Genomic DNA, 55,625 nt, shown 5'->3' with positions numbered 1-55,625 from the left:
AAGACGACGATCGCGATGGACACGGTGAAGTCTGGTTTGGACGTGCCGCTGGACTAGCGGGTCAGCGCAGCAGCTCGGCAACCTTTGCCAGCAATCGCTCCCGGTCAACCGGCTTGTTCTCATAAGCCGTCACGCCGGCATCGAAGGCCTCGTCCCGATCTTGGGCGGTCGTGTAAGCCGACAGCGCAAGAATTGGCAGTTTCTCACAATCCGGTTCGGCGCGCAGACGGCGCACGACATCCCATCCATTGGTGCCGCGCATATTCAGGTCTGTAACGATCAGGTCCGGCCCCGGTGCGCCCAGGGCCGCGTTGATACCGGACTCCCCGTCCGGGGCGACGGACACGGTGTAGCCGCCCGCCTCAAGAATCGCCTTGACCAGATCGCGGGTCCGCGCGTCGTCGTCAATCAGAAGTATGCGAGACATCCTTACCTTCTCCGATACCCCTGCCCCGCCGCATCTCTAACGATAGTTTGCGCGGACCGCAATATTTCGCAGAAGGAAGCAGTTGACGCATAAGGTCGGTGTCTTTCTGATCAGACGAGTTCAGAGCAAGGGTATATGGTCCAATGTGGTCAGACGCCGCCGGCGTAGACGGCGAGTTGTGGGTGTTCGGGTATGGGTCGCTGATGTGGCGTCCCGGCTTTGCGCATCTGGAAGCCATACCGGCAACCCTTCACGGTTATGCCCGCAGTTTCTGCATTTGGTCGGAGCATCACCGCGGGACGCCGGAATGCAGGGGTCTTGTACTGGGCCTGGCACGGGGTGAGGACGCCGCCTGCGAAGGCATGGTTTTTCGCGTCGCGCCCAGGGATTGGCCCGAAACGGCAGCCTATCTGGAAGAGCGGGAATTGCGCGGCTATGCCTATCGGCCGGCCCATCTGCCGGTGGATCTGTCAGACGGGCGCCAGGTCGCGGCGCATTGTTTCGTCGCGGATCCGTCGCATCCGCATTATGCCGGGCGCGTGCCGCCGGACGAGGCGGCGCGGATCATTCTGCGGGCGCGAGGCGAGGCAGGGCTGAACCGCGATTACCTGATCAACACCGTCAAATCGCTGGAACAGCATGGCTATCGCGAGCCGCATCTGCATGCCTTGCTACGGCGAGTCCTGGAACTGACCGGCGAATTGGATGCCGGCGCGGGCATTTAGGGGGACCGGCTTGAAACTGCTCATTCAACGCGCGCGCCGGGCCTCGGCAACGGTCGAGGGAGAAACAATCGGCGCAATCGGCCGGGGGCTTGTGATCTTCGTCTGCGCCGAACCCGGAGACAGTGTCGAGGATGTCGATTTCCTGGCGCGAAAGGCCATCCCCCTCAGAATATTCTCTGACGCGCAAGGCAAGATGAACCTCGCCCTCGGCGAAATCGACGGCGAAATTCTGGCGGTCAGCCAATTCACCCTCGCGGCCCGCTGGCGCAAGGGCAACAGGCCCGGCTTTTCCGACGCCGCCCCGCCGGAGGAAGGCTTGGCCCTGTTCAATCGATTTGTCGAAACCCTGCGCGGCGCGGGCGTGACCGTCGCTACGGGCCGGTTCGGCGCCGATATGCAGGTTGAATTGATCAATGACGGTCCGGTGACCCTCTGGCTGGACGGCCGGAATCCGGCATGAGGGCGAGCCCATGAAATTCACAATTTCGCCGATCCTGGAAACTTTCCCGACCTATCGGGTCGCGGTGCTGCTGGCCGAGGATCTGACCGTCGCACCGGACCGGGGCAACGCGCTGGACGCCCTGATCGCGCAGGGCGAGGCGGAGGCGGCGGAACGCTTCGATCCTGAAGACCTCGGCGGTGTGCCCGCCATTGCCGATTGGCGGCGCGCCTATCGCGATTTTGGGATCAAGCAGACCAAATACCGGTCCTCCGTCGAACGGTTGCTGCGCTCGGCGGTGAAGGGGCGCGGTCTGCCGCGCATCAACCGACCGGTCGATGCCTATAATCTGATCTCCATACGGCACCTGGCCCCAATCGGCGCGGATGATCTGGATCGCGTCGACGGCGACCTCGCCTTCCGTTTCGCGGCGGGTACGGAGAGCTTTCTGCCGCTCGGCAAGGAAGACCAAGGCGAAGACCCGCCGAAACCAGGCGAGGTGGTCTATGCGGATGCCGCAAAAGTCCTATGCCGGCGTTGGAACTGGTACCAGGACGGACGGTCTTGCATCTCGCCGCGCACGCGCCGTGCCGTCGTTACCCTGCAGAGCTTGGGCCATGCGGATGTCGAGGCCGCGGCAGAGGATTTGTCACGGCTTTGGCGGGACTTTTGCGGGGTTCGGGCCAGTTGGCAGGTCGCAGACGCGGCCCGCCCCGACCTGACCTTCGAATCCTGAGGTTCGAACGGGGATCAGATTACCGTCACCACGGCGACCGTGCCGATCAACAGGAAGCAGACGGCAATGCTGACGGCGAACTGTACGGCCGGACGGCGCGGCTGATAGACACGGCGGTTGCGGTGCGGCGCAAAAGACAGATCGGCCATTTTTCAATCCTCTTCGGGTTCTTTTAGGTCCGCTCCTGCGATCCCTGTCTTCCCTTCTGACAGCAGATATGGGCCTTAATGCGGCGAAAATCTGTGACGGCTGTCACGGTTAACAGGAAATTTTCTTATTCAAGCCAAAGGATATCTAGACGTTTACTTCCCGTTCGCGTTAACGTGAAATTAACCATGATTAATACATGGTTGCACCTTGGGGAGGGTGACGTTGGGAATCCTGGCGGTGAATGCGATCTTGAAAAATAAGCGCAGTGGAGATGATTACATTCCGTTCCACGTTCGGTTTCAGGCCTGGTGGGAAGGCGAAGATCCGAATGCGCTTCTGATCCGGAAATACGGCGCCGCGCCGGAGAACCCGCTCGCCATTCAGGTGGATGACGAGGCCGGGGACGACGAATCCGGTTTGGTCTGGCCGAAAGGCCGCGTCAGTTTCTGCCGCCGTCTCTGGGAATTGGATGAAAAGGACGAGGTCGTCCATCCGGGCGGCGCGGACTATACGTCCTGGCTGATGAAGCCGATGAACCTGAATCACGAGATGAGCAGCATTGATCTCTCGGCCGGTTTGGGCGGCGGCACCCGCAAGACCGCGAAAAGCCTCAGCACCTATATCGACGGCTATGAGATCGATCCAGAACTGGCGGCGCTTGCCCAAGAATTGTCGGTCAAGCACGGCATGGAGCGCCGGGCGCCGGTGTCAGTCTACAATCCGGACGAACTCGACCTGCCCGCGCGCCGGTTCAGCGGCGTTCTGTGCCGCGAGCGCGCCTATCGTTTCCGCCGCAAGGACCTGTTCCTGAAGACGGCCTTCAACAGCCTGCGTCCGCGCGGCCATTTCATCCTGACGGACTATGTGGTGGTGAACCCGGCCGATGCCGACCACCCGACTATTCGCGGGTGGATGAGCCGCGAACCGGGCGAATTCGATCTTTGGACCGCCGAGGAATACCGCAAATACATGGTCAATCTGGGCATGGATATGCGCATCACCGAGGACGAGACGGACGAATACCGGTCGATGCTGTTGCAGGCTTGGTCGCGCTTCGTTGCCGGATTGTCCAAACAGGACCTGACCCGCGACTTCATCAACGACATGATGCGCGAGGCCGAATACTGGTTGATGCTGATCCGGGCCCTGGAATCCGGCAAGCTGCGCTATTACCGCTATCACGCGATCCGCGGGATCGAGAGCGCCTGACCCGTCCCCTTACTGTTGCTGAGACTGGGCCGCCTGCCATTGCCGGGCGAATTCGGCCAACCGAACCGTCTTGCGCTGACGCCCCCATGTGCCGGGCTTCGGTTCGAACCGGCCCGCGATGGGCGTACCGCATTCGGTGCAGTGACCGCCCTGCCCCAGCTTCCATGCCGTCAGCATATGCCAGTCGCGGCCGATCACCTTCGTCCCGCAGCCAGGGCAATAGGTCGACCCGGTCGGCTCGTGATGGATGTTGCCGGTATAGACATGGTTCAGCCCCGCCTGCCGCCCGATACGATGGGCACGCAGCAGGGTTTCCGGCGGCGTCCGCGGCTTGTCCATCATCTTATAATCGGGATGAAAGGCCGTGAAATGCAGCGGCACATCCGGGCCCAGCGCCTCCTGCACCCATTGAGTCAGCGCCTCCAGCTCCGCCGGCCCATCGTTCTCGCCGGGGATCAGCAAGGTCGTCAGTTCGACCCAGGCGCCGCGCTCCTTCACTAGATAGACAGCAGTCTCCTTCACGGATTCCAAAGAGGCGGTGCAGAGCTTGCGGTAGAAATCCTCCGTAAAGGCTTTCAGGTCCAGATTGACCGCGTCCATGCGACGGAAGAAATCTTCCCGCGCGCCTTCCTTCACATAGCCCGCCGTCACCGCGACATTGGCGATGCCCGCCGCATGGCAGGCCGCCGCCACATCCGTCGCGTATTCCAGGAAGATCACCGGATCGTTGTAGGTATAGGCGACCGAGCGGCAGCCGGTGCGCCGCGCAGCCTCCGCAATCGCGCCCGGCGGCGACTGGTCCATCAGCCGGTCCATCTTGCGGCTCTTGGAAATATCCCAGTTTTGACAGAACTTGCAGGTCAGGTTGCAGCCCGCCGTCCCGAAACTGAGCACCGGCGTCCCCGGCAGGAAATGGTTCAGCGGCTTCTTTTCGATGGGATCGATGCAGTATCCCGACGCCCGGCCATAGGTGGTCAGGACCAATTCATCCCCCCGCCGCGCCCGCACGAAACACAGCCCCCGCTGCCCGTCATGCAGCTTGCATTCACGCGGACACACGTCACAGCGGATACGGCCATCCTCCAGCGCCGCCCAGTGCCGCGCCGGGACGCCTTCGATGATGTCGTCTTGCAGTTTCACACCGTCGGTCACGGAAACGCGCGCTCCTTCATTCCGTCGGTCGACTACGGTACACTAACACCAGACCAACGACGATGGGATGAGAGACATGGCCTTGATCCGACCGCCCGCCGTGGCGGGCATGTTCTATCCCAGCGATCCACGCGGGCTGACCGGGGCGGTGGCGGATTTCGTGAATGCCGCCGTCAACGCGGCGGGGATCGGCAAGGAGACGCCGGCGCCGAAGGCGATCATCGCGCCCCATGCCGGCTATAAGTATTCCGGTGCCTGCGCGGCGCAGGCCTATGCCCGCCTGATGCCGGATCGCAGCCGGATTTCGCGCATCGTGCTGATGGGGCCGTGCCATCGGGTTGCGGTGTGCGGGCTGGCGACCACGACGGCGGATTACTGGAAGACGCCGATCGGCGCGGTCCAGATCGACCGGGAGGCGCTGGACGCGCTGTCCGATCTGGCGCAGGTCATCCCCCATGACGGCGCCCATCAGCAGGAACACAGTCTGGAAGTCCATGTGCCCTTCCTGCAGGTCTGTTTCCCGCATATGAAGCTGGTCCCCTTCGCGGTCGGCCAGGCGACGGCGGAAGACGTCGCCGAAGTCCTGGCACGGCTCTGGGGCGGGGAGGAGACGCGGATCGTGATCTCCACCGATCTGAGCCACTTCCTGGATTACGATGCCTGCAACGCGCTGGACGCGAAGACGGCGGAGGCGGTGGAGCGTCTGGATCACGCCGCCATCGGCCGCGACCAGGCCTGCGGTCGCATCCCGATGTCCGGCCTGCTGCATCTGGCAAAGGAACGCGCCATGTCGATCGAACGGGTCGGCCTGTGCAATTCCGGTGACACGGCGGGCGACAAGTCCAGGGTTGTCGGCTATGGCAGCTGGATCCTGCGATGATGAACACGGCCGATATCGCGGCGAAACACGGGCCGCTGCTGCTGGATTTCGTGAAACGGTCGCTGGCCCATGGCGTCACCCAGGGCAAGCCGCCCGCGGTGAATGTCGACAGTTTCCCCGAGGAATTGCGGGAACCGGGCGCGACCTTCATCACCATCGAGAAACGCGGCAAGCTGCGCGGCTGTATCGGGTCGCTGCAGGCACACCGTCCGCTGGTCGCCGATCTGGTGGAGAACGCCTTCAAGGCCGGGTTCAAGGACCCGCGCTTCCCGCCACTGACCAGCGACGAGATGGGCCAGATCAGCTGGTCGATCTCGCTTCTGAGCGAGCCGGAGCAGATGCTGATCCAGGACGAGGCGGATCTGTTGCGCCAGTTGGTGCCGAAGGTCGACGGCCTGATCATCGCCGACAAGGGCCGCCGCGCCACCTTCCTGCCCCAGGTCTGGGATCAACTGCCCGATCCGGTAACCTTCCTGTCCCATCTGAAGCGCAAGGCGGGTCTGCCGCCGGACCATTGGTCGCCCGACTTCACCGCCCAGCGCTATCGGGTCGTGAAGGTCGGTTAAAGCACCTGCGCCGGGGCATGAATTGACCGCTGTCGCAGCGCCTCTATGATCTGTTGCGACGCACCATCCCCATCCCGCACAAGAGGGCGATTTATGACGAAGTTCGGTATCGGACAGGCCGTACGACGCACGGAAGACTTACAGCTTTTGACAGGCGCCGGTCAGTACACGGCGGATGTCGACTGGCCGCAGCAAACCTATGCGGTCGCCGTACGCTCCCCTTATGCCCATGCGCATATCCTGTCGATGGATACGGCAGATGCCGAGGCCGCACCGGGCGTGCTGGCCGTGATCACGGGCGCACAGATGCGCGCCGACGGCGTCGGGCCGATGGCCAGCAACATCGTCGTCACCCAGCCAGACGGATCGAAAATGGTCGACCCGCCGCGCTATGCGCTGGCCGAGGGCAAGGTGCGCCATGTCGGCGATCCGGTCGCCTTCGTCGTGGCCGAAACGCTGGATCAGGCCCGCGACGCGGCGGAGCTGGTCATGGTCGATTACGACGACCTGCCCGCCGTCACCGATACCGATCTGGCCGATGCCGACGGCGCGCCGCTGGTCTATGACGATGCGCCGAACAACCGCTGCTTTACCTGGGAATACGGCGACGAAGCGACGGCCGATGACGGCATGGCCAAGGCCGCACACACGGTCCGCCTGAAGCTGATCAACAACCGCATCGTCGTGAACTCCATGGAGCCCCGCGCCGCCCTGGCGGCCTATGAAGGCGACGCCGAGACCGGGCGATATGTCCTGCACACCCCGACCCAGGGCGTCCATTCGGTTCAGCGTCAATTGGCGCAAGATGTGTTCGGCGTCGACAATTCGCGCATGCGCATCCTGACCGGACATGTCGGCGGCGGATTCGGCATGAAAATCTTCCTGTACCCGGAGCAGGTCTGCGCCCTCTATGCCGCGCGCAAGCTCGGCCGGCCGGTGAAATGGGTCGCGGAGCGATCCTATGACGGGTTCACCACCGACAAGCAGGGCCGCGACCACGTCAGCGATATCGAGCTGGGTCTGGATGCGGACTATCGGATCACCGGATTGAAGATCACGCTGAAGGCCGCGATGGGGGCCTATATCTCCGGCTTCCAGGCCTTCATTCCGACCATGGCCAGCGCCAAGATGTATTCCGGCGTCTATGCCATTCCGGCAGTGTTTCTGCGTGTCCATGGCCTGTTCACCAACACGACGCCGGTCGATGCCTATCGCGGCGCCGGGAGGCCGGAAGCGGCCTATCTGCTGGAACGCCTGATGGACAAGGCGGCGCTGGATCTGGGCGTCGACCCGGTGGAACTGCGGATGCGCAACTATATCCGGCCGGATCAGATGCCCTTCCCGACATCCACCGGCCCGACCTATGATTCCGGCGATTTCCCGCGTCTGACCAGGATCGCATTGGAACGGGCCGACCGTGACGGTTTCGAGGCACGCCGCGCCGAGGCGGAGGCGCGCGGCAAGTTGCGCGGCATGGGCATGGCCTATTACATCGAATGCTGCGGCGCCGGTCCGGGCGAACAGGCCGACATCCGCGTCGACGAAGCGGGCCGGGTCACGCTGTATATCGGCACCCAGGATAACGGTCAGGGTCACCAGACCGCCTATAAGCAGATCGTATCCGATCGGCTGGGTCTGGATCTGGACCGGATCACTGTGGTTCAGGGCGACACCGATCTGGTGGAACGCGGCGGCGGCACCGGCGGATCGCGTTCGATCCCCGAAGGCGGGGTGGCGGTGCGCAATGCCGCCGACGGCGTCGTCGACAAGGGCAAGATCATCGCCGCCGGCATCCTGGAGGCCGCGCCCGGCGACATCGACTTCGCCGACGGCCAGTTCACCATCGTCGGCACCGACCGCCAGGTCGGATTCGAGGATGTCGCCCGCGCCGCCCACGACCCGTCTCGCCTGCCGCCGGATACCGAACCGGGGCTGGATGTGAAGGTCCGCCACAAGGCGGAAGTCCAGACCTATCCCAATGGCTGTCATGTCTGCGAGTTGGAGATCGATCCGGATACCGGCGATCTGGAGATCGTGAACTATGTCGTGGTCGACGATTTCGGCACCGTGGTGAACCCACTGATGCTGGCCGGTCAGGTCCATGGCGGCATCGGCCAGGGGTTGGGGCAGTCGCTGCTGGAGGAAACCGTCTATGACAAGGAAACCGGTCAGCTTCTGTCCGGGTCCTTCATGGATTACTGCATGCCGCGCGCGGACGACATCCCGACCATCGATTTCAGCTATGTCGACGACATTCCCTGTACGACGAACCCGCTGGGCATCAAGGGCGCGGGCGAAGCCGGTGCCATCGGCGCGCCGCCCGCGTCAATTAACGCCATCGTCGATGCATTGAAAAATCTCGGCATCCATCATATCGACATGCCCGCGACCAAGCATAAGATCTGGGCGACGATACAGGCCGCCCGGGAACGCCAAGCTGCGGAGTGAACCGACCCGTGACCCAGACACTCGACCCGTCGGCCCTGTTGCCCGCCATCGAAAAGGCCGCCCGCGATGCCGGTGCGACGATCATGCGGATCTACGCCACCGATTTCGAAACCCGCACCAAGGACGACGCGTCGCCGGTCACGGAAGCCGATGAAGCCGCCGAGGCGATCATTCTTCCCATGCTGAACGCGCTGACGCCGGACGTGCCGGTCGTGGCCGAGGAAGCCGCGGCGGCGGGCGACATCCCGGATGTCGGCGACGGCCCGTTCTGGCTGGTCGATCCGCTGGACGGGACGAAGGAGTTCCTGAAGCGGAACGGCGAATTCACGGTCAACATTGCCCTGATCCAGGATCGCGAACCGCTGGTCGGCGTGGTGTTCCTGCCGGCCAAGGGTGTCCTGTATTCCGGCATTCGCGGCGAAGGCGCCTGGCGCACACTGGAAGACGGCGCACGGGGCCCGATTTCGGTCCGCCAGCCGCCGGAGGAAGGACTGACCGTGGTCGGCAGCCGAAGCCACGGCGATCCGGCAGAGATGGAAGCCTTCCTGAAAGGCCGGCCGGTCGCGGAGAATCTGGCGGCGGGCAGTTCGCTGAAATTCTGTCTGGTCGCGGAAGGAAAGGCGGATGTCTATCCGCGCCTTGGCCGCACCATGGAATGGGACGTCGCGGCAGGCCACGCGGTCCTGTCCGGCGCCGGGGGGATCGTCACGACGACCGACGGCACACCCTTCCGCTACGCCAAGAACGCGATCTTCGAGAATCCCCATTTCGTCGCCTGGGGCGGCGCGCGGCCGTGACGCAGACCGCCCCGCGCGCCGGCGACAGCAACACTCATCGGGTGTCGGCGGTAGAGCGGGAAGTTGAGAAGGTTCCTGCTTTCGCAGGAACACGGTGTGGGATGAAGCGATGACCCGCGTCTATCTGGCCGGACCCGACGTTTTTCACCCCGACGCCGTCGAACTGGGCCGCCGCAAGAAGGCGATCTGCGAAGAAATCGGGCTGACCGGCGTCTATCCTCTGGACAATGACCTGCCGCTGGACGGGCTCTCGCCGCACGACCAGGGCATGGCGATCTATCGCGCCAATATCGCATTGATGGACGGTTGCGACGCGGCGATCGCCAACATGACCCCATTCCGCGGGCCGTCCTGCGATGCCGGAACCGCCTTCGAGATCGGCTACATGCGCGCCCTGGGGCGGCCGGTCTTTGCCTATAGCAACGTCGCGGCGGCCTTCACCGAACGCTCTACCGGCCTGGACCGGTACGCGGTCGAACGGTTCGAGATGACCGACAATCTGATGCTGGATGGCGCGGTGGCGGACAGCGGCGGTCAGCCCATCACCGGCGACGCCGCAGATCCATTCACCGACCTGTCGGTTTTCCGTCGCTGTGCCGAAAGCCTGAGGGACGCCCTGGCACGGTGATCAATCCCGGAAACTGGGGTCCTTCCGGTCCAGCATGCGCAGATAGGCCGGCCATTCCGGCAATTCCTTGGCGCGCATGCCTTCGATCCCGTCATCCCACTGCTTGGCGGTGTGTTCGCAGACCTCATGCGGCGGCATGTTGATCTTGCGGCCGGTCTGCATGACCTGGATCTGCACCCGGCAGGCCTGTTCCAGATAATAGAGACGGGTGAAGGCGTGGCTGACGGTCTGGCCCAAGGTCAGCAAACCATGGTTGCGCAGGATCATCGCCCAGGACTTGCCCAGATCGGCCACCAGGCGGTCGCGCTCGGACAGGTCCAGCGCGATGCCTTCATAATCGTGATAGGCCATCCGATTGTAGAACTGGAAGCCGCCCTGGGTCATCGGCAGGAAACCGTCTTCCAGGCAGGACACGGCGGTACCGGCGTCGGAATGGGTGTGCAGGACACAGACCGCGTCATGCCGCGCGGCGTGGATCGCGCTGTGAATGGTATAGCCCGCCGCGTTGATGCCATAGCTGGACCCGTCGACGACATTCCCGTCCAGATCGATCTTCACCAGGTTCGAGGCGCAGACCTCGTCATAGGCCAGGCCGAACGGGTTGATCAGGAAATGCGACGGCTCGTCGGGTACACGGGCGGTGATGTGATTGTAGATCTGATCGCACCAGCCATGGGCATGGATCAGGCGATAACAGGCCGCCAGATCGACGCGCATCGCCCATTCGGCTTCAGAGCATTTCAGCGACCGGCGAACCGGCAGTTTCGTGGCGACGCTGGACAAATCGGATCCTCCGCTGTTCGAAGTTTCCCGGCCTTATCCGCTTATTCCGCCGCGCGGGCGAGCGCATGCAGCGCGTCGTCGTCCCCCGGCATTAGCGGCGAGCGGTCCGGGTTATTGTGATACCAAGCCCGATTGTTCCCGCCGGTCGGGACATTGTCGACGGCGTTATAGTTGAAATACATGATCCCGCGCGGCCAAGGGCTGACATTGTTGGACGAGCCGTGGACCAGATTGCAGTGGATGAAGGCAACGGTCCCCGCCGGGCCCATCAGCGGCACGATGCCGTTCTTGTCGGCATAGTCCTGGACCACCGTCGCGTCGATCTGCATCAATGTATAGCCGGTCACATCTTCCTTCGACACGGCGTCGACAATACCGTGGCGCTGGGTGCCTGGCAGGACCATCAACGGCGCGTTCACCGGCGATGCGTCATCCAGAAAGATCGCCGTCATGACACAGCGCGGCTCCGGCATGCCGTCCTCGCGGTGCCAGGTGCCGAAATCCTGGTGCCAGTTCCAGGCGCCGCCGGAGAAACCCTGCTTCGGATTCAGCCGGCTTTGATGGATATAGGCGTCGCCGCGCAGCAATTGCCGAACCGGGTTCAACAGGCGCGGCATGACCGACAGTTTGGCAAAGGGCTCGGCGAAGGAATGCCCGCCATAGGCCAGCCTGATCCCGCCGCCGTCGCTCTCCCGCACCACTTCCGGCCCGTCGCGGTCGTACAGGTCAGGGGTCGAGGCTTTCAGAACGCGGGCTTCTTCCTCATCCAGCAATCCGGGAAAGAGGAGGAAGCCGGTCCGGTCAAACTCTTCGATCTGTGCGTCGGATAAATGCATGGGCGCGAGCCTACCCATGAACGACCCCGTCGCCAAGCCGCCATTTCCCTTTCACCGGTCCCGGGGGTCCGGCACTATGCGCCGCGACAAGGGCAGTAAGGCGAAGAAGGGCGTTCCGTGACCGTTTCGATCCGGTTTGTGATGATTGTCGGATTCTGTGGCCTGCTGGCCGTGTCGGTCGCGGCGGTCATTGTCACCGGCGTGGCGGGCGCTCTGGGCAATACGCTGACCCTGATGGCCCGAGATTCAGCCCAGATGGTGGAGGAGGCTCGGCGCGATCTGGAAACCGAATTGGCGCCGATCCAGAACCAATCCGCCTATATCGCGGACCAGTTCGCCCAGGGCCGCCTGCGCTTCGATCAACCGAACCGGCTGACCCTGGCGCTTGAATCCTCCATGGCGGCCCTGCCCGATCTGGCCGGCATGCTGGTCATGGACACGAACGCCATCGGGTTTCGAATTCTGGGCGAGCGGCGGAACGGCAAGCTGCCGGCGGTGACGATCGGGAACTTCCAATCGGAACCAGGCCTCGCCCAAGTCATCGAACTGGCGCGCTATGCGGACAATCCGGTCTGGCGCCGCCCGGTCTGGATTCCCGAAATCCAGCAGACGGTGATCAACCTGCACACGCCGCTTTACCGCGACGGGGAATATATCGGGCTTCTGATCCAGGGGAAGGCCGTTGCCGACCTGTCGTCCCGGCTGCGCGACCTGGAGGAGGATAAGGGCAAGATCCCCTTCCTGCTGTATGGCGAAGGGCATGTGCTGGCCCATCCCGGTCTTGCGGAACTGGCGCTGGACGTCACGGAGGAAATGCCCCTGCCCTTGGTCTCCTCTTTCCAGGACGCGATCCTGGCAGAGTTTCCGAACCTTCGGGAAGTCATCTTCGAGAAATACGCGGAATCTGAAAACCTGCGTATGGGGCGCACCGAATTCGCCGACCGAAGTTATCTGTTCTCCTATACCGAAGTGACCGGAATCGCTGCCGACCTGCCAATTGTCGTCGGCCTGTATGTCGACGAGGCACGCTATCAGGATTTCCGTGACCGCCTGCGCAGCATGATCCTGGTCGGGATCGGTGTGTTGATGATTTCCGGCATTCTGGCCCTGCTGATGGCGAAGGCGACCGTGCGGCCGATCCTGGCGCTGTCGGAGGCCTCCGCCCAGGTCGCCGCCGGCAATTACGACAACCTTCCCGTCCTGCCGAAAAGCCGGATGCGGGAATTGCGTGAGGCCTCCAACGCCTTTGAAGCCATGGTACATGGCTTGAAGGAGCGCGCACGTATTCTGGACCTGTTCGGCCGCGTCGTCCCCGAGAAAGTCGCCGAACGGATGCTCAGCGCCCCGGATGAGCTGGCACCGCAGACCGTCGAGGCGACGGTCCTGTTCTGCGATATGGCGAATTTCACCCATATGACCGAGGAACTGGGCCCGGCCAAGGTCGTCGCCGTCCTGAACGCCTATTTCACCGACATCGTCGATGTCGTCCACGGGCATGGCGGCATCGTCACGCAGTTTCAGGGCGACGCGATCCTGGCCGTGTTCAATCTGCCCATCGCCGACGCGGCGCATGCAGAGAAGGCGGTCAATGCGGCTCGCGAAATTCAGGTGCATTTGGCCGAACGGGAATACGAGGGACGTCGCCTGTCCTGCCGCATCGGGATCGCGACCGGCCCCCTGATCGCCGCCAATGTCGGCGCGGCGTCGCGGATGAACTACACTGTCCATGGCGACACGGTGAACCTGGCCGCCCGTTTGGAACAGTTGAACAAGGAACTGGGCACCACGATCCTGATCGCGGGATCGACGGCGGCGCGCGTCCGTAAAGGCGAGCTCCTGTCCCTGGGAGAACGCACGGTGCGCGGCCGCGATCATCCGATTGAAGTCTATGCGCCGCTGAAAGACACGGTCGAGGTCGACGCATGAAGGAATTGCTGCGCACGAACGATCCGGTCCGGCTGTCCTTTATCGCGTCGGTGCTGCGCGATTCCAGTATCGAGAGTGTGGTCTTCGACGAGCATACCAGCCTTCTCGAAGGCTCCATTGGCGCCCTCCCGCGCCGCCTGATGGTGCTGGACGAGGATTACGACGCCGCCAAGCGCCTGCTGCGCGATACCGGTCAGGACGATTCATGACGCCGCCGGACGAAACCGTCACGGACAAGTTCCTGGACGGGCGCGTGATGGTGACGCAACCCCGGCACGGCTATCGCGCCGCCATGGATCCGGTCCTGTTGGCCGCCGCCGTTCCGGCCGTGCGGCCCGATGAGCGGGTGCTGGAACTGGGCTGCGGCGTCGGCACGGCGTTGCTGTGCTATGGCCGGCGCGTTTCGGATTCGCATCTGACCGGACTGGAGATCGATCCCGCGACCGCCGATCTCGCGCGCGCCAATGCCGCCGCAAACGGCATGGCGGATCGCGCCTCGGTCCTGACCGGCGATATCCTGGCGCCACCGGAGGGTCTGACACCCGGCGGCTATCACCAGGTCTTCGCCAATCCGCCCTATATGGATGCGGCCAGCGGGGACGCATCGCCGGTCGAGGGCCGCGCCCGGTCCAACGTGGAAGGCGATGCGCGGCTGAGGGATTGGATCGCCGCCCTGTTGAAGTTCGCACGGCCCAAGGGGGGGATCGCCCTCATCCACCGCGCCGACCGGGTCGACGAAATCCTGGCGCGCCTGCACGGGAAGGCGGGGGAAATCACCGTCATTCCCCTTTGGCCCCGCACCGCCACACCGGCGAAACGGGTGATCGTCCGGGCGCGGAAGGGCGTGCGCGGCGGCGCGATCTTGCATCCGGGCCTAATCCTGCACGGCGAGGGCGACACCCGCTACACTGATGCCGCCTCCGCAATCCTGCGCGACGCCGCCGCATTGGATTAGCCCCACAGCACGGTCCCGTCCCCGTCATGCACGCCTACACGGGAATGACGGAAGGGTAAACGTATCTCTTGGTGCAACCGCAACCTTTGGCCGCCCTCATGCTCCTGCGAAAGCAGGAGCCTTCTTGGAGAGCGCACGGTGCCGGAACAGCGAAGGTTCCTGCATTCGCAGGAACACGGACGGTCTCGGTCCCCGCCATTCCGGCGAAAGCCGGAATCCAGGGCCTCCGGCAGGGTCATTGCCCCTGGACCCCGGCTTTCGCCGGGGTGACGAATGTGAACCGCCGCGGGAACGGCCAGTACGGCCGGGCGGCGCGTGCGAAGTAAGCTAGCCTCGCCTGCTTCCTCTTCGCCTCCATAACCCGTCGTTCCGGCGAAAGTCGGAATCCAGGGCCTCCGGCACGGTCCTGCCCCCTCCCCTGGATCCCCGCCTTCGCGGGGATGACGAAAGTGAGCCGTCGCGGGAACGGCCAGTAAGGCCGAGTGACATGTGCGAAGTGAGCTATCCCCGCCGGCTTCCTCTTCGCCTCCATAACCCGTCATTCCGGCGAAAGCCGGAATCCAGGGCCTCCGGCACGGTCCTGCCCCATCCCCTGGATCCCCGACTTCGCGGGGATGACGAAAGTGAGCCGTCGTGGGGACGGCCAGCACGGCCGAGCGGCTCGTGCGAAGCAAGCTATCCCAGCCTGCGTCCTCTTCGCCTCCATGCCCGTCATTCCCGCGAAGGCGGGAATCCAGAGCCGGCGGCACGGGCCTGACCCTGTCCCGACAGCCGGCGACGCGCTATCAGGCCGACCGGCCCTTGGCGTGGAAGATGAAACCCAGGATGTTCATCAAAAGCTGCGCGGCCAGGAAAGCGGTAGAGCCCGAGTGATCGTAATCCGGCGCGACTTCCACCAGGTCGATGCCGACGATCTCGCCCTTGGCCGTCAGCCCCTGCATGATTTCCAGCACCTCATAGTACAGGAACCCGCCATGGCTGGGGGTGCCGGTGCCCGGCGCAATGGACGGATCGAACCCGTCGATATCGATGGTCAGATAGTAGCGCACGCCGTCGGGGATTTTGGCCAGCACCCCGTCGCGTCCCAGCTCGCGGCAATGTCGGACCGACAGGATGGTCGAACCGGCCTTGCGGGCGGCCTCGTAGTCCTGCCGGTTGGAGGACGAGACATTGCGGATGCCGAGTTGCGAGAAGCCAGTCACATGGCTCATCTCCGACGCGCGGCGCAGCGGGTTGCCGTGGCCGTAGCGGACGCCGTGGCGTTCGTCGACGAAATCCAGATGGGCGTCGATATGGACGATGTGAACGGGGTCCTGGTCGTCGAAGGCGCGAATACAGGGAATGTGAACCGAATGGTCGCCGCCGAGCACGACCGGCAGCGCCCCCGCTTTCAGAATCTTCCGTACGCCGTATTCGATGTTGTCATGGCTGCGGATCGTATCCGTGTGGATCATGTCCGCATCGCCGATATCGACCAGACGTACCTGATCGACCGGCAGATAAGTGACATCGTCTTCGAAGTCATAGGCCCCGTCATGGCCGAAGGAGAACAGGGTCGACGCTTCCCGGATCGACCGCGGCCCGAACCGCGCGCCGGCACGGTATTGCGTCCCCATGTCGAAGGGCGCGCCCATCACCGCGATATCGGCGTCGATGTTGTCCCAATCCAGGCAGGCCGGTTGCTTTCCAAAGGTGCAATGCCCGACGAAAGGAAGGTTCAGCCGCCCGCCGTCATAGCCGTGTTTTGCCATAGCCTGTCCCCCGAATGTCCGATGGTTCCTGGGTCGGAGCCTAGGATCACCCGGCGGTGATGGAAAGCGCCCTGTCGCGGATCTCGGCCACCAGACCGTCCCGGTCCGTTTCGATGCGGCGTACCAAATCGGTTCGCGCCTGATTCATACTGAAATGCCGCCCGGTCCACCGGATGATCTCAAGAAGCAGGGGAATCAGATCCATGCCCTTCTCGGTCAGTCCGTAATGAAAGCTGCGCCGGTTCTGGGGGTCCTGCCGACGCCAGACGACGCCTTCCTCCTCCAGCGACCGCAAGCGGCTGGCCAGGATATTGGTCGAAATCCCCTCCCCCGCCTCCAGAAATTCGCCATAGGTCTTGCGCCCATGCAGCATCATGTCCCGCAGGATCAGAAGGGTCCAACGGTCCCCGAACACATTGGCGCCCAGATAGACCGGACAGCCGGTTCCCGATGTCGATGTCGTTGCCATGATCGAAAGATGATTTTTCCACTTGCATTTTGCAAGGCAAATATCCAATTAATCACTTGCATAACGCAAGTCATTTACAAGGACCAGAACGATGCAAGTCTACGAACATGCTTTCCCTCACCCCGCCGTGGACCGTCATCCCGGCATCCTGGATTCGTTGCGCCGAGTAGCCGGCGCTGTGACGCGGAGATTGCCCGGCAATCCGATCCTCGCCGTGGCCCATGAAATGGACCGGCTGAGCGCGGCCATGACCGACGAAGAACGGCGAACGGTTTCGGCGGACGCAATCGCCCGGCGTTTGCGCGGTCGCGCCTATCGGGTGGCCGTGTCGGGTTTGATCGGCGGCTTCGGAAAAATTAGACGCCTTTGAAGCGTCAGCCGCGTTCCGGCCCGGCGCGGCGCAGGGATTCCACAATGCCGTGCAGGGTGCGGATATCCTGGTCCGTCAAATTGGCCCGCTGAAACAGGAGTCGGATATTGCGCATGACGGTCGGGCGCATCTCCGGTGCTCGGAAAAAGCCGCCTTCGTCCAGGCCCCGACCCAGCCGATCGATATAGATGTCGATCTCTTGCCGGGTGGCGGGCCGAGAGCCACCGATATCCAGATCGAAGTCCGGCGTCTCATCGGCCGCGATGAACCATTCATAGCCCACCAACAGGACCGCCTGAGCAAGGTTCAATGACTTGAAGTCGGGGTTCAGCGGGACCCGAAGAATGACATCCGCCTTGGCGACATCGTCATTGTTCAGGCCGGACCGCTCTCCGCCGAACAGAACGCCGCAACGCTCCCCGCCGACGGAAGACACTTTCCGTATGTCCGACGCGGCCGCACGCGGGGTCATAACGGTTTCCACCATCTCCCGTTTGCGGCCGGTGGTCGCGTAGACGCGGGTCAAATCAGCGACCGCATCCTCGACCGTTTCATGCAAGGTCGCACCGTCGATCACGTCCAGAGCGCCCGACGAGGCGTCACGCGCCTTCTGGTTCGGCCAGCCGTCGCGCGGCCGCACGATCCGCATCTTCGTCAACCCGCAATTCAGCATCGCGCGGGCGCACATCCCGATATTTTCGCCCAGTTGCGGGTCGACCAGAATGATAACGGGGGAGAGATCGGGGACGGTTTCTTCGGTCATGCCTTAAAATCGAGATTCCAGATTCGATAGCGTTCGGGATCGTCCTGCCAGCGGTCGCGCACTTTCACATAGAGGAACAGATGCACCTTGGTCTCGAACATCTCCTGCAACTCTTCGCGGGCCAACTGTCCGACCGTCTTCACCTTGGACCCGTTCTTGCCCAGGATGATGGCGCGCTGGCTTTCGCGTTCGACATAGATGACCTGTTCGATGCGCACCGACCCGTCCTTGCGGACATCGTAGCTTTCGGTTTCGACCGTCAGGGCATAGGGCAGTTCCTGATGGACGTTCAGGAACAGTTTCTCGCGCGTCACCTCGGCCGCCAGCAGCATTTGCGGCATGTCCGACAATTGGTCTTCCGGGAACAGCCAGACGCTTTTCGGCATCCGGTTGGCCAGATGCCCGATCAGGTCGTCCGTCCCGTCGGCACGCGTCGCCGACACCATGAAGATGTCGCTGAAAAGGCCCGTCGCATTCAATCGGTCCGCCAACTGCAGCAGGGATTCGCGTTTCACCAGGTCAATCTTGTTCAACGCCAGGATGACCTTGCCGCCGCCGTTCTGCAGCCCTTTCAGGATATCGTCGACTTCCTCCGTCACGCCGGTTTGGGCATCGATCAGAAGCACGGTCGCATCGGCGTCCTGTGCGCCCTGCCAGGCGGCGGAGACCATGGCGCGATCCAACCGCCGGCGCGGCTTGAAGATACCGGGCGTATCGATGAAAGCGATCTGGGCTTCACCATGTAGCGCAATACCCAGGACGCGGGTTCGGGTCGTCTGGACCTTATGTGTCACGATCGACACTTTGGCGCCGACCAGTTTGTTGACCAGGGTGGACTTGCCGGCATTCGGCGCGCCGATAATGGCCGCAAAGCCGCAGCGGCTGTCCTGCCCGCCTTCGATGTCACTCATTCTCGTGCTCTTTCTGCAATCGGCGCAGCATATTCCCGGCCGCGGTCTGTTCGGCCTGGCGCTTGGCCTTCCCCTCCGCCTCTTCCGCGCCATAGCCCGGGACGGAGACCCGGACGGTGAAGACGGGGGCGTGGTCCGGACCGCTGCGCGCCACTTCCTCATATTGCGGCAGGCCCAGCCCGCGCGCCATCGTCCATTCCTGCAGCCCCGACTTGGCGTCGCGCGGCGGCGTCTGGTTGTCGTCCAGCAACGGCTCCCACCGTGCGGTGACGAATTTGGAGGCGGCCTCCAGCCCGGCATCACGATAGATCGCCGCGATCAGCGCCTCGCACACATCCGCCAGAATCGCCGGGTTGTCACCGCCCTCCGCTTCCTCGGACGTACCGAAGCGGATCTCACCGCCCAGTTCGAGGCCGCGCGCCACCTTGGCCAGCGTCTCCTGGCGGACCAGGGCATTCAGGCGGCGCGACAGATGCCCTTCCGGCTCCTTCGGGAAACGCGTCAACAGCATGTCCGCGACCAGAAGTCCCAGCACCCGGTCGCCCAGGAATTCCAGGCGCTCGTAACTGCCCTTCCCGGCTTGGGAAAGGCTGCGATGGGTCAGGGCCAGTTCCAGAAGACGGCGGTTCGCGAATTTATGCCCCAGCCGGGCCTCCAGCGCGGCCCGGTCCGGATCACTCGACGACATTGAAGAAGCGTTCGAACCGGATGCCCGGATCGCCGACCGAGAAGAAGATGATCGTGGCCTCGCCGATGAAATTCTCGATCGGAACGAAGCCGACATTCTGAAGCACGCGGCTGTCCGAAGAATTGTCGCGATTGTCGCCCATCATGAAGAAATGGCCGGACGGCACGACGAATTCGCCGGTATTGTCCATCGGCCCGGTGTCCCCGTTCTCTTCCAGGATCGGGTGTTCGGAGCCGTTCGGCAGCGTCTCGATATACTGCTTCACCCAAGGCGACATGTTTTCCGACGGTTCGGACCGATAATCACCGACCGGGCGGCGCGTCACCGGTTCCCCATTGATATGCAGGATGCCGTGGCGCAGTTGAATCGTATCGCCGGGCAATCCGACCACACGCTTGATGAAGTCGGTTTCCGGATCGGACGGGTTGCGGAACACCGCGACATCACCGCGTTCCGGCAGGCTGCCAAGGATGCGGCCGGAATAGCTGACCGGGCTGAACGGGAAGGAATACTGCCCGTAGCCATAGGAAAATTTCGAAACGAACAGATAATCGCCGATCTTCAACGTCGGCAGCATGGACCCCGACGGAATGTTGAAGGGCTCATAGGCGAAAACCCGGCAGCCCACGGCGATCACCGCGGCCCAGAACACCGTCTGCGCCGTATCCAGGAAGGACGCGGCATAGGGATGTTTCAGGTATTTCTTCAGGCGCGGCACAATGCCGGACGGCATTTCGCTCTCCGAATCCTGCGAGGTCTTGTTGCTCATGCGGCGCGGCCGTTCCGATTAGTCCGTGCGATGCGCGGGATATGGCCCGCCGCCCCGTCGGGTGTCAACCCTGGCCACCAGCGACGTCCCGCCAACAGGCCCTACAACTCGCGATACTGGGTCGCCAGGGCGACCAGACCGGCGTCCACCGCCGACAGAATTACCATGGCATGGGCCAGGCCGGCCTCGTCCGTCAGCGACACGTCGATCAACGGCGCATACCCGGGCGGCATCAAGGATTCCGCCCGCGCCTTGGCGCCGCCATGCAGTACGAGACGCGGCTTGCCGCTGGCCAGCGGCACCACCTCCATGTCGCGCCAGAAAACGCCCAAGCGAAGTCCGGTGCCCAGGGCCTTGGAACAGGCCTCCTTCGCGGCGAACATCTGGGCATAACGGTCGGCCCGTTTCGCCTTCTTGCGTTCGGCACGGGCGCGTTCGCGATCGGTGAAACACCGTTCGGTGAAACGGTCGCCGAACCGCTCCAATGAGGCGGCGATCCTGGAAATCTCGCAAAGATCGGTGCCCGTACCGATGATCATGCCGGATCCTGGCCGATCGCCTGTCCGGTCACGGCCACTTCCGTCGACCGTTTTCTGAGACGGCGTTCGAAACGCATCTTGCGGAACCGTTCGATCCCGCGCGCCAAGGGGAAATAGAACAAGGGCCAGACGATCACGGACAGGACCGCGCCACCCAGCATCATCGGCACGAGAACGTCCTCGATATGGTTCCACAAATAGGACAGCGACAGGTCGTCCAGCGGCACGCGGCTTTCCGAATCCAGCATGATCGCGGCACCGACCTTATAGATCGCCAGCCAGATGAACGGAAATGTCCAAGGGTTGCCGACCAGCGTCCCCAAGGCCGAGGCGATCAGATTGCCGCGCAATGCCCAGGCGACCAGCGCGCCCAACAAGAAATGAAACCCCATGAAGGGCGTAAAACTAACCGCCGCCCCGGCCGCGAACCCGGCGGCGATGCTGTGCGGCGTCCCGGGCAGACGCGCCATCCGGCTCTTGTAATAGCCCAGCACCCGGCGGAAGCTCATTTTCGGCCAAATCAACTCTCGGAGTCTCGATAGGCGGGTCGGCGGTTTTCGACGGCGAAAAAGCATGTCGGTCAGGCGCGCTCCACCGAATTAACGTGTTTGGACGCGCGCAGGGCGGCCAGAATATTGTTCAACTGTTTGGCGTCGACGACTTCGATGTCGATCAGCATTTCAAAAAAATCCGCGCTTCTGCTGGTGAATTTCAAGTTCGATATATTGCCTCCGTCGCGCCCGATGACGCCCGTCACCTCCGCCAGCGCCCCCGGCTCGTTCAACAATACCGCCCGAATGCGTCCGGTGAAAGCCGATCCGTCCACCGCCTCCTGATCCCAAGAGATATCCAGCCACCGTTCCGGCATGTCGGAGAAATTCTCCAAGGTCGGGCAGTCCATATTATGGATGGTAACGCCCTTGCCGGTGGTGACGATCCCGATGATCCGGTCGCCCGGCAGGGGATGGCAGCATTTCGCGAAGTGGATCGCCATATGCGGGATCAGACCGCGGATCGGGATTGCGCCGCCCGACGACGGATCGATCTGTTCCTTCGCCGCGCGTGGCCGGGGCGCCTTCTTTTCCTTTTCTTTTTCCTTCGCGCCGGGATAGGCGGCGTACAGCACGTCACGGGCGCTGATCCGCCCCTCGCCCACAGCGGCCTGGATATCCTCGGCATTCTCGGCATCGAACCGCTGCACGATGCCTTTCAGCGCTTTTTCCGTCGCTTCATAACCGGCGGCCTTGAAGGCACGATCCAAGATTTCCTTGCCGAGACGGACATATTGCTCGCGCTGAACGGAGCGGACGAAACGGCGGATGCAGGCACGGGCCTTGCCGGTAACGACGAAGTTTTCCCAGGCGGGCGACGGTGTCTGTGCCTTGGACGTCACGATTTCGACCTGATCGCCGTTGCGCAGTTCCGTCCGCAGCGGCACCAGCCGTCCGTTTACCCGTGCCGCCGTGCAGCGGTTGCCGATATCGGTATGGACGGCATAGGCGAAATCGACCGGACAGGACCCGCGCGGCAGGGCGTGCAAATCCCCCTTGGGCGTGAAGATGAACACCTGATCGGAGAACATCTCCATCTTGGTGTGTTCCAGGAAGTCTTCCGGCCCCGACGCATTGTCGAGGATCTCCAGCAGTTCCCGCAGCCACCGATATTGGCGGCCTTCCGTCGACCCTTTGCTTTCCTGGTCGGGCTTGCCGGTCTGCTTGTAGCGCCAATGGGCCGCGACCCCCAACTCGGCGATTTCATGCATCGCCCGGGTTCGGATCTGGATTTCGATCCGACGGTTCTCCGGACCGATGACACCGGTATGGATCGACCTGTAACCGTTCGGCTTGGGCAGCGAGACATAGTCCTTGAAGCGACCCGGGACCATCGAGTACTTGCCGTGCAGCGCACCCAGCGCCTTGTAGCAATCCTCAATGGAATCAACGACGACCCGGAAGGCCATGATATCGGACAATTGTTCGAAGCCGATATTCTGGCGCTGCATCTTGCGCCAGATCGAATAGGGCCGTTTCTGCCGCCCGGAGACGTCAGCGCTCAGCCCGGCATCATTCAGGTTCGCCTGCAGCGCCGCGCGAACGCGCTCCACGACATCGCCGCCGGATTCCGCCAGGAACTCCAAACGCGCGACAATGGAGGCCCTTGCATCCGGATTCAGTTCCTGGAAGGCGATATCCTCCAGTTCCTCCTGCCAGTCGCGGATGCCGATGCGCTCCGTCAGAGGCACATAGATGTCCATCGTTTCGCGCGCAATGCGGCGGCGCTTGTCGGGGGCCTTGATGAAATGCAGCGTGCGCATGTTGTGCAACCGGTCGGCCAGTTTCACGATCAGCACGCGGATGTCCTGGGACATGGCGAGGACAAGCTTGCGGAAATTCTCCGCCTGCTTGGTGCGGTCCGACTGCAGTTCCAGCTGCGACAACTTCGTCACGCCGTCGACCAGCGCGGCGACTTCCTCGCCGAAAGTCTCGCTGATATCCGGGATGGTGACCTCGGTATCCTCGACCGTGTCATGCAGCAGCCCGGTGATGATCGAGGCACAGTCCAGCCGTTTGTCGCTCAACAGCCCCGCGACTTCGACCGGATGCGAAAAATACGGGTCCCCGCTGGCACGCTTCTGATTGCCATGCGCCTTCACGGTGAAGACGTAAGCCTTGTTCAGCGCATCTTCATCCGCACCGGGTTCATAAGCTTTAACCCTCTCAACAAGTTCGTACTGGCGCATCATGGCCGGGGAATATGCCTCTCAACGATCTGAATACATCCAATATAGGCACAGTATGAATGCCGCGCCGGAAGAAAAGGAAATTTGCATTTCCCAGGCCAGAAACAAGGCCTCTGACAGCATCCGTCAAAAAGCAAGAAGGCCCGGCGTCGCTGCCGGGCCTTCCCAATACTCGTCTTCACCGTCGCACGGATCAGTCGTCGGCGTCGATGTCTTCGAACTTCGGCATGTTCAGCGGGCCGTCTTCGTCGCCCGGAGCGGCCGGGATCGGGCCCGGATCGGGCATGGCCGGCATTTCCTTGCCGCCGATCATCGCCTGCTCATAAACCTGGACGTCATCGTCTTCTTCCGGCTCGTCCGTGTCGATGAAGCGCTGCATGCCGCGGATCAGTTCGTCCTGCAGCTCCGCGGTGTCGACCTTGGACTCGGCAATCTCACGCAGGCTGACGACAGGGTTCTTGTCATTGTCACGGTCGACCTGAATCTGGACGCCGTTCGAGATGTCGCGGCTGCGCTGGGCGGCCATCATAACCAGATCGAACCGGTTCGGAACTTTCTCGACGCAATCTTCTACGGTAACGCGGGCCATATCGCTTCGTCCTCGCAATCCAGTGTCGGCGGTCCGTCAAGAGAGAGGCGTATGCCTTGCCCATATGCGGAACGCACAAAAAGCGCTAGGCGCTATCGCGAGATAGCGCCGGGAGGTGCGATATACGCCCCCTCGCCCGCGATATCAAGCCCACAGAGCCCCGAAACGCGGCCTGGAAAGAATGGCATACGATACAATATCGCTTGAAAGGCACATGGACCCTCGCTACCAATTGCGGCCACGGGGCGTCGTGAGGTGCAACGCCGAATTCTCGTTGTCCTCCCGCCGCCTATCGGAATTTCGCTAAGTCATTTCAGTTGGAGGCTACTGGCCGTGAAACACGGTATTTACAGAGAAGAGAAGTTTGCCATTTTCATCGACGGAGCCAATTTGTACTCGGCTGCCAAAGCTTTGGGCTTTGACATTGATTACAAGAAACTTCTGACCTCTTTCAAATCAGAAGGCCGATTGATGCGCGCCTTCTACTACACCGCCCTGTTCGAAGATCAGGAATACAGCCCGATCCGCCCGTTGGTCGATTGGCTGGACTATAACGGCTACACGATGGTGACCAAGCCGGCCAAGTCCTACACCGACTCCCAGGGCCGTCAGCGGATCAAGGGCAATATGGACATGGAACTGGCGATCGACATGCTGGATATGACCCAGTATCTCGACCACGTCGTCCTGTTCTCGGGCGACGGCGACTTCCGCAGCTTGGTGGAAGCCGTTCAGCGTCGCGGCGTGCGCGTCAGTGTCGTCAGCACGATAAAGTCCCAGCCGCCGATGATCGCCGACGAGCTGCGCCGCCAGGCCGACAATTTCATCGAACTGTCCGACCTCGCCGATTCCATCGCCCGGAACTTCCACGATTCGCAGCGTCCGCAGGCGCCCGCCGCCCAGCAGCGCCGGTCCGTTCGCGGCCCGTCCGCCGATTTCGAGGGGGATGAGGAATACGAAGACGACGATGAGTACGAGGATGAAGACGATTACGCCGGCGTCGAGGCGATCGTCGAGCGCACGGACCGTTCCGGCAACCGTTGACCGGGACCGGCGGAACAGTGACCGGATCGCCCTTCACCGACCCGCCGCGCGATTGCCCGCGCTGCCCGCGCCTCGTCGCCTTCCGGACCGAGGCGCGGTCCGCCAATCCCGATTGGTGGAATTCCCCCGTGCCCAGTTTCGGACCGATCAATGCCCCGTTGCTGGTGCTGGGGCTGGCCCCGGGCATGGGCGGGGCGAACCGCACCGGACGGCCGTTCACCGGCGATTGGGCCGGAGACCTTCTTTATAAGATCCTGGTCGAGGAAGATCTGGCGTCGGGCAATTACGACCGGCGGCCGGATGACGGGTTGACCCTGACCCGGTGCCGGATCGCCAATGCCGTCCGCTGCGTCCCGCCGCAGAACAAGCCCATCGGCCAGGAAATGACCGCTTGTCGGGACTTTCTGGTCGACGAGATTGCGGACATGCCGAACCTGCGGGTGATTTTCACCCTGGGCCGGATCGCGCATGAGGCGGCCTTGCGGGTCCTGGGTGTGAAGCCGTCGGGCGTCAAGTTTGCCCACCAGGCAGTACATGACGTGGGCGCATTGGGCGGAAAGTCGGTCAATGTGGTCAACAGTTATCATTGTTCGCGCTACAACACGAATACGGGGCGGCTGACGGAAGACATGTTCCGCGACGCCGTCCGTACCGCCAAAAACGCGGCCGGTCTCTGACCCGGCATATCGGGAGACGTCACCATGTCGGAACGGGTACTGGGCATCATCGGCGGCAGCGGCCTGTATGCCATGGACGGAATCGAAGGCGCGGAATGGACCAACGTCGACACGCCCTGGGGCGCGCCGTCCGATGCGGTTCTGTGCGGGACACTGGAAGGCACCAAGGTCCGGTTCCTGCCCCGGCACGGGCGCGGCCATGTGCAGACGCCGTCCTCCATCAACTACCGCGCAAATATCGACGCGCTTAAGCGGTTGGGCTGCACCGACATCCTGTCGGTTTCGGCCTGCGGGTCTCTGAAGGAAGAATTGCCGCCCGGTCATTTCGTGATCGTCGATCAGTTCATCGACCGCACCTTCGCGCGCGAAAAGAGTTTTTTCGGTCCGGGCTGCGTCGCACACGTCTCTCTGGCGCATCCGGTGTCGCGCTGGCTGGGCGATCTGTGCGAAGACGGGCTGAAATCCCTGTCGATCCCGCATACGCGCGGCGGCACCTATCTGGTCATGGAAGGCCCGCAATTCTCGTCCCAGGCGGAATCGGAACTCTACCGGAGCTGGGGCTGCGCCGTTATCGGCATGACCAACATGCCGGAAGCCAAGTTGGCGCGCGAGGCGGAACTGCGCTACGCGACCGTCGCCATGGTGACGGACTACGATTGTTGGCATCCGGATCACGATCATGTCGATGTCGAAATGGTGATCAAGACGCTGCTGGAAAACGCCGATCATGGCCGCGATCTCGTGCGTCACGTCGCGACGGTTCTGAATACCTGGGCAGCGTCACCCGATTGCGGCTGCGACACGGCGCTGCAGAACGCCCTGATCACCGCACCGGAAGCGCGCGATCCGGCCATTCTGGCGAAACTGGACGCGGTGGCCGGCCGGGTTCTGCGCTGATCCCGGGTCAGGACTTGTCGAGGCGGAAGGTATTGCCGTCCTCGGCCGTGGCATAGATTCCTTCCGCCTTCTGACGGGCCAGCCGCTCATGGTCCGCCCGCCGGAAATCGTCGATCAGGATCGAGATTTCCTCAGCGTCGATTTCCAGACGCCGCAAGCCTTCCTCCGCCAGTTTGATCGAACTTTCCAGCGTGTCCCGGATCAGGAAATCCGCCCCGCTGTCCATCAGATCCAGGGCATGCAGCCGGTCATGTGCGCGGGCCATGATGCGGACCGCCGGGAAGTGATGGGAAATCAGGTCGATCGACTTGGTACAGGCGGCCGCGTTGTCGATCGTCACAAAGACCAGATCAGCGCGCGCCATGCCGGACGCGGCCAGAACGTCGACCCGGGTCGCGTCCCCGAAATAGACTTTGGCGCCGAACCGTTTCGCGGCCTCGATCCGTTTCGGATCCGCATCGATAGCGGTCACCGCGATGCCTTTCTGACGGAAGATCTGACTGACGATTTGACCGACCCGGCCGAAGCCTAGGACGATGACATTGTTTTCCTCCATCCCGTCGCCGACGCGCGGGAGGTTGTGAACCGGTTCCGGCCAAAGTTTGGGCGTCAGACGCTCGAACGCGATCCGCAGCGGCGGCGTCAGTGCCATGGAAACCGTGATCAGGGCGGTCAGCATGCCGGATTCCGTCGCGCTCAACAGGCCCAGCGACACGCCCTCCGCCATCACGACAAAGCCGAACTCCCCGCCCTGCGGCAGGGTCGCGGCGATCCGCCCGGCATCCGGTCCAGGCGACCCGAAGGACCGGCACAGTCCGAACAGGATCCCCGCCTTGGCGATCAGCAACAGCAGCGCGCCACCTATCACCAACGCCCATTCCTGCAAGACGACCGGCCAATTGACCGACATGCCGACGGCAATGAAGAACAGGCCGAGCAGCAATCCACGAAACGGTTCGATATCCGCTTCCAATTGATGGCGGTATTCGCTTTCCGCCAGCATCACCCCGGCGATAAACGCACCCAGCGCCATGGACAGGCCGAACAAATGCATCAGCAGCGCCGATCCGACCACCAGCAACAATGCGGCGGCCAGAAAGATCTCATGCGAATGGGTCTGCGCGATGATCCGGAAGATCGGGTTCAGCAGGAACCGTCCGGCCAGGATTAGGCCGACCACTGCGCCGACACTTTCCAGAGCGTCGGTCCAGCCGCCACCGGCCGTATCAATGCTCGCCCCCAGGGTCAGCAATGGCGCCAGCGCCAGGATCGGGACGATCATGATGTCCTGCAACAACAGGATAGAGAAGGCGCGCGTTCCGTGCGGGGTGGTGAACTCCCCCCTTTCCTGCATCAATTGCAGGGCGAACGCCGTCGACGACAGGGCCAGCGCCATGCCGACCAGGACCGCCGCCTGCCAGACCGCCCCCAGGGCGAAAATCCCAAAAACCGCAACCGCCGCCGCCGTGACCAGGACCTGCGCCGTGCCCAGGCCAAAAATATCCGCCCGCAACGCCCACAGCCGCGCCGGCTTGAGTTCCAATCCGATCAGAAACAACAGCAGGACGACACCGAACTCCGCGAAGGCGAAGACGCTCTCCGCATCGCCGACCGCCCCCAGCGCATAGGGACCGATGACCGACCCCGCCGCCAGATAGCCGAGGACGGAGCCCAGCTTCAAACGCTTGAAAATCGGCACCGCGACGACGGCAGCCGTCAGATAGATCGCCGCATCTTCCAGAAAGCCCAATTCCCCGCCGGCTGCCATGACATCCTTCCGCTTGTGAACCGCCCGGTCTCAGGGTTCCACATCTCAGCCCCGGACTGCAATGGTATCCCGCGAAAGCGCCGGCATTAGTCGAACAAGGCGCGCAGCCCTTCCTCGCTGGCGTCACAGGTGCCGCGTTCGGTGATCAGGCCGGTCACCAGCCGCGCCGGGGTGACGTCGAAGGCGTCGTTACGGGCGGTCACCCCTTCCGGGGCGATGTCGACGGTCACGACCTCGCCGCTTTCCAATCGCCCGGCGATGCGGGTCAGTTCCTCACCCTTACGCTGTTCGATGGGGATTTCGCGGACACCGTCATGGACGGTCCAGTCGATGGTCGTCGACGGCAGCGCGACATAGAAGGGCACGCCATTGTCCTTTGCCGCCAATGCTTTCAGATAGGTTCCGATCTTGTTGCAGACATCGCCGCTGGCCGTTGTCCGGTCGGTCCCGACGATGCATAGATCGACCAGCCCGTGCTGCATCAGATGCCCGCCGACATTGTCCGCGATCAGCGTATGGTCGACGCCGTGCCGTCCCAATTCCCAGGCGGTCAGACTGGCCCCCTGATTGCGCGGGCGGGTTTCGTCGACCCAGACATGGACCTTGATGCCCTTTTCATAGGCCATGTAGATCGGCGCCGTCGCCGTCCCCCAATCGACCGTCGCCAGCCAGCCGGCATTGCAATGGGTTAGGACGTTGACCGCCTCCCCGGCCGGCTTGTCGGCTGCGATCTTCTCGATGATCTCCAGCCCGTTGCGTCCGATCGCCTTGCAGATCTCGACGTCGGAATCGCAGATCTCCGCCGCCCGCTCCCAGGCCAATGCGGCGCGCTCTTCCGGCGCGCGGTTGTCCAGCAGCGCGCGCATCTCGTCCAGCGCCCAACGCAGATTGACTGCCGTCGGCCGCGTCCGATAAAGCCGGTCATAGATCGCCTGCACGCCCGCATCGCTGGCATCGGCCTCCAGCCCCAGACAGAAGCCATAAGCCGCCGTCGCCCCGATCAATGGCGCACCGCGCACAATCATGTCCTCGATCGCCACGGCGGCTTCTTCCAGGCTGGTCAGGGTCAGTGTTTCGAACCGGTGCGGCAGCTTGGTCTGATCGATGACCCCGACCGACTTGCGCGGCTCCTCGACCCAGATGGTGCGGTATGGTTTGCCGTCGATTTCCATCGCCTATTCCTTCCCCGGCTGCTTGCCGTAGGTTTTGAACTTTTCCAGCACCTCGGCCATCTCGGCATCGCTCAGGATTACCGGTTCGCCCAATTGCCGCGCATGGTGGTACTGGCGGGCCAGGCTTTCGACCTCGATGGCGAGGCCCAGCGCCTTTTCCAGATTGGCCTCGAAACAGATCATGCCGTGGTTCGCCAGGATGCAGGCCTTCCGGTCTTCCAGGGCCGCGACCATGGTGTCGGATAGCGCCTGCGTCCCGAAGGTCGCATAGTCCGAGCACCGAATATCCGTCCCGCCCGCGACGGCGACCATGTAGTGAAAGGCCGGGATGCCGGTGCGCTGACAGGCCAACGCCGTGCAGAAGGTCGGATGGGCATGGACCACCGCCTGCGCTTCCGGCTTGGCGCGGTAGATGTCGGCATGCATGCGCCATTCGCTGGACGGCAGGAGTTGCCCGTCTTCGACCGGCGTGCCGTCGAGCCCCAGAAGGACGATATCCATCGGCTTCAGCGCGTCATAGGAAACCCCGGACGGCGTCACCAGCATGGCATCGCCGAACCGGGCGGAAACATTGCCGGACTTGCCCTGATTGATGCCCGACGCGTTCATCGCCAGGCAGGTGTCGACGATGCGCCGGCCCAGCGCATGGCGCTCGTTCCGGCCCGGAAGCCTCATCGCACCCCGTCCCGCATCAGTTTATAGGCATAGGCATCGTAAAGGGCGATAACGGAGGCGTCGATGATGTTCGCCGACACGCCGACGGTCGACCAGCGGTGTCCCATCTCGTCCTCGCTTTCGATGGTCACGCGGGTCACGGCATCGGTACCGGTCGAACCTTTCGGCGGCGGCAGGATGCGGACCTTGTAATCGACCAGCTGCATGTCGGTCAGGTCGGGATAGATCTCGCAGACGGCCTCGCGCAGGGCCGTGTCCAGCGCGTTGACCGGGCCGTTGCCCATGGCGACGCGCATGACCTGGCGGCCTTGAACTTCGACCTGAACCGTCGCCTCGGATTCCGTGATCAGCTTGCCGACGGCATTGTGGCGACGTTCGTCCATGACGCGGAAGCGGCTGATGTCGAAATAATCTGGCACGTCACCCTTGGCGTGGTGTGCCAGCAGTTCGAAACTGGCCTCCGCACCGTCATAGGCATAGCCCTGGAACTCGCGGTCCTTCACGTCTTCCAGCAGACGGCGCAGCGCGGCTTCCTCCATCTCGATCCCGCTTTCCTCCAGCCGCGCGACGACGTTCGACCGGCCGGCCTGATCGGACACGACGATGTGGCGGCGGTTGCCGACCGTCTCCGGCGGGATGTGTTCGTAGGTGCGCGGGTCCTTGGCCACGGCAGAGACATGCAGCCCGCCCTTATGCGAGAAAGCAGCCGCCCCGACATAGGCCTGATGGCGGTTCGACGGCCGTTCCAACCGCTCGTCCAGCAGGCGCGACAGATGGGTCAGTTCCTTCAGGCCATCATGTGAAATGCCCGTTTCGAACCCCATTTTCAGCATCAGGGACGGGATCAGCGAACAGATATTGGCGTTGCCGCAGCGCTCCCCCAACCCGTTGATCGTGCCCTGCACCTGACGGACGCCGGCACGGATTGCGGCCAAAGAATTGGCGACGGCGTTCTCGGTATCGTTATGGGCGTGGATTCCCAACCGGTCCCCGGGGATGTGTTCGGTTACTTCGCGGACGATGGCCTCGACCTCGTGCGGCAAGGTTCCGCCATTGGTGTCGCACAGCACGATCCAGCGGGCACCCGCCTCATAGGCGGCCTTCACACAGGACAGGGTGAAGGCCTTGTTCGCCTTCCAGCCATCGAAGAAATGTTCGGCATCGTACATCGCCTCCGGCTTGCGCTGTCCGGCCAGCCGGATCGAGTCGGCGATCATCGCGACATTTTCCTCATGCGGGATTTCCAGCGCGACATCGACGTGGAAGTCCCAGCTCTTCCCGACCAGGCACATGGCGGTGGCCTTGGAAGTCAGAAGCGGGGCGAGACCGGGATCGTTCTCCGCCGACCGGCCCGGACGCCGCGTCATGCCGAAGGCGACCAGCTTCGCCGTCTGCAATTCCGGCGGATCGCCAAAGAAGGCATCGTCGGTCGGATTGGCGCCGGGCCAGCCGCCCTCGACGTAATCCACGCCGATCCGATCCAGCGCCTGGGCGATCGCGACCTTGTCGGCTACGGAAAAATCCACGCCCTGGGTCTGCGCCCCGTCCCGCAGGGTCGTATCGAACAGATAAATGCGCTCGCTCATACGCTCAGCTCCAAACTGTCTTCCGCCTCAGGACGGCGGGAAGAAAACCGCAAAGGACGCGAAGGAGAAGCCAAGGACGCAAAGTTCCTTCAAGTCCTGCCGCCCCGCCAAACCATCTCCCTCTCCCTCGAGGGAGAGGGCCGGGGTGAGGGGGAATTCGTGCCCCGTTCACCGCCGGCTGCCCTCACCCGGCCCTGCGGACCCCCCTCTCCCTGGGGGAGAGGGTTCCAACCGTTACGCCCGCCGCCATTCGGTGATGCCGCCGGGCTTGTCCTCCAAAACGACGCCACGATCCTTCAGTTCGTCCCGGATGCGGTCCGCTTCGGCGAAGTTCTTGGACGCCTTGGCCGCCTTGCGGGCTTCGATCAGGCTCTCGACCTCTTCCGCCGACGGACCGTCGCTGCCGCCCTTGAACCAGGTTTCCGGGTCATCCACGGCGATCCCCAGCAGATCGAGCGCGCCCAGGAACCGCGCCGCGCCCTCCCCGGTCGTCACCCCATCGTTCAATTCATGCAGCTTCGCCAGGGCCAGCGGCGTGTTCATGTCGTCCATCAGGGCAGCGTGCACGGCGTCGTCCCGGACGGCCTGCGCACCGGTTGCCAGCGCCGCCTGCTTCAGGCGGTACAGCCGGTCCAGTGCCGCCTTTGCCTCGCGGCATTTATCCTTGGAGAAATCCAGCGGCTGGCGGTAATGCGCCTGCAGAATGACGAGGCGCAGCGCCTCGCCCGGAAACTCTTCCAGCAGTTCGGCGACGGTGTAGAAGTTGCCGAGGCTCTTCGACATTTTCTCGCCTTCGCTCATCAGATAGCCGTTATGCATCCAATAGCGCGCGAAGCGGTCGTCCCGCGCCCCTTCCGCATGGGCGCAGCAGCTCTGGGCGATCTCGTTCTGGTGATGCGGGAAAACCAGATCGATCCCGCCGCCATGAATGTCGAAATCCGGGCCGAGATATTTCTCGGACATGGCGGAGCATTCGATATGCCAGCCCGGCCGTCCCTTCTCGCACCAGGGGTTCGGCCAGCCGGGCGTTTCGGCATCCGACGGCTTCCACAGCACGAAATCCGCCGGGTCGCGCTTGTAACTGGCGACGTCCACACGGGCGCCCGAAATCTGCTCGTCGCGATCCTTGTTGGCGAATTTGCCATAGTCCCGCCAGGACGGGACATGGAACAGGACATGCCCGTCATCCAGCGCATAGGCATGCCCATTGTCGATCAGCTTTTCGATATGCGCGATCATTTCCGGGATGGTTTCCGTCGCGCGCGGCTCCACATCCGGCGGGGCGCATTTCAGCTCGGCGCAGTCTTCCCGGAAGCGCGCGACCGTGGTCTCCGTCAGGTCGCGGATATCGATGCCGCGCTCCTTGGCGCGGGCATTAATCTTGTCGTCGATATCGGTGATGTTGCGGACATAGGTGACATCGCCATAGAGCGTCCGCAGCAGGCGCGCGAAGACGTCGAAGACGACGATCGGCCGTGCGTTGCCGATATGGATCCGGTCATAGACGGTCGGGCCGCAGACATACAGACCGACCTTCCCGGCCACGCGGGGTTCGAAGGTCATCTTCTGTCGTCTGCTGGTGTCGTAGATCTTGAGGTCCATTATCCGCTATCCGCTCTTCATCTCGTCAAAAACTGAAAACCCGCGGGAGGATCATGCCTGCCGCGGGGTCGATGGTCTCGCTGTTCTATGTCCGGAAGGTCCGGATCAGCACCGCCAACGGCCGCCGCGCGCGCGACAGCCGCAAATAATCCCGATGGTGTCGATCGTAAAGGCCATGAGCCCGATCCGCCGTCTGGTGCCGATTTCGATGAGCGCACTATAGCCGCCGCCGCGCCGGTGGCAAGGTTCCTATTGGTCGCGCCCCAAAATGCCCAGCAGAAGGTCGCGCTGGAACAGGGCGGTCTGGTTGTTCGGATGCGCCGACAGGACAGCACCGACATCGTCCAGCGCCTGTTCCGGCTCACCCATGGCGCGGAGAATCTCTGCCCGCGCCAGCCGAGCCTCCCAATCCCCTGGATCCCGTTCCAGTACTAGGTTCAGATCGTCGAAGGCGGGCCAGGGCGTGCCCTGGGCGATGCGCGACAGGGCCCGGCGGCGATAGGCGGCGATGTTGTCCGGGTTCAACCGGATCGCCTGATTGGCCGCGTCCACCGCCGCCGTGTGGCTGCCCTCCAGCGCATGAAGCCGTGCCAGACGCAGATAGCCTTCCGAATGGTGCGGATCGATCGCCAGGACGACATCGTAGTCCATCCGCGCCTCCAGAAAGCGCCCGTCGAGGACATAGAGGTCCCCGCGCGCCAGATAGGCTGCCAGCTTCTCGTCCTGCGGCAGGCCCGCCTGCAGGCAGCCGGAATAGGCCTGGATCGCGGCATCCAGGTCACCGCTCGCCGCCCGCTCCTGTCCACGTGGGCAGGGGTCGGCGAAGGCGGTGGCGGGTAGAAGACAGAGCAAGGTGACGACGATGCGGCGCATGCTGCGATGGTAGCATCGGAAATGGGTCATTGGCGTGGCAGGAAATGTACCCCGTTCCCCTCACCCCAACCCCTCTCCCCGAGGGAGAGGGGCTTTTCGGGGATTTCAATCAATTATAGATTTCTCTAATGAAACACACCAAGAGAGCTCGAGAGCTTCGCCGCAATTCAACAGATGCGGAATCCAAGTTCTGGAGCATGGTTCGAAATCGACAGTTTCAGGGCCTGAAATTCAGACGACAGGTTCCCGTTCAAGGTTTCATCGCCGATTTCGTTTGTTATGAGGTGAAGCTGATCGTTGAAATCGATGGAGGGCAACATGCCGACCAGACAGCGCGTGACGCGTTCCGAACCAATCGGCTGCACGACGCAGGCTATCGCGTATTGCGATTCTGGAACAACGACATACTGACCAACCCTGACGGTGTCTGGCAGGCGCTTGAATCAGTGGTCGAGCATCAAAAAGCCCCTCTCCCCGGGGGAGAGGGGTTGGGGTGAGGGCGATGCGATCCCGCCCCGTCACACCCCCATATAGCGGTGCATCAGATCTTCGTTCGCCAGCAGCGCAGCGCTGGATCCGGTCCAGACGACCTTGCCCTTTTCGACGATGTGGTGGCGGTCTGCGATGCGGGCCAGGTCCTTGACGTTTTTGTCGATGACCAGGATCGACAAGCCTTCGGACTTCAGTGCTTCCAGGCTTTTCCAGATCTCGTCCCGGATCAGCGGGGCCAGGCCCTCGGTTGCTTCGTCCAGGATCAGCAGTTTGGGGTTGGTCATCAGGGCGCGGCCAACCGCCAGCATCTGTTGTTCGCCGCCGGAAAGCAGGTTGCCCATGCTGCTGCGGCGTTCGGCGAGCCCCGGGAACAGGTCGTAGACCCGCTCCGCCGTCCAGGGATTGGAAAGCTTGCCCCAGTTCGCTGCGGTCGCCACCAGATTTTCATGCGCGGTCAGGTTCGGGAAAACCTGGCGCCCTTCCGGCACAAGGCCGATGCCCTTCCGGGCCACGGAATACGGCGCCAGGCCACGAATGGCCTCGCCCTCGAAGTGGATGTCGCCGGAATTGGCGGGCACGATGCCCATGATGGAATGGACGGTCGTGGTCTTGCCCATGCCGTTGCGGCCCATCAGCGTGGCGACTTCGCCCGCCTTGACCTCCAGCGACATGCCGAACAGCGCCTGACTGTTGCCGTAGAATGTCTTCAAACCCGATACGGTCAACATGGTCAGGCAGCCTCCTCACCCAGATAGGCCTGACGCACGGCCTCGTTATCGCGGATCGCCGCGGGCGTGTCCGTGGCGATGAGCTCGCCATAAACCAGGACCGAGATCCGGTCGGCGAGCGCGAAAACGGCGTCCATGTCGTGTTCGACCAGAAGCATCGTCTTGTGACCCTTGAAACGCTTCAGGATTTCGATCATGCGCTGGCTTTCTTCCGTCCCCATGCCGGCCATCGGTTCGTCCAGCAGTAGCATCTTGGGTTCGGTCGCCAGCGCCATGGCGATCTCCAGCTGGCGGTGTTCGCCATGCGAGACCTCGCGGGACAAGACATGGGCCTTTTCCTGCAATCCGACTTCCTCAAGGAAAGTCATCGCCTTGGCATTCAGCGCCGCGTCCCGTCCGGCATCCGCCCAGAACCGGAAGGAATGGCCGTCATGGGCCTGAACGGAGACGGAGACATTCTCCAACAGGGTCATGTCCTGAAAGACGGTCGTGATCTGGAATGAGCGCGCGATCCCCATATGCGCCCGGGCGGGACCGGACGCACGGGTGATGTCCTTGCCCGCGAAGCGGACACGGCCCGAATCCGGAAACTGTTCACCGCAAAGCTGGGAAATCAGGGTCGTCTTACCGGCCCCGTTCGGACCAATCACCGCATGGACCTCGCCCTCGAGAACGTCCAGCGACACGTTCTTGGTCGCATGAACGCCGCCGAAGCTTTTCTGCAGGTCGCGAATTTCGAGAAGCGTCGTCATTATCGGTTCCACCTGTCGAGAAGACCGTTGATCCCGCCGCGCACGAACAGCACGACCAACACCAGGATGATGCCGAAGGGCAGATGCCAGTAGATCCCGGCGTCCTTAGAGAACAGATCCATCAAGTCGGGCAGGAATTCTTCCAGCAGCAGGAAGGAGAGGACGCCGTAGATCGGCCCCATGACGCTGCCCGATCCGCCCAGGACGACCATGAAGATCAACTCGCCCGACCGGGTCCAGCCCATCATTTCCGGACTGATGAAATTGGTGAAGTTGCCCATCAACGCCCCGGCGTAACCGCAGATCGCGCCGGAAATAACATAGGCGGTCAGCTTGTAACCGTATGTCGGATAGCCCAGCGCCTTCATGCGCTTGTCGTTCGACATCGACCCGCGGATCACCCGTCCGAAGCGGGAGTTGACGATGCGGTGGACGAGAAAAAGCGCGCCCATCAAGGAGATGAAGCAGAGATAATAGAAGGTCGTCGGATCGTCGACATCGACCCCATCGACGAACTCACTGTCGGACCAGATCAAAAGACCGTCGTCGCCGCCGTATTCCTCCAGAGAGATGAACAGGAAAAACACCATCTGCGAGAAGGCCATGGTGATCATGATGAAATGCACACCCTTGGTGCGCAGACTGATCGCGCCGGTAATCAGCGCGTAGAGCGCGCTGACTGCGATGGCCAGAGGGAAGTGCAGCCAGCCGGAATATTCGTCGTAATAGATCGGGATGCCGACGGCATAGGCGCCGATCCCGATAAAGGCCGCATGGCCGAAGCTGACCATGCCGCCATAACCAAGGATCAGGTTAAGGCTGACGGCCGCGATCGCGAGGATCAAAATCCGTGTCGCGATGTCGAGATAGAAGGCCTGATCGGCGATCGCCGTCAGAACCGGCATGACGGCCAGCAGCAGGATAACCGCGGCGGCGATCAGTCCTTTGGGCGTCAGGATGTCGGAAGCGTTCATCGTGTTTGTCCTTTCGCTTCCGCTTAGCGTACGCGGGGCGGGAACAGACCCTGCGGCCGTACCGCCAGGATCGCCGCCATCAGAATGTAGATCAGCATGGCCGACACCGCCGGCGCGGCGGTCTCGGCATTCTGATCCGACATGAAGAGCTTCATGAACTGGTCGAGATAGGACCGGCCCATCGTATCGATCATGCCGACGATCAGCGCGCCGACGAAGGCGCCCTTCACCGACCCGATACCGCCGATGATGATCACGACGAAGGCGACGATGATGATATCGTTGCCCATGCCGATTGACGCCTCAGTAATCGGCGAGACCATCATGCCGGCCAGGCCGGCGATGGCGGCCCCTGCGGCGAAGACCAGCGAGAACAGGCGCTTGATGTCGACCCCCAGCGCCTGAACCATGGTCCGGTTCGAGGCACCGGCGCGGATCAGCATACCGATGCGGGTCCGCGTCACGAGGACATAGAGGCCCACCGCAACCGCGAGCCCGACCGAGATAATCGCGATGCGATAGGTCGGCAGCAGGATCGTTTCGGAGACGGCGATCTGACCATTCAGCCAATCCGGCAGCGGGATCGCCATGCCCTCGGCACCCCAGAACAGATGCACGGCCGTATCAAAAATCAGGATCAGGCCGAAGGTCGCCAGAACGTGGTCCAGGTGATCGCGCGCATAGAGCGTCCGGGCGACCACCAGTTCCGCGACATAGCCCACGGCCAGCGTCAGCGGTATCGCCAGGATCACGCCCAGGACGAAACTGTCCAGCAGCGCAACCAGCGTCCCGCAGATATAGGCACCGACCATATAGAAGGAGCCGTGCGCCAGATTGATGAAGTCCATGATCCCGAAGATCAGGGTCAGTCCCGCCGCCAGCAGGAACAGCAACACGCCCAGTTGCAAGCCATTCAGCAACTGCGTGATGAGAAGCGCCGTATCCATTCACTTATCCCCGCCACGTCCGCAGCCTCCGTGAGAGAGGCCGGCCGAGGCCATTTCCCTATCCCAACCGCCATACCCCACAGTTCGTGATCGAATTCTGGTGGGGGAAAAACAGCGGGGCGGACCGTGGTCGGCCCGCCCCGCCGGTTACGCAAGGCGGATCTTACATACCGCAATCGGCGGCGTGCGGATCCTGATGGTCTTCATACACCGTCGACACGACTTTCGTCGTCCAACGCCCTTCCGAATCTTCGACCGCTTCACGCAGGTAGAAGTTCTGGACCGGGAAATGGTTGTTGCCGAACTTGAAGCCGCCGCGGGTCGACGCGAAATCGGCCTTGGCCAGCGCCGCGCGCACCGCGTCCTTGTCGGACAGATCGCCCCCGACCGCGTCGACGGCCGATTTGATCAGCATCATCGCGTCATAGGACTGCTGGGCATAGAAGGACGGGTAGGAACCGTACTTCGCCAGGAAGTCCGTGACGAACTTCTTGTTCGCTTCGTTGTCGAGGTCCGGCGACCAATGTTGCGTCGCGCGGCTGCCCAGCACGCCCGTCAGGCCGGCATCCTTCAGACGCGGCAGGGACAGAGCGTCCACCGTGAAGACCGAGTACAGCGGCAGGCTGTCCTGCAGGCCGGCCTGGGTGTACTGCTGAATGAACGCACCGCCGGCCTTGCCCGGATAGAAGACCCAGATCGCTTCCGCGCCCGAGGCCTTCGCCTTGGCCAGTTCCGCCGAGAAGTCGAGCTGCGCGTCGGCGCCCCACTTCGTCAGGTCCTTGCCCTTTACTTCGCCTTTGAACGTGCGCTCCACGCCCGCGACCATGTCCTTACCGGCGGCATAGTTCGGCGCCATGATGTAGACGGAGTTCACGCCGTTGGCGTTCAAGGCTTCACCCAGCGCCATCGGCGTCTGGTCGTTCTGCCAGGACACGGAGAAGAAATTCTCGTGGCAGCCCTTGCCGGCCAGCTGGGACGGGCCCGCATTGGCGCTGATCAGGAAGGTACCGCTGTCCAGGACCGATTTGGACGAGGCCAGCAGGACGTGCGACCAGATGAACCCGGTGACGAAGTCGACTTCGTCCTGTTTCACCAGCTTGTCCGAGGCCTGCTTGCCGACTTCCGGCTTGAAGCCGTCATCTTCGTAGATCACTTCGACCTTACGGCCGCCCATTTCGCCGCCGATATGTTCCAGCGCCAGATCGAAAGCGTTCTTCATGTCGTTGCCGATCACCGCGGCCGGGGTGGTCAGCGTGGTCACGAAACCGATTTTGACCGGTTCGCCATGGCTGGCGCCGAAGGCCGGCCCTGCCATCATCACGGCGCCCAGCGCGGCGCCCAGCAACATCTTCTTCATACCCGTACCTCCCTGTTTTTGGGACATTCGAATACCGAACATCCATCGCGTCGAAACCCACGGTTCAAGGAGAACGCGGAAGCATGCGCGGGGTCAAGCGCCCGCTTGGGCATACCTTACGCTTACCGTCCTCTCCCATCGGTCTTGCTGCACTATAGTTCATCCACATCAATCCGCAATGCGGATTTCTGCGCTATGTTGCATGCAATCCCATACTATTGTTTTAAGCTTTGACTTTTTAAGCCTAAATCATTTCTCGCGCGACCCGCAAGAGGAAATGATCGAACCCGCCGGATTCGGCGGCTTCACCCCCGAAGGCCGGGACGATCAGACGATTTTCACCGTCAAGGATCCAACGCCCTCGGCGCTGCCTTCCAGCACATCACCGGCCACGACAGCGCCGACACCGGCGGGCGTCCCGGTAAAGATCAGATCACCAGGATACAGCGTGTGGAACCGCGACAGATCTTCGATCGTCTCACGCACATTCCAGATCATCTCATCCATTTCGGCGTCCTGGCGCATCGTGCCGTTCACCGACAACTGGATCCGGCCGCCGGTGATTTCCCCGGTCTTGGCCATGGGCACGATCTCGCCCACCGGCCCCGCCTGAAAGAAGCTCTTGCCGTTGTCCCAGGGACGGCCCTTGTCCTTTGCCGCGCCCTGCAGATCGCGTCGGGTCATATCCAGGCCGATGGCATAGCCGAAGATATGGTCCGGCGCATCGGCCTGAGAAATCCGGAAGCCTTCCTTCCCGATTGCCACCACCAGTTCGATCTCATGGTGCAGATTCGACGTTTCCGGCGGATAGGCGATATCGGTCGCCGCGCCCGGCGGACAATAGACGATGACGTCCCGGCATTTGGTGAAGAAGAAGGGCGGATCGCGGTCGGAAACCCCCATTTCCTCGCGATGCGCCCAGTAATTGCGCCCGACGCAATAGATGTTGCGCACCGGGAAGTCCCCACCGCCCTGAACGGGCACGGCAGTGACGGGCGGCGGCGGCAGAACGTAACTCATATCAGCGGTTTCCTCTATTTCGGCCTTTCGGCGCAGATTGGGCGGCGGCGCCCCTATTTTCCGAAGATCTCGGCATAGCGGTCCGGCTTGAACCCGATTTCGATCCGCCCATCGGCAGTTCGGAGCACGGGGCGTTTAATCATCGACGGCTGTTCGACCATCAGGGCGATCGCCCTGTCGCGGTCGAGACCGGCCTTGTCGGCGTCCGGAAGCTTGCGAAACGTGGTGCCGGCGCGGTTGAGGACCTTTTCCCAACCTTCGGCATCGCACCAGTCCGCCAGAGCTTCCGTCGTGACGCCGGATTTCTTGTAGTCATGAAACTCATAGGCGATGCCTTGCCCGTCCAGCCAGGCGAAGGCCTTCTTCATCGTGTCACAGTTCTTGATGCCGTGGATTTTAACGGACATGACCCCTCCCGCTTTCTCAGACGCGCTCTTCTCGCCAGATGCCGAGAGAGTCCTGCATGCCCTTGTCCGAGAAGACAAACAAAACGAGGTCGTCACGGGCTTCCAGGCATTGCCGGTGCCAGGGCGGGATGACGAAAACATCGCGCGGCTTCAGATCGAAGACCTCATCCCCGACAATGGCGTTTCCGGTCCCTTCGACAACCGTGCAGACCATGGCATCGGTGGCACGATAGGTCCTGGTCGAGAACCCCTTGGGCAGAAGCTGCACGAAGCCGGAAATGGTCGGCATCATCGGGCCGCCCGTGGCCGGGTTGATGAATTCCAGTTTCAGGCCCTGATGCGGATCCCATTCCGTCGACCTTTTCATGTCCTCCAGGGCCTGCCGGTATTCGGCATAGGGATAGTGGAAGACCGGACTGGTCTTCGGCGCGTCGAAACCGACCGGCAGCATGTTCCGCCCGAACTGCGCGCGGCTGAACCCCGGCGGGCGGCGGTCCAACTGGTATTCGTCATTGCCCTGCTGCGCGAAACCGGCGTCAAAGAAACGCACGGTCGGGATATCCAGCCCGTCCAACCATACCATCGGCCCGGCGCCGTCATTGCCGTGATCGTGCCATTGCCAGCTGGGAGTCAGAATCAGGTCGAATTCCCGCATCACCGCGCGCTCGCCGTCGACGGCCGTATAAGCCCCGTCGCCCTCCATCACGAATCGAAGCGCCGACTGGGTATGCCGGTGGCAGGGCGCAACCTCGCCCGGCAGGATCAGCTGCAGGCCTGCGTAAAGCGTCCCCGTCGCGGCACTCTCGCCCGGACAGCCCGGATTCTCCAGGATCAGGACACGCCGTTCCGCTTCCTTGGCGGTGATCAGATCCCCGCTTTGCATCAGATACGGCCGGACATCGTCATAACGCCAGCGGACCGGCTGAACCCGCGTCGCCGGCTGCTTCGGCACCAGCGCGTGCAGCATTTCCCACAGCGGCGTCATGTTGAGCGGCCGGATTTCGTCGTAGAACGCCTGGCGTTCGGCGGAGACCGGTTTTGCGTCACTCATCGCGGCATTTCCCTGTTCCCGAAATCGTTCATGTGCCAGCCAGCAACAGGCGCTTGCAGGCCTGGCGGTCGATCTTGTCGGTACCCGTCTTCGGCAAGCTGTCCATATACACGATCCGGCGCGGATATTTGTAGGGCAGCAATTCCGACTTCACATAGGCCTTCAACTCTTCCCCCAGATCCGAACCGCCCTGGACGCCCGGCATCGGAGCAATCACGGCCGCCAGGGTGGTACGACCGTCCTCCATCGGCAAGCCCATGACGGCGCATTCCAGGATCTTCGGATGCTCGTTCAGGCACAGTTCGACTTCCAGCGGATAAACCCATTGGCCGCTGACCTTGATGAGGTCGTCGGCCCGGCCGCGGAAAAAGTGGAACCCATCCGCATCGACCGTGAACCGGTCGCCGGTCCAGATCCAGCTGTCGCGCATCGTCTCCGCCGTCTTGTCCGGCCGGTTCCAGTAACACGGCGCGGAGGACTGCCCGCGGACCCAGAGAATGCCCTCCTCGCCCGGCGCTACCGGGGCTCCGTCACGGTCGGTCAGTTTCACTTCATATCCCGGCACGCGCAGCCCGGCGGATCCCAGGCGCTTCCGGTCGACCGTGTTGGACAGATAGATATGCAGCACTTCGGTCGACCCCAGCCCCTCGACGATCTCGTGACCGAACCGGGACTTCCAGGCGTTGAACACATCGCCCGAAAGGACCTCTGCCGCCGATATGCACATCCGCACGGAGCCGAGGTCGGCCGCGGCCGCATCCGGGCTTTTGATCAGCGCGGTATAGACCGTCGGCAGCGCGAAAAGCAGGGTCGGTTTGCAGGCACGGATCAGATCGAATATCCGCCCCGGCACCGGTCGGTCCGGCAGAAGCGCGGTCGTCGCCCCCACGGCGAAGGGAAAGGTGATCGAATTGCCGAAACCGTAGGCGAAAAAGATCTTCGGGACGGAAAAGCAGACATCGTCTTCCCGAATATCCAGGACACGCCGGGCATAGCTTTCGACCGTATAGGCCATGTCGTGATGCAGATGCACCACCCCTTTCGGCCGACCAGTCGAGCCGGACGAATACATCCAGAATGCCATGTCGTCGCGATGCGTGTCCGCCATCGGCAAATCCGGGGAGCAGCCCGCGACCCAATCGCGCCCCGCCGGGCCATCCAGCACAATCAGATTGTCCACGGACGCGCCCTCAAAAAGGCCGCGATGCTCCTCATGGATCAGGGCGGCCTTCGCAGCCGAGTCCTCGACGAAGTAAGCGATCTGATCGGGGGGCGACAGGGTATTGATGAGCACCGGCACCAGCCCCGCCCGCAATGCGCCGAAAATCGCGGCCGCATAATCCGGACTGTCATTCAGAACAAGGATCACCCGGTCGCCGGGCCCGCATCCCAGGCTCAGAAGGCCGTTGCCGATCCGGCAGGCTTCGGCGCAAAGATCCGAATAGCTGGTGGCCCCGGCTTCGGTCAGGACCGCCGCCTTATCGCCGCGCCCCGCCGTCAGATTGTCGAACAGGATGGATGCCGCATTATAGCGGTCCGGCAGAGCAAACCCGATTTCCCGCGCGCCGGGACAATCATCCGATACCAAATCCGCGATATCACTCATCCTGCTGGCTCTTGCTTGGCGCGATAGAGGTCGAGCCCGGCCATGAAGGCGGGCGCCAGTTTGCGCAGGCGGTCGTCGTCGATTCGCCCGGCGCGCCGAATGTAACTGTCCGCAAACTCCCAGGCCGGCATATCCATCCGCGCCGCGAAGCCCTCATACCAGTCGGCGCTCTGGTTGGCGGCGGTGACGATCTTCTTCACGATCGGCTGTCGCGCCGCCTGATAAGCCGCCAATCCGTCGCGCACCGCCCCCGGATGGTCCTTCAAAGCGCGGACCAGGGCAATCGCATCCTCCATCGCCAGCCGCGTCCCGGATCCGATGGAGAAATGGGCCGTATGCAACGCATCGCCGATCAGAACCTTGTTGTCCCGATGCCACGTCTCGCACCACAGTTTGGGGAAGTTCCGCCAATGGGAATTGTTGGCGACCAGCGGCGCGCCCTCCAGCACGTCGGCGAATATCTCCTCACAGACGGCGCGCGCGGCCGGCTCGTCCATGCCGTCGAACCCGGCCGCCCGCCATGTCGCGGAATCCGTTTCAACGATGAAGGTGCTCATATCCGGCGTGTAGCGGTAGTGATGGGCATTGAAGCGGCCATGGCGCGACTGACGGAAGGATTGGGTCAGGGTCCCAAAGGGACGTTTCGTGCCATACCAGACGAATTTATTGTCGAGGTAATCCAGCGTCACCCCGAAGTCATCCGATTGCCGGACAAGGGAGTTCAGACCGTCGGCCCCGATGATCAGATCGTGGTCCTGGAAGCGGGAAAGATCGCCGATATCCGCATCGAACTGCGGGGACAGCCCGACGTCCCGCGCCCGCGCCGTCAGCAATTGCAACAGATGCAGCCGGCCGACCGCCGCGAAACCGACGCCATCGATGGCCACGCGCTCCCCCAGCACGTCGAGGGTCAGGTCGCGCCACATCTCCATATGCGGCACGATGGCGGCATGTGTCTCGGGATCGTCCTCGCGCAGAAAATCCAGTGCCGTGTCTGAGAACACGACCCCAAAACCCCAGGTGACGTTTTCCGGGTTGCGCTCATAAATCTCGATGTCGCTGTCCGGAAAATGGCGGCGCAGTAATGTGCCGGCATACAATCCCGCCGGTCCCGCCCCGATGATGGCGATGCGCATGAACCTGCTCCTCCCTCGGGTCGTTTGCCCGTTTTCTTATTCACTAATATACAGTACATTCACCAATAGACAATTGCAGAATCCGAATTGGGGAGGAAACATGCTTCAGGATACCGAAGACCGGCGGGGGATCGGATCGGTCGACACGGCGATGACGATCCTGAAAGTGTTCGCCCGCGACTCCGGACCTCTGTCCCTCAAGGAAGTCAGTGACAGGACCGGTATGGCGACCAGCAAGCTTCATCGCTACCTCTCCAGCCTGGTCGCGCAGGGAATGTTGAGCCAGAAGGCACGGTCCGGTCGATACGACCTCGGCCCATTTGCGACGGAACTGGGCCTGTCGGCCCTGGCCCGGACGGATTTCGTCAATCGAACGGCGGATGTTCTGCCGGACTTGGTCGCGGCGACCGGTTGTACCGCCATGCTATCGGTCTGGGGGGCCAGCGGGCCGGTCATCGTCCGATGGGAACGCGCGCGCAATCACATCGTGACCGCCCTGGGCCTCGGGACCGTCATGCCGTTGGTTCATTCGGCGACAGGCCGGGTCTTCCTGGGCTTCGCGCCGGCCAATCTGACCGATCCGCTGATCGGCGAGTCCGATGCGAAGCTTATTGAGGATTTGAAGAAGGCAATTCGCCGCGACGGGTATTCATCGGTCGGCGGTGATTTCATTCCGGGCCTCTATGCCCTGGCCGCCCCGGTCCTGAACTGGCAGGGGGAAGCGGAAACGGTGATCACCCTGATCGCGACCGACCCGGCCCTGATCGACCCGAAAGGGCCAATCATCAAGGCCTTGATCCGAACCTGCCGATCAGTCTCCTTGCCGTCGGCCGACGCGGATGACTAGCCGGTGGTGATGTAGTCGCGCATCGCGCTGGCTTCCTGCTCCAGCGTGTTGATGCGGTTCTTCACGACGTCCCCGATCGAGATCACGCCGACCAGTTTCATGCCTTCGGTCACCGGCATGTGGCGGAACCGGCCTTCGCTCATCCGCCGCATCACATCGTCGGCGGCGTCGGACGGCGTGCAGGTTTCGACCGGGGCGGTCATCAAATCCGCGACCCGTTGGGTCATCACGGATGCGCCGCGGGCGGCAAGGCCGCGCACGATATCACGTTCGGACAGGATGCCGACAACGCGATCCTTGTCCTCCGTCACGACCACCGCCCCGATCTTGTTCTGGGCCAACAATTCGGAGGCCTCGCGGATCGAGGTCGACGCGGATACCGTTATGATCTTGTCGCTGGGTTTTTTACTCAGCAGGGCGGCGACGCTCATCTTTCCGTTCCCTTCTTTTTAGGAAGGGCGCGGGGGCCTAACCGTAGGGGGGCGGTCCCCACCCCTTCTGGTTCTCGGCAATCGCGTCGCAGTCCGGCGCGTACCGCCGTCAATTCAACACCTGTCCAAAAGTATCTGACGATTTGCGCGCGGATTTCAATCCTATGAGTGTGCGCCGCAGCAATTGGGCGGTCAGAAGGACGAACCCGGTTCCTTCAGAAAGGCGGTTTCCTCCGCGGTCGACGGGCGGCCCAGCGCGGCGTTCCGGTGCGGGAACCGACCGAACCGGCGAATGATCGCGCGATGTCGCTCGGCGTAATCGGTAAACATCTCGTCCCCGACCGCCTCACAGAAGGCGCAGCACCAATCCTGATCGGCCAGGCTTTCGCTGTGTTCGAAGGGCAGGATGAAGAACTGCCCGGCCAGGGGCGGCAGATCCGGGTCCAGGTGCTGGCCGCGCACCACGGCCCGGCGCGCGATATCCCGCGCCAACGGGTCCGCCGCGAAGGCCTCCGCCTGCCCGCGATAGAGGTTTCGAGAGAACTGATCCAGCGCCAGCAGCACGGCCAGCGCGCCCCGCGCCGTCTCCGCCGCCGCAAAGGCAGCATCCCGATCCGCAGCCAACCGGTCGCGCAACGCACCGAACCTGTCCCGGATCGCCTCGTCGACCTTTGTATCGACCGCGAACCAAGCTTCCCGGTTCAGTTCATCGAACCAGAAGGAAATAACCCCATCTACGAAATCCGCCACCACGCACCTCTTTCTATTTCTTGCTGCCTCTTCGAGCAGCCGCAGACTATGCCGGGTCGCCGGAAAATAAAAATTCCGTGTCGCCGGATCATTCCGTGTCTTGCGTCGCGCCATCCAGGGCGTTATAAGCCGATCCGCTTCGGCCAGGGACGGACCCGACCGCCCCTCACGGAAAAGCCGACGCATCCAGCCGGAGTGTAGCTCAGCCTGGTAGAGCACTGTCTTCGGGAGGCAGGGGTCGTTGGTTCGAATCCAGCCACTCCGACCAACAAAAACCCCGCAAACTCTGTGAGTTGCGGGGTTTTTAGTGTCTGGCCATCCTTTGGTCGGCAACGAACGGATTGGATCAGCCGAAAATCGGTCCGGATACGCCCTATCAATGTCCGAATAGGTGCAGCGAGGCGGTATCAGCCGCGCTTCTTCGTTCGGGCCCGCTGCCGAAGGCGGACAATGGCGAATGCGCTCAACAACAGCACCGCGCAATGGATCGCAATCATACGAGCCCCGATCCAGTAGGATTGGGCGGTCAGTTCGATCGGTTGTCCGCTGTCGGCATCGATACCCATGACCGGGCCGTCAAACTCGAAATAGACCGATTTCATCGCCTCGATCAGGACATAGCTGGTCATCGCCACCTCCGACGCGGCCTGCGCGATATCAGGCAGGCTGGGCACGATCACGCCGGATAGAATCAGTTGGGGGACCAGGACCAGAGGCACCACGGTCGTGGCCTGTTCGGTGGTATTGGTTGCGGCGGAAATCAAAAGCCCCATGGCGCAGCCTGCGAAAGCCGCCGCCAGCGAGAAACCGAACTGATAAAGATCGTCGCCCGGGATTTCCTTGCTGAGACCGACGGCAAGCGCATAGACGAGCCCCATCTGCGCCATGGTGAACGCGCTGGCCACCAGCAGTTTCGATAGAACAAAGGCAACGGACGACAGGTTCACATCGTATTCGCGTTGAAAGATCGGCAAATCGCCGACGATCTCCTTTGCGGAACTGTTGCACCCGATCCAAAGCCCGGCGAGACCGATCAGCAAAAGCATCGCAATCTTCGAATTGACCAGCGTCGCTTCCGGGCCGAAATCGGTAAACGCATAACCGATCAGCGCGCCGATCAACAATGCCTGAACCAGCGCCATGCCCCATAGCCGGCTGTCTGACGCCAGCAGCAGGATATTGCGGTGGGTCAGAAACTCGGTTTGGCGCAAAGTCGTCGCCAGGGATTTAAGTGGCTTGAATGGCGGCTTCGCGGGTGTGGTCTCGGCGCGCGCCGCCTGTTGTGTCGATTGCGCGCCGCTGACGGCCACTTGCTGCGCGTCGAACCGCTCGCGCCAGGCCGCCGGCGATTCGCCCGCCAGGCGCGGAAAAATCTCCCCCATTCGGTGGGCACCGAAATAGGGCAAGGCTTCGCCGGGAGGGCCATAGAAAGCCGGCACGCCGCCGACATTCATCACAATCAGCTTGTCGGCATAGGGCTCGATATTTGCCAAGGTATGCGTGACGCAGACGATGGTCATGCCGTCATCCGCCATCCGTCTCAAGAGGCTCATCACCTCCTGATCGGTCTCCTCGTCCAATCCGCTTGTCACCTCGTCCAGGAACAGCAGCGCGGGGCGGTCCAGAAGCTCGCTTGCCAGCGAACAGCGCTTCTTCTGACCGCCGCTCAACCGTCCAATCTTAGTATCGAGGCGTTCCGAAAGGCCGACGCTTGCGGCCGCCTCCTCGACGATCCGGGTGCGTTCCTTCCGGCTTGTATCCGACGGCAGCCGAAGCTTCGCGGTGAAAGTCAGGGCCTGCCGCAAGGTCAATGCCTCATGCAGGACATTGTGCTGCGGCACCATGGCGATCACGGATTTCAGATGTTCGAAATTCCGGTGCAGATCCATCCCGTTGAAGGTGATCGTGCCGCCGGTTGGCGTGACCCGCCCAGACATGGCGTCCATCAATGTGGATTTCCCGGATCCGCTCGGCCCGATGATGCAAACGAACTCCCCGGCGCCGATCTCCAGCGACACATCGTCCAGAATGACCAGCGGCGACGACCGTCCGGCAACGCGCACTTGTCGGCTGACGCCGTCAAGCCGCAGGGACGATTCATGGGCCGCGTCGACCGCAACCACATCCTCGCCCGCGACGTCCATCCGATAGGGGCCGATATCGACCCGGTCGCCACTGTCGACCTTGGTCCGGCGCAGCACCCGCCGACCATTGACGTATGTACCGGACCCGCTGCCCAGATCCTCGACGAACAGATCGGAGCCCTTCCGGATGTAGCGCGCATGACGCGCGGCGATGCCGGGATGATAGATGACGCAATCGCTGCTGGACGGATCACGGCCGACGACCGTTCCACCCTCACTGGGCCGGAACCGGACGGGTGCGGACCGGCCGCGTCCATTGGCGGGCGGCGGATCGACGGCCGGTGCCTCCGAAACCGGATCCTGCGCGCCGCCTTCCGCCATGAACCGGGCCAAAGTCCCTTTGGTATTGCGGTCGCCGCTGCGCCGGTACCCCCAATTCACCAGAACCGGCTCATCACCGACCCGGAAAACGCATCCTTGGTCCGGCACGTCCAGGGCATGCGACAGCGCCGCAGCCGCGCGCCGTTCATTCGCCCCGTCCGACCCATTCAGCCGGTCGACCAGATTTCGAATGTCGGAAACCCGGGCATTGAGTTTGGACCGCAGGGCAGCCTTCTCGTCTTCGGAAAGATCGTTATAGGCACGGACAGTGCCCATGCGATCGGTCAGCCAATCCAGCGATTTCCCATTGGCAGCAGATTGAGGCTCCGCGAAGAGAGCCGCATGGTCGGACCCAAGCTCCCGCTCCAGCACCGATTTCAGGAATTCCGCCGACCGTGAATCACCCGGTCCAACCGGTTCGAAATCGCCCGTTACCGTACGACAGATACGCTGGTCCGCCACCTGATCCCCCCAACCAGCCGCACCCGTTCAGAACTCCGTCGATCCGGCGACGGCCCCCGTGCCGACGCGCGTACCGGAAACCTTGGGGCCCGTATCAGGCCTGACTCTCGGCTTCGATGATCTCCAGCAAGGCGGCTTGTTCCTGCTCGAGCGCCGCGATCTCTGCCTGCAGGCTTTCTGCAGTCCCGTCGGTGCTTAGCGCGGCCTCACTCAGCGCACGCTTTTTGTCTTCCAGCGCCCGCTGCTGCGCCAGGAGATCATCCAGTTTGGCTTGATCGGCGTTCCGACGCGCGCGCATTTCGTTCAGGCGGTCGAGAGCCGTCTGACTGTCCCGATTGACGCGGGCCAACCGCGCGGCGGCATCCGCGACGTCCCCCTCGCTTTCGGCGGCCAAAGCTTCCAACCGTTCCGCCCGGCGCTTCGCCTGAATATTCGCCAGTTGCAGCTCCTCCAATTGGGCGATCAATTTGGCCGTACAGGCCTCATACTGATCGGTCAGCACGCTGCCGGTCGCGCCGAGGAATCCCTGCGTTTCGCCGCGGTAGTCGCAAGGATCGCCGGTCTTCGTGGTCTGGCACGCGGACAACGCGACAAGACAACCGAACGCAAGCAGCACCGTTGCGATCCGCGGCCGCACAAGGCCGGAACCTTCGACTACGAGCTCCTGATCAAGCATGGGTCTCTCCCGTTAGACGGCGGCGCTGCGGATTTCATCCGGAACGTCCTCGATCAGGCCATTCATCGCATTAAGCTGGGAGGTCAGTTGCTGATTGACCTGCTGCAGCGCGTCACGCTGCTGCTTCAGATCCGCCAGATTGGTATCGCCCGATTTCTCCCGGCCCTCCAACTCCAAATTCATGAAGCGAAGATCGTTCTCCAGCTGCGACTGAAGCGCTTCGATGCGGTCGCGATCGCCTTCCATGTTCTTGTACTGCTGCACGCGATAAGCACGTTCGGAATCTGACGCTGCAGCAGTGTCGTTCATGGCCTGGACGGCAGCACGGTTCTGCGCCACGACTTCCTGCGCGACGTCGGCGCGTTCCTTATAGGTGTTCAAGGCGGCTTCGGCGGAGCTGATGGAGCCCGAAATCTGGTCCTGCTCTTCCTTCGCCAGCTGGCTTTTCTGGGCGACATACATGCCCGCGCCATAACCGATCGCCGCGCCACCCGCCGTCGCGGCAACGCCGCAGACCGAAATCGGGCTGTCGCAGATCGTTAGCGCCAGAACGACGCCGACCCCGAGACCGGCCAGGAGCGCCTGCCCCCGGATTTCCTCGGATTCCTTGGTCAATTGCGCGAGGCGGAACTGTTCCGGGGTCTGGCCTGGCGTCGGTTCCGTCGGCGCGGCTTCAAATACCGACGTGACATCCCGAACAGGGTTGTTCTGACAGGCGACAAGTGCGGTGCTTAAAACCGCTGCCAGCACGATTCTGCTGCACGAACCGGTTGAAACAGTCATAACCCCTCCCCAAGAATGCGACGTCTACCCACAAAAAAGCTAACGTCATTCCGGTTGTGTTGCAAGTATCTCAGCCTTGGTCATGTCCGGTTTCATGCGGTAAGCGGATACTGTGTCAGAAAACTGACGTATTGGACCAACCATTTGCAATTGATCGGTTTTTTGCATTTCCGCCAGCAACAGCTCTGTCGCCTTCCGTAGACTCTCCTCGGTAGAAGACTCATAGACGGCAACCACGCTTGTGACAAAGTTGGTCTCGTCGATCGCGCGTTCCCCGGCATATTCCGCAAGGCGTTCGTCATTGGTGGCAAGATTGGCTTGCAACTTGTCGATCAACGATCTGTTGACGTTCAAGACACTCTCGGCTTGCCCTGCCTTTTCCGCAGCAGCCAAGCGTTCTTTCGCGGCTTCCAGGTTTTCCAAGTACTTATCCTTGGCAATCTGGGCCCGTTCGATCCGGTCGGCGGTGAGACTGATGGCGCGCAGGGACGTCGCACCGGCGAAGACGGCACGCCGCAAGGCGAGTTCGGTCGCTTCCTGACTGGCTTGCAGTGCCGAGACCAGGGCGCTTTGTACGCTCTCCAGCTTCGCGACCATGTCCACGACCGTTTCCTGCTCGATCATGCGGGTCAGGATTGCGTTGGGGTCGTCCTCGTCTTCCGGGTTCAGCGTTTGCTCCCAGGCGTCTTCGATTGCGAAGATGACTTTGTCGGACGTCAGGACCGAGGCCGACAGCACCAGGCGAAATCCGACGCTTTCGCTCTGGAAGGGCTCGGCCGCATCGACGAAATAGAACGGATATTCCGCGCGTGTCGCGGAAGAAATCTCCGCGCTTTTGTTCCGGTAGGAACCGCCACGCGTCACAAAACCACCCAACTGACCGTGATCCCGCCCGCCCCGGTTCAGTGAGTAGAGGCCAAGGACCATCTCCTCGGCATTGCCGTACATATCGTGGAGGCCCAGCGGGTTCGGCCGCAGGACGCCGATCGGCTTTATGTCGTTCCCGGCCGATCTACGGCCGGAGAACCAGACATAGCGTTCTGTCCGGCCGTCCATTTCAAACGTCTTGCTGTTGAAGGCTGCGGGATCCGGGACAGCCGTGCCGCCCCTGACGGCAAATTCCCATTCGGTTTCGGTCGGCAGCCGGAAATGCCCCAGAACACCTTCCTTACGCGGCATACCCTCTGCAAATTCCTGGCGCGCATAGACCGACAGTCGTTGCGCGGCCAGTTGCGCGTCATGCCAGGTGATCGCCGTCTTCGGCAGGACACCGTTCTTCGGGTCGGATTCAGGGCACGGCGCGCCCGTCGCCCAGGCGTCTATAACCGCGTGCTGATCGCGCGACAGCTCGTAGCGCGCCATGTAATAGTAGGTGTTGTTCTTCTCCTTATCCTCGAACGCACCGCGGATATAGGCCTTTCTCGTATACTGATAGGGTGCGCGGCTGATGTCCGGTGCCCCCATCCGAAACCGCTGATCGTCCAGCGGATCGTCCGCGCGGGCTTCGGTGTCGACGCGCATGAAAGCCATCGCCCCGCCGCAGGGCAACGGCACCAGCAGGTCCGCCGGGGCGGCCGCGCCGTCGACGACAATCGCCGGATCGTACTGGATCGGCTCCCACTCGATAGCGACATCGGCGGAAGCGTGGGACGACACACAGGCAGCGACGGTCAGGGCGCCCAAGACATGTCTTCGAAGTTGGCGCGTCATCTCAGCTACTCCTTATCACTTCCGCAGGGTCGGTTTTCAGCACGGTAACGGCGGCAAGCGCCGAGGCCGCAATCGACGCGGCCAGAACGACCGCCCCGGCCACGGCCGCCACCGGCACCGGCAGAACGGCGATTTGCTGATCCGTGTTCAGCATTCCGGCGAACCAGGCGGAAATGGTGGTGACCGCCGCCGCATAGAGGCCAATCGCGAACAGGAAGCCCAGGACCGACACGATGACAGCCTGAACCACCGGTATGAAGGCGAGCGACAGCGGCGGCAGACCGATCAGTGCCAACATGCTCCAGGTCTGCTTCTTGCGGCGCACGGCACTCCAGAAATGGGCCGATAGCACGACGACCAGCCCGATCATGGCGGTCCCGGATAGAAAGGCGAATGTCGCATCCAGGCTGCCTTCAAGCTGCAATATCGCCTGCACTTCATTGGTGCGGGATGAGGTCTGAACGTTGAAGCGGTTCTCGATCAGTGTCGTCAGTCGCGGCAGATCTTCCAGGGACCGGGCATAGAGCCGGATTTTTTCGAACCGGTTCACGCGTTCGTCCAGGGGCGCCCCATCGGTCACGCCCCAATTCGGAATCTGATAGCCCAGGGCATAGGCCTCGATTTGGCTGACCGTCTCCGCCGGCAGCAATGCGAAGTTCCCGGAGATACGCTCTTTCGGCAGTATCTCGGCCACCCGCAACGGCCTCTCGATGCGGGCCCGGGTCGGTGCGCCCCTTTCCAGGATCAAGGCGACCATGCCTTCCTCGGCGACCTGAAGCCGACGCGCGAAGGCCTCGCTGAGGATCACGCCGCCATCGGACAGGTCGGCACCGGCATCGGTCAACGGATCGCCTGGACCGGTCGTCCCGTAACCGCCGCTGATACTCCGACCGCCATCCGGATAGGCAACCAACAGAATGGTGCCAGTCGTCGTCACGATATTCTGACCTTCGGCGAAGGCGACTTCGGGCCAGGCACGCACGGACTCGATATCCGCCGGCGTGAATTGATGGTTTCCCTGGATGAATACGGCCCGATTGTCCGGCAATCCTCGCATATCGGAAAACAGGGCCGATACAGCCCCGATCTTGATCCCCAACAGCACCAGCATCGGCCCCAGTATCGCGGCGATCAGAATTGTGGCGCAGAAGAAATGCAGCCCGTCATGGCGCAGATCCTTGAATGCCAGGACGACCGACCTCATGCGTTCGCCATCCGCACAGAGGAGCGATAATGCCCATCCTCGACCGACGGTTCAGGGACCGTCTCGATCCGAACCGCATCCGGAATGTCATAGGACGCCGACTGATGGCTGCACAATACGATCCCGGTACCGAGATCCCGTGCCAGGCCAAGCAGGAGGTCGATCACGACCCGCCCGCCGTCAGGGTCCAGGGATGCGGTCGGCTCGTCGGCCAGAACGAAGCTGGGCCGGGCGGCCAGGGCGCGCGCCACTGCCGCCCGCTGCCGAAGGCCGGGCGACAGCGTCGCCGGGATCGCCCGCTCGCGCCCGGACAGCCCCAGATAGTCGAACAGGCGCCGGATGTATTGCGGGTCCGGCCGTCCCGCGACGGACTGAACCAATTTCGCATTGTCCCAGATCGACATGAAGGGCAGCAGTTGGCTCATCTGCATGACATAGCCGAAGCCGCGGGCACGCAGTGCGGCGAGTTGCCGGCGTTTGCCGCGCCGCCACAGGGCACCGACATCGTAATCGCGGCCATCCAGCCGCAGCATCGACTGCCCGGCCATCGGTTGCGAGGCCAATCCCAGAAGCTCGATCAATGTGGTTTTGCCGGTACCGTTCGGACCTGTCAGAACATAAAACTGCCCGGACAGGATCGCCAATCCGTCGACCTGAAGCGTAAACCGCCGATCCGCGCTTTCCCATGCCTTCGTCACACCGCGAAGAAGGATCATGGAACCGCTTTGACCGGCGTCGCTCACGGCAGCGCGTCCAGGGGCAAGGCGTAGACATGTTCGCCTTCCGGCTGCCCGTCATATAGCGCGGTCCAGATATCCGCCTTGCGATAGAGGATCTCGTAGAGGTCCAGCTTACTGCGCAGGTCGTGGATCGTGTTGATCCGAAGCGATGCGTCGTTGCGCCATTCGGTCTCGGTAATGGTGTTGATGCGGCGCTTGCTCATATAGGGCATGTATTCCAGGAATTCGCCGATCATGCCGCCCAAGGTATCGGCATCCTCGTTGATGAGGCGCGATCCGTCGGCGCCGATCCCGGCCACGACATTGCGGACATTCTCGAAGAACAGCTCGTTCTGCCCTTCCCGCGCGGCCTCCTCTGCTTCCCGGACAATCCCGGTCATGACCTCTGACATGGTCAGAAGCTGATTGCGGGTGACCAGTACACGGGGTTCGACCGCGACCTCGACAAATTCCTCGAAAGACCGGTCCAAGGTCCAGCCGCGCAGGATCGGCGGCACGTTCTCGCCGGACCGCCGCGCCAGATAGGCCAGGCGCATCGCCAGTCCCA

Annotated in this window: 59 protein-coding genes and 1 tRNA gene (2 of these 60 cut by a window edge); 20 read left to right on the top strand and 40 right to left on the bottom strand. The window is 62.6% G+C overall.

Translation table 11 applies throughout. From position 1 onward, the window contains the following. Window positions 1-57, top strand: the 3' portion of a protein-coding gene (locus tag ACO06O_RS05800) for an Lrp/AsnC family transcriptional regulator (RefSeq protein ID WP_421877238.1). Its footprint begins 408 nt before the window's first position; 57 of the gene's 465 nt are visible here — the last part of the coding sequence; the start codon falls outside the window, past its left edge; the stop codon is at window positions 55-57. Window positions 58-61: 4 nt separating this feature from the next. On the opposite strand, the gene ACO06O_RS05795 is transcribed toward ACO06O_RS05800, so the two are convergent. After that, entirely contained in the window at window positions 62-427 is a 366-nt protein-coding gene (locus ACO06O_RS05795; protein WP_421877235.1) for a response regulator, read from the bottom strand. A gap of 143 nt (window positions 428-570) precedes the next feature. On the opposite strand from ACO06O_RS05795, the gene ACO06O_RS05790 reads away from it, so the two are divergent. From ACO06O_RS05790 to ACO06O_RS05780, 3 genes are read left to right on the top strand one after another with little or no spacing between them, the layout of a single operon-like run. Next, on the top strand, window positions 571-1,152 hold the full coding sequence (locus ACO06O_RS05790; protein ID WP_421877232.1) for a gamma-glutamylcyclotransferase: 582 nt from the start codon (window positions 571-573) through the stop codon (window positions 1,150-1,152). A gap of 10 nt (window positions 1,153-1,162) precedes the next feature. Beyond that, on the top strand, window positions 1,163-1,612 hold the full coding sequence (dtd, locus tag ACO06O_RS05785; RefSeq protein ID WP_421877230.1) for a D-aminoacyl-tRNA deacylase: 450 nt from the start codon (window positions 1,163-1,165) through the stop codon (window positions 1,610-1,612). A 10-nt stretch (window positions 1,613-1,622) separates the two neighbouring features. Next, window positions 1,623-2,327, top strand: coding sequence for a B3/4 domain-containing protein (locus ACO06O_RS05780; protein ID WP_421877227.1), 705 nt, complete (start codon window positions 1,623-1,625; stop codon window positions 2,325-2,327). A 14-nt stretch (window positions 2,328-2,341) separates the two neighbouring features. Here the strand turns inward: ACO06O_RS05780 and ACO06O_RS05775 are convergent, their stop codons facing one another. Continuing rightward, window positions 2,342-2,476 carry a hypothetical protein gene (locus ACO06O_RS05775; RefSeq protein ID WP_421877225.1) on the bottom strand — a complete coding sequence of 45 codons (135 nt, stop codon included), beginning with the start codon at window positions 2,474-2,476 and terminating at the stop codon, window positions 2,342-2,344. A gap of 250 nt (window positions 2,477-2,726) precedes the next feature. Between ACO06O_RS05775 and ACO06O_RS05770 the strand changes: the two genes are divergently transcribed. Next, window positions 2,727-3,686 carry a methyltransferase domain-containing protein gene (locus tag ACO06O_RS05770; protein ID WP_421877222.1) on the top strand — a complete coding sequence of 320 codons (960 nt, stop codon included), beginning with the start codon at window positions 2,727-2,729 and terminating at the stop codon, window positions 3,684-3,686. Between the two features lie 9 nt (window positions 3,687-3,695). On the opposite strand, the gene amrS is transcribed toward ACO06O_RS05770, so the two are convergent. Further along, complete coding sequence (gene amrS / locus ACO06O_RS05765) at window positions 3,696-4,838, bottom strand: AmmeMemoRadiSam system radical SAM enzyme (RefSeq protein WP_421877220.1); 1,143 nt, start codon at window positions 4,836-4,838, stop codon at window positions 3,696-3,698. Window positions 4,839-4,914: 76 nt separating this feature from the next. On the opposite strand from amrS, the gene amrB reads away from it, so the two are divergent. The 5 genes from amrB (at window position 4,915) to ACO06O_RS05740 (ending at window position 10,157) form a co-directional block, all read left to right on the top strand. Further along, the gene (gene amrB, locus ACO06O_RS05760; RefSeq protein WP_421877218.1) at window positions 4,915-5,718 is read left to right on the top strand and encodes an AmmeMemoRadiSam system protein B; all 804 of its coding nucleotides are present in this window, start codon (window positions 4,915-4,917) and stop codon (window positions 5,716-5,718) included. Further along, on the top strand, window positions 5,715-6,284 hold the full coding sequence (gene amrA, locus ACO06O_RS05755; RefSeq protein WP_421877216.1) for an AmmeMemoRadiSam system protein A: 570 nt from the start codon (window positions 5,715-5,717) through the stop codon (window positions 6,282-6,284). Before amrB ends, amrA begins: the two co-directional genes overlap by 4 nt. Window positions 6,285-6,377: 93 nt before the next feature. Further along, the gene (locus ACO06O_RS05750; RefSeq protein ID WP_421877214.1) at window positions 6,378-8,732 is read left to right on the top strand and encodes a xanthine dehydrogenase family protein molybdopterin-binding subunit; all 2,355 of its coding nucleotides are present in this window, start codon (window positions 6,378-6,380) and stop codon (window positions 8,730-8,732) included. Between the two features lie 8 nt (window positions 8,733-8,740). Further along, window positions 8,741-9,529, top strand: a complete 789-nt coding sequence (gene cysQ, locus ACO06O_RS05745) for a 3'(2'),5'-bisphosphate nucleotidase CysQ (protein ID WP_420417356.1) — start codon at window positions 8,741-8,743, stop codon at window positions 9,527-9,529. A 109-nt stretch (window positions 9,530-9,638) separates the two neighbouring features. Further along, entirely contained in the window at window positions 9,639-10,157 is a 519-nt protein-coding gene (locus ACO06O_RS05740) for a nucleoside 2-deoxyribosyltransferase (protein ID WP_421877212.1), read from the top strand. On the opposite strand, the gene ACO06O_RS05735 is transcribed toward ACO06O_RS05740, so the two are convergent. Together ACO06O_RS05735 and ACO06O_RS05730 are read right to left on the bottom strand one after the other, a co-directional pair. Next, a complete protein-coding gene (locus ACO06O_RS05735) occupies window positions 10,158-10,940 on the bottom strand; it encodes a class II aldolase/adducin family protein (RefSeq protein WP_420417358.1) in 783 nt (260 codons plus the stop codon). A gap of 41 nt (window positions 10,941-10,981) precedes the next feature. Then, window positions 10,982-11,776: a phytanoyl-CoA dioxygenase family protein gene (locus ACO06O_RS05730; protein ID WP_421877210.1), complete on the bottom strand. Its 795-nt coding sequence runs from the start codon at window positions 11,774-11,776 to the stop codon at window positions 10,982-10,984. Window positions 11,777-11,893: 117 nt separating this feature from the next. On the opposite strand from ACO06O_RS05730, the gene ACO06O_RS05725 reads away from it, so the two are divergent. From ACO06O_RS05725 to ACO06O_RS05715, 3 genes are read left to right on the top strand one after another with little or no spacing between them, the layout of a single operon-like run. Continuing rightward, window positions 11,894-13,702: an adenylate/guanylate cyclase domain-containing protein gene (locus tag ACO06O_RS05725; RefSeq protein ID WP_421877207.1), complete on the top strand. Its 1,809-nt coding sequence runs from the start codon at window positions 11,894-11,896 to the stop codon at window positions 13,700-13,702. Next, entirely contained in the window at window positions 13,699-13,911 is a 213-nt protein-coding gene (locus tag ACO06O_RS05720; RefSeq protein ID WP_421877204.1) for a DUF2007 domain-containing protein, read from the top strand. The genes ACO06O_RS05725 and ACO06O_RS05720 overlap by 4 nt, the downstream gene beginning before the upstream one ends. Next, the gene (locus ACO06O_RS05715) at window positions 13,908-14,657 is read left to right on the top strand and encodes a tRNA1(Val) (adenine(37)-N6)-methyltransferase (protein WP_421877202.1); all 750 of its coding nucleotides are present in this window, start codon (window positions 13,908-13,910) and stop codon (window positions 14,655-14,657) included. Before ACO06O_RS05720 ends, ACO06O_RS05715 begins: the two co-directional genes overlap by 4 nt. A gap of 785 nt (window positions 14,658-15,442) precedes the next feature. Here the strand turns inward: ACO06O_RS05715 and speB are convergent. Together speB and ACO06O_RS05705 are read right to left on the bottom strand one after the other, a co-directional pair. Then, the gene (gene speB / locus ACO06O_RS05710; protein WP_421877200.1) at window positions 15,443-16,408 is read right to left on the bottom strand and encodes an agmatinase; all 966 of its coding nucleotides are present in this window, start codon (window positions 16,406-16,408) and stop codon (window positions 15,443-15,445) included. Window positions 16,409-16,454: 46 nt separating this feature from the next. Continuing rightward, entirely contained in the window at window positions 16,455-16,877 is a 423-nt protein-coding gene (locus tag ACO06O_RS05705) for a winged helix-turn-helix transcriptional regulator (RefSeq protein ID WP_421877198.1), read from the bottom strand. 91 nt (window positions 16,878-16,968) lie between these two features. On the opposite strand from ACO06O_RS05705, the gene ACO06O_RS05700 reads away from it, so the two are divergent. Beyond that, complete coding sequence (locus ACO06O_RS05700; RefSeq protein WP_421877196.1) at window positions 16,969-17,247, top strand: hypothetical protein; 279 nt, start codon at window positions 16,969-16,971, stop codon at window positions 17,245-17,247. 4 nt (window positions 17,248-17,251) lie between these two features. Here the strand turns inward: ACO06O_RS05700 and ACO06O_RS05695 are convergent, their stop codons facing one another. From ACO06O_RS05695 to rpoZ, 8 genes are all read right to left on the bottom strand, one after another. Then, window positions 17,252-18,010 (bottom strand): RNA methyltransferase, encoded by a 759-nt coding sequence (locus ACO06O_RS05695; protein ID WP_421877194.1) that lies wholly within the window; start codon window positions 18,008-18,010, stop codon window positions 17,252-17,254. Continuing rightward, window positions 18,007-18,921, bottom strand: a complete 915-nt coding sequence (gene era / locus ACO06O_RS05690) for a GTPase Era (protein ID WP_421877192.1) — start codon at window positions 18,919-18,921, stop codon at window positions 18,007-18,009. The genes ACO06O_RS05695 and era overlap by 4 nt, the downstream gene beginning before the upstream one ends. Beyond that, window positions 18,914-19,609, bottom strand: coding sequence for a ribonuclease III (gene rnc / locus ACO06O_RS05685; protein ID WP_421877190.1), 696 nt, complete (start codon window positions 19,607-19,609; stop codon window positions 18,914-18,916). Before rnc ends, era begins: the two co-directional genes overlap by 8 nt. Next, window positions 19,596-20,378, bottom strand: a complete 783-nt coding sequence (gene lepB / locus ACO06O_RS05680; protein ID WP_420417369.1) for a signal peptidase I — start codon at window positions 20,376-20,378, stop codon at window positions 19,596-19,598. The genes rnc and lepB overlap by 14 nt, the downstream gene beginning before the upstream one ends. Window positions 20,379-20,479: 101 nt before the next feature. Next, window positions 20,480-20,917 carry a holo-ACP synthase gene (gene acpS / locus ACO06O_RS05675; RefSeq protein ID WP_421877188.1) on the bottom strand — a complete coding sequence of 146 codons (438 nt, stop codon included), beginning with the start codon at window positions 20,915-20,917 and terminating at the stop codon, window positions 20,480-20,482. Further along, window positions 20,914-21,426: a DUF2062 domain-containing protein gene (locus ACO06O_RS05670; RefSeq protein WP_421877185.1), complete on the bottom strand. Its 513-nt coding sequence runs from the start codon at window positions 21,424-21,426 to the stop codon at window positions 20,914-20,916. Before ACO06O_RS05670 ends, acpS begins: the two co-directional genes overlap by 4 nt. A 71-nt stretch (window positions 21,427-21,497) precedes the next feature. Next, on the bottom strand, window positions 21,498-23,660 hold the full coding sequence (locus ACO06O_RS05665) for a RelA/SpoT family protein (protein WP_421877183.1): 2,163 nt from the start codon (window positions 23,658-23,660) through the stop codon (window positions 21,498-21,500). Window positions 23,661-23,850: 190 nt separating this feature from the next. Next, window positions 23,851-24,246, bottom strand: coding sequence for a DNA-directed RNA polymerase subunit omega (gene rpoZ / locus ACO06O_RS05660; RefSeq protein WP_421877181.1), 396 nt, complete (start codon window positions 24,244-24,246; stop codon window positions 23,851-23,853). A 345-nt stretch (window positions 24,247-24,591) separates the two neighbouring features. Here rpoZ and ACO06O_RS05655 point away from each other — a divergent pair, with 345 nt between their 5' ends. Genes ACO06O_RS05655 through ACO06O_RS05645 form a run of 3 tightly spaced genes read left to right on the top strand, consistent with a single transcriptional unit; the run spans window position 24,592 to window position 26,864 of the window. Then, window positions 24,592-25,290, top strand: coding sequence for an NYN domain-containing protein (locus ACO06O_RS05655; protein WP_421878137.1), 699 nt, complete (start codon window positions 24,592-24,594; stop codon window positions 25,288-25,290). 17 nt (window positions 25,291-25,307) lie between these two features. Then, window positions 25,308-25,967, top strand: a complete 660-nt coding sequence (locus ACO06O_RS05650) for a uracil-DNA glycosylase (protein ID WP_421877179.1) — start codon at window positions 25,308-25,310, stop codon at window positions 25,965-25,967. Between the two features lie 24 nt (window positions 25,968-25,991). Then, window positions 25,992-26,864: an S-methyl-5'-thioadenosine phosphorylase gene (locus ACO06O_RS05645; RefSeq protein WP_421877177.1), complete on the top strand. Its 873-nt coding sequence runs from the start codon at window positions 25,992-25,994 to the stop codon at window positions 26,862-26,864. Between the two features lie 7 nt (window positions 26,865-26,871). Here ACO06O_RS05645 and ACO06O_RS05640 read toward each other — a convergent pair whose 3' ends face one another. The 6 genes from ACO06O_RS05640 to ACO06O_RS05615 form a co-directional block, all read right to left on the bottom strand. Further along, complete coding sequence (locus ACO06O_RS05640) at window positions 26,872-28,632, bottom strand: monovalent cation:proton antiporter-2 (CPA2) family protein (RefSeq protein ID WP_421877175.1); 1,761 nt, start codon at window positions 28,630-28,632, stop codon at window positions 26,872-26,874. A gap of 86 nt (window positions 28,633-28,718) precedes the next feature. After that, window positions 28,719-29,804, bottom strand: coding sequence for an S-methyl-5-thioribose-1-phosphate isomerase (gene mtnA / locus ACO06O_RS05635; RefSeq protein WP_421877173.1), 1,086 nt, complete (start codon window positions 29,802-29,804; stop codon window positions 28,719-28,721). 3 nt (window positions 29,805-29,807) lie between these two features. Further along, window positions 29,808-30,479, bottom strand: coding sequence for a class II aldolase/adducin family protein (locus ACO06O_RS05630; RefSeq protein WP_421877171.1), 672 nt, complete (start codon window positions 30,477-30,479; stop codon window positions 29,808-29,810). Further along, complete coding sequence (gene cimA / locus ACO06O_RS05625) at window positions 30,476-32,065, bottom strand: citramalate synthase (protein WP_421877169.1); 1,590 nt, start codon at window positions 32,063-32,065, stop codon at window positions 30,476-30,478. Before cimA ends, ACO06O_RS05630 begins: the two co-directional genes overlap by 4 nt. A 234-nt stretch (window positions 32,066-32,299) precedes the next feature. Beyond that, complete coding sequence (cysS, locus tag ACO06O_RS05620) at window positions 32,300-33,667, bottom strand: cysteine--tRNA ligase (RefSeq protein ID WP_421877167.1); 1,368 nt, start codon at window positions 33,665-33,667, stop codon at window positions 32,300-32,302. A gap of 249 nt (window positions 33,668-33,916) precedes the next feature. Then, window positions 33,917-34,570, bottom strand: a complete 654-nt coding sequence (locus tag ACO06O_RS05615; protein ID WP_421877165.1) for a tetratricopeptide repeat protein — start codon at window positions 34,568-34,570, stop codon at window positions 33,917-33,919. 98 nt (window positions 34,571-34,668) lie between these two features. Between ACO06O_RS05615 and ACO06O_RS05610 the strand changes: the two genes are divergently transcribed. Beyond that, window positions 34,669-35,037, top strand: a complete 369-nt coding sequence (locus ACO06O_RS05610; RefSeq protein ID WP_421877163.1) for an endonuclease domain-containing protein — start codon at window positions 34,669-34,671, stop codon at window positions 35,035-35,037. A gap of 21 nt (window positions 35,038-35,058) precedes the next feature. On the opposite strand, the gene ACO06O_RS05605 is transcribed toward ACO06O_RS05610, so the two are convergent. From ACO06O_RS05605 to ACO06O_RS05560, 10 genes are all read right to left on the bottom strand, one after another. After that, a complete protein-coding gene (locus tag ACO06O_RS05605; RefSeq protein ID WP_421877161.1) occupies window positions 35,059-35,760 on the bottom strand; it encodes an ABC transporter ATP-binding protein in 702 nt (233 codons plus the stop codon). Between the two features lie 2 nt (window positions 35,761-35,762). Beyond that, window positions 35,763-36,512 (bottom strand): ABC transporter ATP-binding protein, encoded by a 750-nt coding sequence (locus ACO06O_RS05600; protein ID WP_421877159.1) that lies wholly within the window; start codon window positions 36,510-36,512, stop codon window positions 35,763-35,765. After that, window positions 36,512-37,486, bottom strand: a complete 975-nt coding sequence (locus tag ACO06O_RS05595; RefSeq protein WP_421877156.1) for a branched-chain amino acid ABC transporter permease — start codon at window positions 37,484-37,486, stop codon at window positions 36,512-36,514. The genes ACO06O_RS05600 and ACO06O_RS05595 overlap by 1 nt, the downstream gene beginning before the upstream one ends. A gap of 23 nt (window positions 37,487-37,509) precedes the next feature. After that, the gene (locus ACO06O_RS05590) at window positions 37,510-38,433 is read right to left on the bottom strand and encodes a branched-chain amino acid ABC transporter permease (protein ID WP_420417386.1); all 924 of its coding nucleotides are present in this window, start codon (window positions 38,431-38,433) and stop codon (window positions 37,510-37,512) included. Between the two features lie 163 nt (window positions 38,434-38,596). Continuing rightward, entirely contained in the window at window positions 38,597-39,790 is a 1,194-nt protein-coding gene (locus ACO06O_RS05585; protein ID WP_420417387.1) for an ABC transporter substrate-binding protein, read from the bottom strand. Window positions 39,791-40,117: 327 nt separating this feature from the next. Then, window positions 40,118-40,810 carry a fumarylacetoacetate hydrolase family protein gene (locus tag ACO06O_RS05580; RefSeq protein WP_421877153.1) on the bottom strand — a complete coding sequence of 231 codons (693 nt, stop codon included), beginning with the start codon at window positions 40,808-40,810 and terminating at the stop codon, window positions 40,118-40,120. Between the two features lie 53 nt (window positions 40,811-40,863). Beyond that, on the bottom strand, window positions 40,864-41,217 hold the full coding sequence (locus ACO06O_RS05575; RefSeq protein ID WP_421877150.1) for an ArsC family reductase: 354 nt from the start codon (window positions 41,215-41,217) through the stop codon (window positions 40,864-40,866). Window positions 41,218-41,233: 16 nt separating this feature from the next. Further along, window positions 41,234-42,268: a gentisate 1,2-dioxygenase gene (gene gtdA / locus ACO06O_RS05570; protein WP_421877147.1), complete on the bottom strand. Its 1,035-nt coding sequence runs from the start codon at window positions 42,266-42,268 to the stop codon at window positions 41,234-41,236. Between the two features lie 28 nt (window positions 42,269-42,296). Next, window positions 42,297-43,874: a benzoate-CoA ligase family protein gene (locus tag ACO06O_RS05565; RefSeq protein WP_421877145.1), complete on the bottom strand. Its 1,578-nt coding sequence runs from the start codon at window positions 43,872-43,874 to the stop codon at window positions 42,297-42,299. Then, on the bottom strand, window positions 43,871-45,010 hold the full coding sequence (locus ACO06O_RS05560; protein ID WP_421877142.1) for an FAD-dependent monooxygenase: 1,140 nt from the start codon (window positions 45,008-45,010) through the stop codon (window positions 43,871-43,873). Before ACO06O_RS05560 ends, ACO06O_RS05565 begins: the two co-directional genes overlap by 4 nt. 100 nt (window positions 45,011-45,110) lie before the next feature. On the opposite strand from ACO06O_RS05560, the gene ACO06O_RS05555 reads away from it, so the two are divergent. Continuing rightward, a complete protein-coding gene (locus ACO06O_RS05555) occupies window positions 45,111-45,857 on the top strand; it encodes an IclR family transcriptional regulator (protein ID WP_421877139.1) in 747 nt (248 codons plus the stop codon). On the opposite strand, the gene ACO06O_RS05550 is transcribed toward ACO06O_RS05555, so the two are convergent. Together ACO06O_RS05550 and ACO06O_RS05545 are read right to left on the bottom strand one after the other, a co-directional pair. After that, window positions 45,854-46,288: a CBS domain-containing protein gene (locus tag ACO06O_RS05550; RefSeq protein ID WP_421877137.1), complete on the bottom strand. Its 435-nt coding sequence runs from the start codon at window positions 46,286-46,288 to the stop codon at window positions 45,854-45,856. The two genes, ACO06O_RS05555 and ACO06O_RS05550, sit on opposite strands and share 4 nt — an antisense overlap. Window positions 46,289-46,480: 192 nt before the next feature. Continuing rightward, window positions 46,481-47,038, bottom strand: coding sequence for a DUF924 family protein (locus ACO06O_RS05545; protein WP_421877135.1), 558 nt, complete (start codon window positions 47,036-47,038; stop codon window positions 46,481-46,483). A gap of 191 nt (window positions 47,039-47,229) precedes the next feature. Between ACO06O_RS05545 and ACO06O_RS05540 the strand changes: the two genes are divergently transcribed. Continuing rightward, window positions 47,230-47,306: transfer RNA gene (locus ACO06O_RS05540), tRNA-Pro, on the top strand. A gap of 139 nt (window positions 47,307-47,445) precedes the next feature. Here ACO06O_RS05540 and ACO06O_RS05535 read toward each other — a convergent pair. From ACO06O_RS05535 to ACO06O_RS05505, 7 genes are all read right to left on the bottom strand, one after another. Beyond that, on the bottom strand, window positions 47,446-49,965 hold the full coding sequence (locus ACO06O_RS05535) for an ATP-binding cassette domain-containing protein (RefSeq protein ID WP_421877133.1): 2,520 nt from the start codon (window positions 49,963-49,965) through the stop codon (window positions 47,446-47,448). 94 nt (window positions 49,966-50,059) lie between these two features. After that, window positions 50,060-50,641: a hypothetical protein gene (locus tag ACO06O_RS05530; protein WP_421877131.1), complete on the bottom strand. Its 582-nt coding sequence runs from the start codon at window positions 50,639-50,641 to the stop codon at window positions 50,060-50,062. Window positions 50,642-50,653: 12 nt separating this feature from the next. Beyond that, a complete protein-coding gene (locus ACO06O_RS05525) occupies window positions 50,654-51,424 on the bottom strand; it encodes a hypothetical protein (protein WP_421877129.1) in 771 nt (256 codons plus the stop codon). Window positions 51,425-51,469: 45 nt separating this feature from the next. Continuing rightward, window positions 51,470-53,134, bottom strand: coding sequence for an SUMF1/EgtB/PvdO family nonheme iron enzyme (locus tag ACO06O_RS05520; RefSeq protein WP_421877127.1), 1,665 nt, complete (start codon window positions 53,132-53,134; stop codon window positions 51,470-51,472). 1 nt (window position 53,135) lies between these two features. Beyond that, the gene (locus ACO06O_RS05515; protein ID WP_420417424.1) at window positions 53,136-54,338 is read right to left on the bottom strand and encodes a hypothetical protein; all 1,203 of its coding nucleotides are present in this window, start codon (window positions 54,336-54,338) and stop codon (window positions 53,136-53,138) included. Beyond that, on the bottom strand, window positions 54,335-55,081 hold the full coding sequence (locus ACO06O_RS05510; RefSeq protein WP_420417425.1) for an ATP-binding cassette domain-containing protein: 747 nt from the start codon (window positions 55,079-55,081) through the stop codon (window positions 54,335-54,337). The genes ACO06O_RS05515 and ACO06O_RS05510 overlap by 4 nt, the downstream gene beginning before the upstream one ends. Beyond that, on the bottom strand, window positions 55,078-55,625 hold the 3' end of the coding sequence (locus tag ACO06O_RS05505) for a hypothetical protein (protein WP_421877124.1). It continues 1,330 nt past the right edge of the window; 548 of the gene's 1,878 nt are visible here — the last part of the coding sequence; its start codon lies beyond the right edge, outside the window — the gene reads right to left on this strand; it ends in the stop codon at window positions 55,078-55,080. Before ACO06O_RS05505 ends, ACO06O_RS05510 begins: the two co-directional genes overlap by 4 nt.

The sequence above is a fragment of the Pacificispira sp. genome (assembly GCF_965228185.1).
Taxonomy (GTDB): Bacteria; Pseudomonadota; Alphaproteobacteria; order UBA8366; family Aestuariispiraceae; genus Pacificispira.
Note: the sequence above shows the minus strand (reverse complement) of the source record. Positions and strands in the feature narration are given on the sequence as shown.

Excerpts from the sequence above, each read along its gene's own strand:
- ACO06O_RS05525 (WP_421877129.1), bottom strand. The coding sequence starts at position 51,424 with ATGACTGTTTCAACCGGTTCGTGCAGCAGAATCGTGCTGGCAGCGGTT.
- acpS (WP_421877188.1), bottom strand. The coding sequence starts at position 20,917 with ATGATCATCGGTACGGGCACCGATCTTTGCGAGATTTCCAGGATCGCC.
- lepB (WP_420417369.1), bottom strand. The coding sequence starts at position 20,378 with ATGAGCAACAAGACCTCGCAGGATTCGGAGAGCGAAATGCCGTCCGGC.
- ACO06O_RS05555 (WP_421877139.1), top strand. The coding sequence starts at position 45,111 with ATGCTTCAGGATACCGAAGACCGGCGGGGGATCGGATCGGTCGACACG.
- ACO06O_RS05780 (WP_421877227.1), top strand. The coding sequence starts at position 1,623 with ATGAAATTCACAATTTCGCCGATCCTGGAAACTTTCCCGACCTATCGG.
- ACO06O_RS05520 (WP_421877127.1), bottom strand. The coding sequence starts at position 53,134 with ATGACGCGCCAACTTCGAAGACATGTCTTGGGCGCCCTGACCGTCGCT.
- cysS (WP_421877167.1), bottom strand. The coding sequence starts at position 33,667 with ATGGACCTCAAGATCTACGACACCAGCAGACGACAGAAGATGACCTTC.
- cimA (WP_421877169.1), bottom strand. The coding sequence starts at position 32,065 with ATGAGCGAGCGCATTTATCTGTTCGATACGACCCTGCGGGACGGGGCG.
- amrA (WP_421877216.1), top strand. The coding sequence starts at position 5,715 with ATGATGAACACGGCCGATATCGCGGCGAAACACGGGCCGCTGCTGCTG.
- ACO06O_RS05590 (WP_420417386.1), bottom strand. The coding sequence starts at position 38,433 with ATGGATACGGCGCTTCTCATCACGCAGTTGCTGAATGGCTTGCAACTG.
- ACO06O_RS05565 (WP_421877145.1), bottom strand. The coding sequence starts at position 43,874 with ATGAGTGATATCGCGGATTTGGTATCGGATGATTGTCCCGGCGCGCGG.
- ACO06O_RS05670 (WP_421877185.1), bottom strand. The coding sequence starts at position 21,426 with ATGAGCTTCCGCCGGGTGCTGGGCTATTACAAGAGCCGGATGGCGCGT.
- ACO06O_RS05730 (WP_421877210.1), bottom strand. The coding sequence starts at position 11,776 with ATGCATTTATCCGACGCACAGATCGAAGAGTTTGACCGGACCGGCTTC.
- ACO06O_RS05705 (WP_421877198.1), bottom strand. The coding sequence starts at position 16,877 with ATGGCAACGACATCGACATCGGGAACCGGCTGTCCGGTCTATCTGGGC.
- rpoZ (WP_421877181.1), bottom strand. The coding sequence starts at position 24,246 with ATGGCCCGCGTTACCGTAGAAGATTGCGTCGAGAAAGTTCCGAACCGG.
- ACO06O_RS05740 (WP_421877212.1), top strand. The coding sequence starts at position 9,639 with ATGACCCGCGTCTATCTGGCCGGACCCGACGTTTTTCACCCCGACGCC.
- ACO06O_RS05600 (WP_421877159.1), bottom strand. The coding sequence starts at position 36,512 with ATGACGACGCTTCTCGAAATTCGCGACCTGCAGAAAAGCTTCGGCGGC.
- ACO06O_RS05630 (WP_421877171.1), bottom strand. The coding sequence starts at position 30,479 with ATGAGGCTTCCGGGCCGGAACGAGCGCCATGCGCTGGGCCGGCGCATC.
- ACO06O_RS05695 (WP_421877194.1), bottom strand. The coding sequence starts at position 18,010 with ATGACCGAAGAAACCGTCCCCGATCTCTCCCCCGTTATCATTCTGGTC.
- ACO06O_RS05530 (WP_421877131.1), bottom strand. The coding sequence starts at position 50,641 with ATGCTTGATCAGGAGCTCGTAGTCGAAGGTTCCGGCCTTGTGCGGCCG.
- ACO06O_RS05715 (WP_421877202.1), top strand. The coding sequence starts at position 13,908 with ATGACGCCGCCGGACGAAACCGTCACGGACAAGTTCCTGGACGGGCGC.
- ACO06O_RS05595 (WP_421877156.1), bottom strand. The coding sequence starts at position 37,486 with ATGAACGCTTCCGACATCCTGACGCCCAAAGGACTGATCGCCGCCGCG.
- ACO06O_RS05700 (WP_421877196.1), top strand. The coding sequence starts at position 16,969 with ATGCAAGTCTACGAACATGCTTTCCCTCACCCCGCCGTGGACCGTCAT.
- era (WP_421877192.1), bottom strand. The coding sequence starts at position 18,921 with ATGAGTGACATCGAAGGCGGGCAGGACAGCCGCTGCGGCTTTGCGGCC.
- ACO06O_RS05560 (WP_421877142.1), bottom strand. The coding sequence starts at position 45,010 with ATGCGCATCGCCATCATCGGGGCGGGACCGGCGGGATTGTATGCCGGC.
- amrB (WP_421877218.1), top strand. The coding sequence starts at position 4,915 with ATGGCCTTGATCCGACCGCCCGCCGTGGCGGGCATGTTCTATCCCAGC.
- ACO06O_RS05610 (WP_421877163.1), top strand. The coding sequence starts at position 34,669 with ATGAAACACACCAAGAGAGCTCGAGAGCTTCGCCGCAATTCAACAGAT.
- mtnA (WP_421877173.1), bottom strand. The coding sequence starts at position 29,804 with ATGGAAATCGACGGCAAACCATACCGCACCATCTGGGTCGAGGAGCCG.
- ACO06O_RS05750 (WP_421877214.1), top strand. The coding sequence starts at position 6,378 with ATGACGAAGTTCGGTATCGGACAGGCCGTACGACGCACGGAAGACTTA.
- rnc (WP_421877190.1), bottom strand. The coding sequence starts at position 19,609 with ATGTCGTCGAGTGATCCGGACCGGGCCGCGCTGGAGGCCCGGCTGGGG.
- ACO06O_RS05645 (WP_421877177.1), top strand. The coding sequence starts at position 25,992 with ATGTCGGAACGGGTACTGGGCATCATCGGCGGCAGCGGCCTGTATGCC.
- ACO06O_RS05795 (WP_421877235.1), bottom strand. The coding sequence starts at position 427 with ATGTCTCGCATACTTCTGATTGACGACGACGCGCGGACCCGCGATCTG.
- gtdA (WP_421877147.1), bottom strand. The coding sequence starts at position 42,268 with ATGAGTGACGCAAAACCGGTCTCCGCCGAACGCCAGGCGTTCTACGAC.
- ACO06O_RS05640 (WP_421877175.1), bottom strand. The coding sequence starts at position 28,632 with ATGGCAGCCGGCGGGGAATTGGGCTTTCTGGAAGATGCGGCGATCTAT.
- ACO06O_RS05775 (WP_421877225.1), bottom strand. The coding sequence starts at position 2,476 with ATGGCCGATCTGTCTTTTGCGCCGCACCGCAACCGCCGTGTCTATCAG.
- ACO06O_RS05720 (WP_421877204.1), top strand. The coding sequence starts at position 13,699 with ATGAAGGAATTGCTGCGCACGAACGATCCGGTCCGGCTGTCCTTTATC.
- ACO06O_RS05585 (WP_420417387.1), bottom strand. The coding sequence starts at position 39,790 with ATGAAGAAGATGTTGCTGGGCGCCGCGCTGGGCGCCGTGATGATGGCA.
- ACO06O_RS05615 (WP_421877165.1), bottom strand. The coding sequence starts at position 34,570 with ATGACCCATTTCCGATGCTACCATCGCAGCATGCGCCGCATCGTCGTC.
- ACO06O_RS05580 (WP_421877153.1), bottom strand. The coding sequence starts at position 40,810 with ATGAGTTACGTTCTGCCGCCGCCGCCCGTCACTGCCGTGCCCGTTCAG.
- ACO06O_RS05665 (WP_421877183.1), bottom strand. The coding sequence starts at position 23,660 with ATGATGCGCCAGTACGAACTTGTTGAGAGGGTTAAAGCTTATGAACCC.
- ACO06O_RS05550 (WP_421877137.1), bottom strand. The coding sequence starts at position 46,288 with ATGAGCGTCGCCGCCCTGCTGAGTAAAAAACCCAGCGACAAGATCATA.
- ACO06O_RS05515 (WP_420417424.1), bottom strand. The coding sequence starts at position 54,338 with ATGAGGTCGGTCGTCCTGGCATTCAAGGATCTGCGCCATGACGGGCTG.
- ACO06O_RS05575 (WP_421877150.1), bottom strand. The coding sequence starts at position 41,217 with ATGTCCGTTAAAATCCACGGCATCAAGAACTGTGACACGATGAAGAAG.
- ACO06O_RS05605 (WP_421877161.1), bottom strand. The coding sequence starts at position 35,760 with ATGTTGACCGTATCGGGTTTGAAGACATTCTACGGCAACAGTCAGGCG.
- ACO06O_RS05790 (WP_421877232.1), top strand. The coding sequence starts at position 571 with ATGTGGTCAGACGCCGCCGGCGTAGACGGCGAGTTGTGGGTGTTCGGG.
- speB (WP_421877200.1), bottom strand. The coding sequence starts at position 16,408 with ATGGCAAAACACGGCTATGACGGCGGGCGGCTGAACCTTCCTTTCGTC.